The 57,671-nt window shown below is 40.2% G+C and carries 57 protein-coding genes and 1 tRNA gene (2 of these 58 only partly in view); 41 read left to right on the forward strand and 17 right to left on the reverse strand.

The genetic code is table 11. From position 1 onward, the window contains the following. The 4 genes in view from DX873_RS15600 to DX873_RS15615 are tightly spaced (at most 1 nt apart) and all read left to right on the forward strand, a layout consistent with a single transcriptional unit that may run on beyond the window. On the forward strand, window positions 1–512 hold the 3' portion of the coding sequence (locus DX873_RS15600) for a heme NO-binding domain-containing protein (RefSeq protein WP_116185413.1). 34 nt of this gene lie to the left of the window's left edge; only the last 512 of its 546 coding nucleotides appear in the window; its start codon lies beyond the left edge, outside the window; the stop codon is at window positions 510–512. Further along, window positions 487–2,103, forward strand: coding sequence for a sensor histidine kinase (locus DX873_RS15605; protein WP_232520957.1), 1,617 nt, complete (start codon window positions 487–489; stop codon window positions 2,101–2,103). Before DX873_RS15600 ends, DX873_RS15605 begins: the two co-directional genes overlap by 26 nt. Continuing rightward, window positions 2,100–2,420 (forward strand): Hpt domain-containing protein, encoded by a 321-nt coding sequence (locus DX873_RS15610; protein ID WP_116185415.1) that lies wholly within the window; start codon window positions 2,100–2,102, stop codon window positions 2,418–2,420. The genes DX873_RS15605 and DX873_RS15610 overlap by 4 nt, the downstream gene beginning before the upstream one ends. A gap of 1 nt (window position 2,421) precedes the next feature. Beyond that, a complete protein-coding gene (locus DX873_RS15615; RefSeq protein WP_116185416.1) occupies window positions 2,422–3,132 on the forward strand; it encodes a LytR/AlgR family response regulator transcription factor in 711 nt (236 codons plus the stop codon). Between the two features lie 631 nt (window positions 3,133–3,763). On the opposite strand, the gene DX873_RS15620 is transcribed toward DX873_RS15615, so the two are convergent. Continuing rightward, window positions 3,764–5,827: a tetratricopeptide repeat protein gene (locus DX873_RS15620; RefSeq protein WP_116185417.1), complete on the reverse strand. Its 2,064-nt coding sequence runs from the start codon at window positions 5,825–5,827 to the stop codon at window positions 3,764–3,766. Window positions 5,828–6,042: 215 nt separating this feature from the next. Between DX873_RS15620 and DX873_RS15625 the strand changes: the two genes are divergently transcribed. From DX873_RS15625 to DX873_RS15635, 3 genes are all read left to right on the forward strand, one after another. Next, window positions 6,043–6,345, forward strand: a complete 303-nt coding sequence (locus DX873_RS15625) for an STAS domain-containing protein (RefSeq protein WP_116185418.1) — start codon at window positions 6,043–6,045, stop codon at window positions 6,343–6,345. Next, window positions 6,332–7,561 (forward strand): oligosaccharide flippase family protein, encoded by a 1,230-nt coding sequence (locus tag DX873_RS15630; protein WP_232520958.1) that lies wholly within the window; start codon window positions 6,332–6,334, stop codon window positions 7,559–7,561. Before DX873_RS15625 ends, DX873_RS15630 begins: the two co-directional genes overlap by 14 nt. A 117-nt stretch (window positions 7,562–7,678) precedes the next feature. Further along, window positions 7,679–8,914: a glycosyltransferase gene (locus DX873_RS15635; RefSeq protein WP_116185420.1), complete on the forward strand. Its 1,236-nt coding sequence runs from the start codon at window positions 7,679–7,681 to the stop codon at window positions 8,912–8,914. A gap of 34 nt (window positions 8,915–8,948) precedes the next feature. Here the strand turns inward: DX873_RS15635 and DX873_RS15640 are convergent, their stop codons facing one another. Genes DX873_RS15640 through DX873_RS15650 form a run of 3 tightly spaced genes read right to left on the reverse strand, consistent with a single transcriptional unit; the run spans window position 8,949 to window position 14,788 of the window. After that, window positions 8,949–10,481 carry a cellulase family glycosylhydrolase gene (locus DX873_RS15640; protein WP_116185421.1) on the reverse strand — a complete coding sequence of 511 codons (1,533 nt, stop codon included), beginning with the start codon at window positions 10,479–10,481 and terminating at the stop codon, window positions 8,949–8,951. Beyond that, window positions 10,478–11,701 carry a hypothetical protein gene (locus DX873_RS15645; RefSeq protein WP_116185422.1) on the reverse strand — a complete coding sequence of 408 codons (1,224 nt, stop codon included), beginning with the start codon at window positions 11,699–11,701 and terminating at the stop codon, window positions 10,478–10,480. The genes DX873_RS15640 and DX873_RS15645 overlap by 4 nt, the downstream gene beginning before the upstream one ends. Next, a complete protein-coding gene (locus tag DX873_RS15650; RefSeq protein ID WP_116185423.1) occupies window positions 11,702–14,788 on the reverse strand; it encodes a hypothetical protein in 3,087 nt (1,028 codons plus the stop codon). It abuts the gene before it with no gap. A gap of 185 nt (window positions 14,789–14,973) precedes the next feature. On the opposite strand from DX873_RS15650, the gene DX873_RS15655 reads away from it, so the two are divergent. From DX873_RS15655 to DX873_RS15670, 4 genes are all read left to right on the forward strand, one after another. Further along, window positions 14,974–16,107 (forward strand): response regulator, encoded by a 1,134-nt coding sequence (locus DX873_RS15655; RefSeq protein WP_116185424.1) that lies wholly within the window; start codon window positions 14,974–14,976, stop codon window positions 16,105–16,107. Window positions 16,108–16,252: 145 nt separating this feature from the next. Then, on the forward strand, window positions 16,253–17,035 hold the full coding sequence (locus DX873_RS15660) for an MlaE family ABC transporter permease (RefSeq protein ID WP_116185425.1): 783 nt from the start codon (window positions 16,253–16,255) through the stop codon (window positions 17,033–17,035). Beyond that, window positions 17,032–17,817 (forward strand): ABC transporter ATP-binding protein, encoded by a 786-nt coding sequence (locus DX873_RS15665; RefSeq protein WP_116185426.1) that lies wholly within the window; start codon window positions 17,032–17,034, stop codon window positions 17,815–17,817. The genes DX873_RS15660 and DX873_RS15665 overlap by 4 nt, the downstream gene beginning before the upstream one ends. A 4-nt stretch (window positions 17,818–17,821) precedes the next feature. Further along, window positions 17,822–18,805, forward strand: coding sequence for an MlaD family protein (locus DX873_RS15670; RefSeq protein WP_116185427.1), 984 nt, complete (start codon window positions 17,822–17,824; stop codon window positions 18,803–18,805). A gap of 48 nt (window positions 18,806–18,853) precedes the next feature. Here the strand turns inward: DX873_RS15670 and DX873_RS15675 are convergent, their stop codons facing one another. After that, window positions 18,854–19,306, reverse strand: a complete 453-nt coding sequence (locus tag DX873_RS15675) for a DUF2267 domain-containing protein (protein WP_116185428.1) — start codon at window positions 19,304–19,306, stop codon at window positions 18,854–18,856. Window positions 19,307–19,454: 148 nt separating this feature from the next. Between DX873_RS15675 and DX873_RS15680 the strand changes: the two genes are divergently transcribed. Together DX873_RS15680 and DX873_RS15685 are read left to right on the forward strand one after the other, a co-directional pair. Further along, window positions 19,455–20,297, forward strand: a complete 843-nt coding sequence (locus tag DX873_RS15680) for an ATP cone domain-containing protein (RefSeq protein ID WP_116185429.1) — start codon at window positions 19,455–19,457, stop codon at window positions 20,295–20,297. A 6-nt stretch (window positions 20,298–20,303) separates the two neighbouring features. Continuing rightward, on the forward strand, window positions 20,304–21,674 hold the full coding sequence (locus DX873_RS15685) for an MBL fold metallo-hydrolase RNA specificity domain-containing protein (RefSeq protein WP_116185430.1): 1,371 nt from the start codon (window positions 20,304–20,306) through the stop codon (window positions 21,672–21,674). 12 nt (window positions 21,675–21,686) lie between these two features. Here the strand turns inward: DX873_RS15685 and upp are convergent, their stop codons facing one another. From upp to DX873_RS15700, 3 genes are all read right to left on the reverse strand, one after another. After that, the gene (gene upp / locus DX873_RS15690; protein ID WP_116185431.1) at window positions 21,687–22,340 is read right to left on the reverse strand and encodes a uracil phosphoribosyltransferase; all 654 of its coding nucleotides are present in this window, start codon (window positions 22,338–22,340) and stop codon (window positions 21,687–21,689) included. A gap of 154 nt (window positions 22,341–22,494) precedes the next feature. After that, entirely contained in the window at window positions 22,495–22,710 is a 216-nt protein-coding gene (locus DX873_RS15695; RefSeq protein ID WP_116185432.1) for a dodecin family protein, read from the reverse strand. Between the two features lie 32 nt (window positions 22,711–22,742). Beyond that, the gene (locus DX873_RS15700; protein ID WP_116185433.1) at window positions 22,743–23,258 is read right to left on the reverse strand and encodes a nicotinate-nucleotide adenylyltransferase; all 516 of its coding nucleotides are present in this window, start codon (window positions 23,256–23,258) and stop codon (window positions 22,743–22,745) included. Window positions 23,259–24,005: 747 nt separating this feature from the next. Here DX873_RS15700 and DX873_RS15715 point away from each other — a divergent pair. Further along, complete coding sequence (locus tag DX873_RS15715) at window positions 24,006–24,749, forward strand: slipin family protein (RefSeq protein ID WP_116185436.1); 744 nt, start codon at window positions 24,006–24,008, stop codon at window positions 24,747–24,749. A 32-nt stretch (window positions 24,750–24,781) separates the two neighbouring features. Here DX873_RS15715 and DX873_RS15720 read toward each other — a convergent pair whose 3' ends face one another. The 7 genes from DX873_RS15720 to DX873_RS15750 form a co-directional block, all read right to left on the reverse strand. Continuing rightward, the gene (locus DX873_RS15720; RefSeq protein ID WP_116185437.1) at window positions 24,782–25,537 is read right to left on the reverse strand and encodes a YoaP domain-containing protein; all 756 of its coding nucleotides are present in this window, start codon (window positions 25,535–25,537) and stop codon (window positions 24,782–24,784) included. Window positions 25,538–25,561: 24 nt separating this feature from the next. Next, window positions 25,562–26,242, reverse strand: a complete 681-nt coding sequence (locus DX873_RS15725; RefSeq protein ID WP_116185438.1) for an FMN-binding protein — start codon at window positions 26,240–26,242, stop codon at window positions 25,562–25,564. A gap of 199 nt (window positions 26,243–26,441) precedes the next feature. Next, complete coding sequence (gene deoD, locus DX873_RS15730) at window positions 26,442–27,146, reverse strand: purine-nucleoside phosphorylase (RefSeq protein ID WP_116185439.1); 705 nt, start codon at window positions 27,144–27,146, stop codon at window positions 26,442–26,444. Between the two features lie 6 nt (window positions 27,147–27,152). After that, the gene (deoC, locus tag DX873_RS15735) at window positions 27,153–27,791 is read right to left on the reverse strand and encodes a deoxyribose-phosphate aldolase (RefSeq protein WP_116185440.1); all 639 of its coding nucleotides are present in this window, start codon (window positions 27,789–27,791) and stop codon (window positions 27,153–27,155) included. A gap of 3 nt (window positions 27,792–27,794) precedes the next feature. After that, a complete protein-coding gene (locus DX873_RS15740; RefSeq protein ID WP_116185441.1) occupies window positions 27,795–28,199 on the reverse strand; it encodes a hypothetical protein in 405 nt (134 codons plus the stop codon). Between the two features lie 92 nt (window positions 28,200–28,291). Beyond that, window positions 28,292–29,641: a sensor histidine kinase gene (locus DX873_RS15745; protein WP_116185442.1), complete on the reverse strand. Its 1,350-nt coding sequence runs from the start codon at window positions 29,639–29,641 to the stop codon at window positions 28,292–28,294. Further along, window positions 29,641–31,005: a sigma-54-dependent transcriptional regulator gene (locus tag DX873_RS15750; protein WP_116185443.1), complete on the reverse strand. Its 1,365-nt coding sequence runs from the start codon at window positions 31,003–31,005 to the stop codon at window positions 29,641–29,643. Before DX873_RS15750 ends, DX873_RS15745 begins: the two co-directional genes overlap by 1 nt. Window positions 31,006–31,204: 199 nt before the next feature. Between DX873_RS15750 and DX873_RS15755 the strand changes: the two genes are divergently transcribed. From DX873_RS15755 to DX873_RS15800, 10 genes are all read left to right on the forward strand, one after another. Further along, a complete protein-coding gene (locus tag DX873_RS15755) occupies window positions 31,205–32,551 on the forward strand; it encodes a TolC family protein (protein WP_116185444.1) in 1,347 nt (448 codons plus the stop codon). 9 nt (window positions 32,552–32,560) lie between these two features. Continuing rightward, window positions 32,561–33,811, forward strand: coding sequence for an efflux RND transporter periplasmic adaptor subunit (locus DX873_RS15760; protein WP_116185445.1), 1,251 nt, complete (start codon window positions 32,561–32,563; stop codon window positions 33,809–33,811). A 58-nt stretch (window positions 33,812–33,869) separates the two neighbouring features. Continuing rightward, window positions 33,870–34,565, forward strand: a complete 696-nt coding sequence (locus DX873_RS15765; protein ID WP_116185446.1) for an ABC transporter ATP-binding protein — start codon at window positions 33,870–33,872, stop codon at window positions 34,563–34,565. Window positions 34,566–34,607: 42 nt separating this feature from the next. After that, window positions 34,608–36,992 (forward strand): ABC transporter permease, encoded by a 2,385-nt coding sequence (locus DX873_RS15770; protein ID WP_116185447.1) that lies wholly within the window; start codon window positions 34,608–34,610, stop codon window positions 36,990–36,992. Between the two features lie 22 nt (window positions 36,993–37,014). Beyond that, on the forward strand, window positions 37,015–39,447 hold the full coding sequence (locus DX873_RS15775; protein WP_116185448.1) for an ABC transporter permease: 2,433 nt from the start codon (window positions 37,015–37,017) through the stop codon (window positions 39,445–39,447). Window positions 39,448–39,467: 20 nt separating this feature from the next. After that, entirely contained in the window at window positions 39,468–41,867 is a 2,400-nt protein-coding gene (locus tag DX873_RS15780) for an ABC transporter permease (RefSeq protein WP_116185449.1), read from the forward strand. 20 nt (window positions 41,868–41,887) lie between these two features. Beyond that, on the forward strand, window positions 41,888–44,293 hold the full coding sequence (locus DX873_RS15785) for an ABC transporter permease (RefSeq protein ID WP_116185450.1): 2,406 nt from the start codon (window positions 41,888–41,890) through the stop codon (window positions 44,291–44,293). A gap of 7 nt (window positions 44,294–44,300) precedes the next feature. Continuing rightward, on the forward strand, window positions 44,301–44,963 hold the full coding sequence (locus DX873_RS15790) for an ABC transporter ATP-binding protein (protein ID WP_116185451.1): 663 nt from the start codon (window positions 44,301–44,303) through the stop codon (window positions 44,961–44,963). Window positions 44,964–45,033: 70 nt separating this feature from the next. After that, window positions 45,034–45,107, forward strand: a tRNA-Arg gene (locus tag DX873_RS15795). A 142-nt stretch (window positions 45,108–45,249) separates the two neighbouring features. Beyond that, window positions 45,250–46,512 carry a site-specific integrase gene (locus tag DX873_RS15800; RefSeq protein ID WP_116185452.1) on the forward strand — a complete coding sequence of 421 codons (1,263 nt, stop codon included), beginning with the start codon at window positions 45,250–45,252 and terminating at the stop codon, window positions 46,510–46,512. Window positions 46,513–46,514: 2 nt separating this feature from the next. Here DX873_RS15800 and DX873_RS15805 read toward each other — a convergent pair whose 3' ends face one another. Continuing rightward, the gene (locus DX873_RS15805; protein WP_116185453.1) at window positions 46,515–47,108 is read right to left on the reverse strand and encodes a hypothetical protein; all 594 of its coding nucleotides are present in this window, start codon (window positions 47,106–47,108) and stop codon (window positions 46,515–46,517) included. A gap of 267 nt (window positions 47,109–47,375) precedes the next feature. Between DX873_RS15805 and DX873_RS18960 the strand changes: the two genes are divergently transcribed. Genes DX873_RS18960 through DX873_RS15815 form a run of 3 tightly spaced genes read left to right on the forward strand, consistent with a single transcriptional unit; the run spans window position 47,376 to window position 48,613 of the window. Further along, complete coding sequence (locus DX873_RS18960; protein WP_181899531.1) at window positions 47,376–47,540, forward strand: hypothetical protein; 165 nt, start codon at window positions 47,376–47,378, stop codon at window positions 47,538–47,540. Then, window positions 47,500–48,333, forward strand: coding sequence for a hypothetical protein (locus tag DX873_RS15810; RefSeq protein WP_147296676.1), 834 nt, complete (start codon window positions 47,500–47,502; stop codon window positions 48,331–48,333). The genes DX873_RS18960 and DX873_RS15810 overlap by 41 nt, the downstream gene beginning before the upstream one ends. Then, window positions 48,305–48,613 (forward strand): hypothetical protein, encoded by a 309-nt coding sequence (locus tag DX873_RS15815; protein ID WP_116185455.1) that lies wholly within the window; start codon window positions 48,305–48,307, stop codon window positions 48,611–48,613. Before DX873_RS15810 ends, DX873_RS15815 begins: the two co-directional genes overlap by 29 nt. 2 nt (window positions 48,614–48,615) lie before the next feature. On the opposite strand, the gene DX873_RS15820 is transcribed toward DX873_RS15815, so the two are convergent. Beyond that, on the reverse strand, window positions 48,616–49,098 hold the full coding sequence (locus DX873_RS15820; RefSeq protein ID WP_116185456.1) for a helix-turn-helix domain-containing protein: 483 nt from the start codon (window positions 49,096–49,098) through the stop codon (window positions 48,616–48,618). Between the two features lie 160 nt (window positions 49,099–49,258). Between DX873_RS15820 and DX873_RS18965 the strand changes: the two genes are divergently transcribed. The 14 genes from DX873_RS18965 to DX873_RS15885 all read left to right on the forward strand — a co-directional run. Continuing rightward, window positions 49,259–49,405, forward strand: a complete 147-nt coding sequence (locus DX873_RS18965; protein ID WP_181899532.1) for a hypothetical protein — start codon at window positions 49,259–49,261, stop codon at window positions 49,403–49,405. Then, window positions 49,398–49,688: a hypothetical protein gene (locus DX873_RS15825; RefSeq protein ID WP_116185457.1), complete on the forward strand. Its 291-nt coding sequence runs from the start codon at window positions 49,398–49,400 to the stop codon at window positions 49,686–49,688. The genes DX873_RS18965 and DX873_RS15825 overlap by 8 nt, the downstream gene beginning before the upstream one ends. Continuing rightward, window positions 49,675–49,908, forward strand: a complete 234-nt coding sequence (locus DX873_RS15830; protein WP_116185458.1) for a hypothetical protein — start codon at window positions 49,675–49,677, stop codon at window positions 49,906–49,908. Before DX873_RS15825 ends, DX873_RS15830 begins: the two co-directional genes overlap by 14 nt. A 60-nt stretch (window positions 49,909–49,968) precedes the next feature. After that, window positions 49,969–50,226: a hypothetical protein gene (locus DX873_RS15835; RefSeq protein ID WP_116185459.1), complete on the forward strand. Its 258-nt coding sequence runs from the start codon at window positions 49,969–49,971 to the stop codon at window positions 50,224–50,226. Between the two features lie 11 nt (window positions 50,227–50,237). Next, the gene (locus DX873_RS15840) at window positions 50,238–51,338 is read left to right on the forward strand and encodes a leucine-rich repeat domain-containing protein (protein WP_116185460.1); all 1,101 of its coding nucleotides are present in this window, start codon (window positions 50,238–50,240) and stop codon (window positions 51,336–51,338) included. A gap of 10 nt (window positions 51,339–51,348) precedes the next feature. Next, a complete protein-coding gene (locus tag DX873_RS15845; protein ID WP_116185461.1) occupies window positions 51,349–51,540 on the forward strand; it encodes a hypothetical protein in 192 nt (63 codons plus the stop codon). Window positions 51,541–51,940: 400 nt separating this feature from the next. Continuing rightward, on the forward strand, window positions 51,941–52,279 hold the full coding sequence (locus DX873_RS15855; RefSeq protein WP_116185463.1) for a hypothetical protein: 339 nt from the start codon (window positions 51,941–51,943) through the stop codon (window positions 52,277–52,279). Between the two features lie 10 nt (window positions 52,280–52,289). Continuing rightward, entirely contained in the window at window positions 52,290–52,568 is a 279-nt protein-coding gene (locus DX873_RS15860) for a DUF3127 domain-containing protein (protein ID WP_116185464.1), read from the forward strand. Window positions 52,569–52,586: 18 nt separating this feature from the next. Then, the gene (locus DX873_RS15865; RefSeq protein WP_116185465.1) at window positions 52,587–52,937 is read left to right on the forward strand and encodes a hypothetical protein; all 351 of its coding nucleotides are present in this window, start codon (window positions 52,587–52,589) and stop codon (window positions 52,935–52,937) included. Further along, window positions 52,934–54,028 carry a DNA polymerase III subunit beta gene (dnaN, locus tag DX873_RS15870; protein ID WP_116185466.1) on the forward strand — a complete coding sequence of 365 codons (1,095 nt, stop codon included), beginning with the start codon at window positions 52,934–52,936 and terminating at the stop codon, window positions 54,026–54,028. Before DX873_RS15865 ends, dnaN begins: the two co-directional genes overlap by 4 nt. Window positions 54,029–54,031: 3 nt before the next feature. After that, window positions 54,032–56,539, forward strand: a complete 2,508-nt coding sequence (locus DX873_RS15875; protein WP_116185467.1) for a DNA methyltransferase — start codon at window positions 54,032–54,034, stop codon at window positions 56,537–56,539. 236 nt (window positions 56,540–56,775) lie between these two features. Beyond that, window positions 56,776–57,000 (forward strand): hypothetical protein, encoded by a 225-nt coding sequence (locus DX873_RS18765; protein WP_147296677.1) that lies wholly within the window; start codon window positions 56,776–56,778, stop codon window positions 56,998–57,000. Then, window positions 56,993–57,310 (forward strand): hypothetical protein, encoded by a 318-nt coding sequence (locus tag DX873_RS15880; RefSeq protein ID WP_116185468.1) that lies wholly within the window; start codon window positions 56,993–56,995, stop codon window positions 57,308–57,310. Before DX873_RS18765 ends, DX873_RS15880 begins: the two co-directional genes overlap by 8 nt. A gap of 344 nt (window positions 57,311–57,654) precedes the next feature. After that, window positions 57,655–57,671: the 5' portion of a hypothetical protein gene (locus DX873_RS15885; RefSeq protein WP_116185469.1), read on the forward strand. The gene runs 424 nt beyond the window's last position; 17 of the gene's 441 nt are visible here — the first part of the coding sequence; its start codon is at window positions 57,655–57,657; the stop codon falls past the right edge of the window.

Below are 57,671 nucleotides of genomic sequence, written 5' to 3' on the forward strand. Positions count from 1 at the left end.
TGGTAGAAAATCAATTTGGATTGGAAACCGTAGATGAGATCATAGAAGCCTCAGATTTACCATCAGAAGGAATTTATACTTCCGTGGGCACTTATGAGTTCAATGAAATGGTAGCCTTGCTTCAGAGCCTCAACAAAAAGGTGAATATATCTGTGGACGACCTTTTGCATTCCTTTGGTCACTATCTATTTATAAGCCTGGGCAAAGCCCATCCAGAGGTAATCCAGAGTTATACCTCACCAATAGGTCTACTGTACTCCATTGAAGATCATATCCATGTGCACGTAAAAAAACTATATCCTGATGCCGAGCTCCCAACATTTAAGATTCTAGAGAAAACGGAGACTTCCATTTCCATGGTATATTCTTCTTCCCGAGGGCTATACAGATTGGCCCATGGTCTTATTGAAAAATGTTTTGAACATTTTGATGCGACCTCAAAAATAACCTTTGAACTTTTAAAGGAAGATGGGAGCGAAGTAAAATTTGATATTGTTCAAAATGGCCAATAATGAGGTAGAACTCTTGACCCGGGCGCTGGAGAGACAGCGAAAGGCCAGGGTTCAGGCCGAGAAAATCTTGGAGGCAAAGTCCAAAGAGCTCTATGACCTGACCAAACACCTCCGCCATGCCAATTCTAAATTGGAAAACCTTCTGGATGAAAAAGGCGATGATATGGACGCCGCCTTTCTCAACATTATTGATCCTTACGTGGTTATGGATCTTAATTTTAATGTGCTAAGGACAAATCACTCGGCCAAAGAGTTTTTGGGAGTGGACTACACCGAGGAATCCATTAACCTTTCAGATTTTGTACATCCAGATTTTGCCCAATATACTGCGGAGTCCATTCAGTCGTTGCTCAAAGTGGGAGTGCTCAGAAACTATAGGGCCAAAATCATTTTAAAGGATGGCTCGGAAAAATTTGTGCAGATCAATTCAAGCCTTATTTATGACCATGAAGGTAAACCCATGGCAGCCCAAGGTATTATTAGGGACATTACCCAGGAAAAAGAGATAGAGAGCTTACTTTCCGAACAGCGAAAGGAACTCGATGTAATTGTGGAAAACTCACCTTTAGGGATTGTGTTAATGGTAGAGGGGCAAATTGTAAAGAGCAACACGGCCATGCAGAACATGTTGGGCTATTCCCATGAAGAACTAAAGCAAATCAAACTTAAAGATATCACCGCCAATGAAGATATGGCCAAGTCAGAATCCTATTTAAAGGAGATGAAGTTGGGTAAGTTGGACCATTTTATTCTCAACAAAAGCTATATCAAAAAGGACGGAACCAAATTTCTGGCCAAAACATCCGTAAGTGCCGTTAGAACCACAGAGGGTGAAATCGAATATCAGGTTGCCATAGTGGAGGATATTACGGAACATAGACAGCTTGAGCTTCAAAAAGAACAACTTTTGAAGCAATTACGGGCAAGCAATAAAGAACTTCAAGAATATGCCCATATCGTCTCGCATGATCTAAAATCCCCTTTACGGAGTATCAGTGCGTTGGCCAGTTGGCTGGCCGAAGATTATGCAGATGTCTTGGATGGCAACGGGGTGAATCAACTACAGATGATGCAAGAGAAGATCGAGGGCATGGATAAGTTGATTGATGGAATCTTGACCTACTCCAGTATAGATAAGAAAACCAATGAAGACACTGAAGTTGATGTAAACCAGGTTATTTCAGAAATCAGGGAAATCATATTTATACCTGATCACGTAAACGTGGTCATTATGGACACGTTACCCACCTTAATGGCTGACAAAACCAAGATTCACCAATTGTTCCAAAATCTAATATCCAATGCTGTTGTTCATATCCGTAAAAAGGATGGATTGGTGAAAATACATGGTCATGAAACCAGCACGCATTGGCAGTTCAGTATCAGTGATAATGGTATTGGCATCCCCAAAGAATATCATGAAAAAATATTTAAAGTATTCCAATCGTTAGAAACATCAGAGCAATCCACAGGAATAGGTCTTTCAATTGTAAAAAAGATTGTAGACCTCTACGAGGGAGAAATTTGGTTGGATTCTGAGGAAGGAAAGGGTACAACCTTTCATTTCACTTTAAAAAAACAATTGCTATGAAAGAAAGTCCCAATCTTAAATACATAGACCAGTTGGCCGGAGGAGACAATGAATTCCGTGAGAAATTTATTGGTATATTGAAGGAGGAATTTCCTTTGGAAAGTGAGGAATATCAAAAGAATATGGAAGGAAGGCTTTTTAAGGTCGCTTCTGAAAATGTACATAAAATAAAGCATAAGATCAATGTGCTGGGGCTTCACAACACCTATACGCTGGCCGTTAGGCATGAAAATGAGTTAAGGAACGGGGAGGATACATTGCATGGCGAGTTTATGGGAATACTCCAGGACATTCAATCTTACCTAAAAACCATTTAAGATGAACTGTATTATCATAGACGATGAAGCTGCTGCAAGGGCCATAGTGGCACAACTTTGCTCCCAAACACCAGATTTACATGCCGTAGAGGAGTTTGAAAGTGCCATTGAAGCTATCAAGTTCTTGAACCAGAATTCAATCGATTTGGTTTTTTTGGACATTCACATGCCGGGGTTTACCGGTATAGATTTCATACAGACTTTAGGAAATCCCCCTAAAATTGTGATGACTACTTCAGATACTGATTTTGCAATAGCCTCTTATGAATATGAAGCTATCGTTGATTATCTCGTAAAACCGATTACCCCAGAACGATTTGCAAAATGTGTTCAAAAGGTGAAGAACAGTATGGCGACAAAATCTCAGGCCATGGACAGTTCCGATACGGAGAACTCTGTTGGGGAAGATCTCTATATTAATATAGATAGAAGGTTGATCAAACTAAAATACAGGGAAATCCTTCTGATTGAAGCCAAGGGGGATTATATCAATATAAAAACAGAAGCGAAGGATTACTTGGTGCACACCACCCTTAAAAAGATACATAGTAAGCTTCCGGATGAGATGTTCTTGCAAATACACCGTTCTTACATCATCAATTTTAACAAGATTATTGATATTGAGGACAATAGTGTCCTTATTGAAAAAAATGTAATACCGATAAGCAGGTCCAACAGACCAGAGCTTATGAGGCGTCTGAATCTTCTTTGAACCGCTTACCGTTCACAATTTCCGTTTCGTCTACATCTCTTTTGAATTGGACGCCTAGCCGCTCATTTTGGGGTATCTATGAAATAACTTTGACTCCATAGATAAACCCGTAAAGCTAGATATATGAAAGCCCTTATACTTACATTCGCCCTTAGGCTATTGATTTCTGGTCTAATGAGCATTGTCTCAGCCGTTGTGGTCTTTACTACATTATCCATAAGCGGATTGCTCTGATCATGGAGAAGCAAAAACACCCTTCGGGGTGTTTTTTTAATGCGCTTGACAAGTAAAACGCTATTACAAGAGAACAAGATGTGTTGGTAATAATTTGATGCCCAGAATAGCAAAATGTACTGCGTAAGACTCATCAAGCGTTAGCGATCCAGACCTGGATCATTTTGTTGTTTTGAACTCCCCGACTCCTTTGGGGAGTTTTTTTGTTTATAGGCATGGGTTAATTTTGAATGAACGACCACCACCCATCAGGTTGAATCAAACAAATTAAGATGAGAATATGACCTATTAAGGTAGTATGGACTCAATAGGCTTACCTAGAATCATAGGATAGAAAGGAAAAATTGCTTCTGGTTTGATATGAATTAATAGGCAATATCTGAATCTCCATTCACCTTTATTTTGAGGCCAATTGACCTTGGAAGATAGGTTTGTTTGTAAGCAGCCATTTCACCTGAAGCCCTACTTCAGTGAATTCAAACCCTGTGGCTACCGCAGATGAAATATTGCTGTACTTCCCATATAACCCTCCTCCAAATCTTTTGGAGAATTGATGTTTGATTTGTGCTTCCATTCTAAAAATGGCTGTCTTGGGATTTTCCTCCACTTTTTGCAAGCCCGAAGCTGCATTTAACCTATATGATGTTTTATATGAGAAATTCCCTCCAATTTCAGCAAAGAATTCCCCAGCCTGGTAATTTTCTGGACTGAAATAAATCGTAGGGACTTGTTCACTGAAAGCAATATATTGATAGTTTACTCCCAACTTAAGGTTGGGCTTCCGGAGTACGGTATAGTACAATGAAGTAAACAATAGATCTCGTTGGTTCTCATCACTTTGTTGCGTATGCATTAACTGGGTATACCATCCCAACCCAAAATTGGTTTCAATGTTATAATTGAGACCATAGTGTTCCATTACAATTTCTCGTTCAATAAGATCGGAATTGAAGTTTTGTACTTCACGCTGATAACCAATTTCCAGATTTTGAAGTCGATATGGTTCCGTGATCATTTTAAGATTTAGTATGGGCTGCGTATATCCATTGTCCATAAATTGGGCACGGTTCAGGCCGAGGCCGGCATGTAATTTCAACTTTGGTCTTAGACTATAGGTAAGTCCCGCTGAAACGGCATGAAGGGAGGCTTTGTTATTGGATACTGAATTTTCCGTACGTCTGTATTGATAGTTTACAGTTGATTTTAATTTGGCGGAAAGTGGAAATTCAGCCTTTGTGTTGCTGGTGTAGGCAATATTGTTGCCATTGTCAAAACTATAAGCAACAAGCTCTTCCACGAAGGGGCTATGGGAACTTTTTATTTTTTCTATTAGGGATTGGGCGTCTTTTTGATTTTCATACAATTCCAATGTCTTTTGGGCGGCCAAATAGGCCTTTTTGATATGACCCAAAGCAAAATGCGCATTGGCCTTTCCCAAGTTTCCATCAAAAGAAGTACTATCTGAGACCAAAATGGCATCATATTGGGCCAAACTGTACTTTATGTTTCCGGTATACATTCCCAATGTGGCCTTTAGGGCCAAAACCCAGTTTCTGTTTGGGTACTGTATAGAAAGATTGTCGATAAAGCTTCTGGCCTTAACATATTTATGGTTCCAAATAAGGGCCTGGGCATATCGTTCCAATGTTTTTTCTTGAAGCTCCGCATCATCATTGGGTTTTAGTTTTTCTTTAGATGATAGAGCAAAGGCAAGTGCGGCCTTTTCTTTTTTACCGATGTGTTCTGCCAATGCTATGCCATTTAGCGCAACGATGGAATCTACACGCGTAACTGCCATCTTTTGATAAGCAGCCTTCGCCTTGTCCACATTTTTTGTCATTAAATGGATATTGGCAAGTCCCAATAAGGTTTCACGGTCTTGTGGAAAATTATTCAAATTTAAATGCAAAACCTGTAGAGCATTATTGTATTTCTGGGCCATCGCCAACTTGTGGGACAATCCCAATTTGATATACTTTTTTGAAATAAGTGCACTTTTGTTGTTAGGTTTTAGACTTAGGGCTCTATCTATCCAAATTAAAGCCTCTTCGTACTTTTCAACATTACTGAGACTATTGGCATAGCCAAGTACGGCACTAAACTCTTCAGGGTGATTTTCTACCAGCTCTTCATAGAGCAATTCGGCCTCTTCATATTTTTTTGACCAAAGAAACGATTCATAATAATTGATTCTGACTTCAAAATCATTGGGTAGTTTACCAATCAATTTTCCAAAATGTTGATTGGCAATATCTGGACGACCATTGAGTCCAACAGCTCTACCATAACAGATTTGAGCCGTTCTATTATCTGGATGATTCTCTAGATAGGTTTGGAAATAAATCTCCGCTTTGGAAAAATCTCCCTTTTCAAGAAGTTGAAAACCATTTTCCATGGAATCTTGTCCGTACACTGTACAAACAAAAAGTAAACCGAGTACTGTTCTTACAATTGGGTTCATAGGTTAAGCTTTTTGATGTCTGCCAGATTACATTGGAATTGGCCGACAATTATAGGTATGGTAAAGGTACGATGGCCCTTCCCACACCGGAAGTGCGATAAATACCACTCGTCTACAGTAATCGGTGATCCATCTAGGACGGACGATTTAGAACATCAATCTAGAGGATATTTGCTTCAACAAATCGTTTAAACTTAACTCTAAAACCTACAGTTATGGCTTTACAAATTACAGAAGTAAGTGGTGTTTTTTCTGTACACGGAATACTTGACAGTTCAAATGCCAATGTTTTAAATCGACATATGAACAGGTACATTCAACCAAATAATCCTGTTATTTTAAATCTTGAAAGGGTCCAGCAAATGGATGCCACTGCGGCATACGTTCTACAACAACTTTATGCCCATGCGATGAGTTCCAATAGTATTTTGGCCATTATAGGAAGGCAGAACAAAAATTTACTTTCTGTGTTCAACAAAACCAAAACCTCTTACATCTTGAGCAATGACCGTGTCTAGTATTACCTTAAAAAGAATTTCGCCCCAACAGCTTTTTATGATAAGTGTGTTGGTGGTCAACGCAGGAAATTATCTCTACAATTTGCTGTTGGGGCGTTTCCTGGGACCAGAAGTGTTTGCTGAAGCAGCACTTTTGGTCACTTTGCTGTTGGTTTTGTCCTTTTTGGGAATGACTTTTCAATTGGCAATGGCCAAGTTTACGGCACAATTACCATCAAATCAGTGGGAAGCCTTTAGGGCTAGAATCAATAAATATGCCCTTTTGTTAGGTTGTGCCATGGGAGCCTTGTTGGTCTTTGGTGCACCTGCCCTACAACAATTGTTTCATACTGAGAGCGCCTTCATGTTCAGGATTTTTGGTATTGGTGTTCCCATTTATTTTCTGATGAGTGTAAACCGTGGGCAATTCCAGGGCGAGGAGGATTATGCCAAGCTCTCCCTTTCATACCAATTGGAAATGTGGGGGCGCTTAATCATTACCTTTTTGGTCTTGGTCTTGTTCGGCAAAGAGTATGGCACTTTGGTAGCCATTGGTATTGTAGCATCGCTCTTTTTGGGGCTTTTTCCAATGAAAAGGATAAATCTCGGATTACGTGATATCATCAAGATCGATAAGCATAATCTTGATCTAGTCAAGAAATTTATGTGGATAACAGCCTGCTACGAATTGACCCAAATCATCATTAACAATAGTGATATACTATTGGTGAAGCATTTTTTTAGTCCCGAAGAAGCTGGACTGTATGCTTCATTGGCATTGATTGGTAGGGTGGTCTACTTTGTAGCCTGGATGTTTGTAATGCTACTTTTGCCTACTGTAGTAAAGCTAAAAAAGAACGGCGAAGAGACTTCTCCGGTTCTTTTTAAATATGTGGGTTATATAAGCATGCTTTCCAGTGTAATTGTCCTGGCGTGTGCCATTTTCCCAAAGTTGATCATTACCATACTTTTTGGAGAAGCTTACGTGGGTATGGCAGGTCTATTGTGGCAGTATGCTTTGGCTACGTCCTTATTTGCCATTGCCAATATCTTTACCTACTACTTTTTGTCCTTGGAGAAGTATACTCCTATTTGGTTTTCGGCAATCTTTGGGGTATCACAAATAGTTCTTGTCATCTTTTTCCATAGCAGTCTTGCATTTGTGGTACAGCTTCAGATTGTGGTAATGTTGGCTTTGTTGGTGACACAACTACTTTATTTTGTTGCAAATCGTTGAACTAGATTATCGCTAGAGCCTTTCCATTCGTCTATACTTGTTTGCCAACCATCATCCATATCCACTTTTTGAATCGGGTTTGAAAGAAATTTGAAATAGAAAATTAAACTTAACCTCATGAAACTAGCAATTGTTACGGCGTATCCGCCAAGTAAAGTTACCTTAACAGAGTACGGATATCATTTGGTAAAACACTTTAGACTTCAGGAAGAAGTCAGTGAGATAATATTGCTGACGGATAAGACCGATGCTCCAAAAGATTTGGATTTTAAACAAAATGGCTGTCCAATTACCGTCAAGGAGTGTTGGAGCTTCAATAGCTATAAAAACCTGTTTAAAATCGTAAAAACCATCAGGGATGAGCAACCAGATGCGGTATTGTTCAACCTTCAGTTTTTGAAGTTTGGGGATAAAAAAATCCCCGCTGCACTTGGACTGTTGTTGCCTTTTATTTGCAGATTGATGAAGATACCTACAATTTCATTGCTTCATAACATTTTGGAGCAAGTGGATTTGGAAAATGCTGGGATTACCAACAATGGAATCCTTCAGAAAGTCTACAACTTCATTGGAAGTTCACTCACACGTTTTGTTTTGGCATCCAACGTACTGGCGGTGACAATAAGCAAATACAAAACCATTCTTGAGAAAAAATATAAGGCCAGAAACGTGGCGCTGGTGCCCCATGGTTCTTTTGAGACCCCGCCCCAACCAGATTACAGTTTGCCCGAAGGACCTCTTCAAGTGATGGCTTTCGGTAAGTTTGGAACCTACAAGAAGGTAGAATGCTTAATTGAAGCTGTCGAACACGTACGTCTAAGAACAGACCTCGACATAGAAATTGTAATCGCGGGAACCGATAGCCCAAACACGCCTGGTTATTTGGAAGATGTAAAAGAAAAGTATAAAGAAGTGGCGCAACTCAGATTCACGGGATATGTTGCTGAAGAGGATGTTCCAAAAATCTTTGGTGAGAGCGCAATGGTTGTGTTTCCCTACACTTCCACCACCGGAAGCTCAGGTGTGCTGCACCAAGCTGGAAGTTATGGCAAAGCTGTAGTATTGCCCGATTTGGGAGATTTAGGGATATTGGTTAGGGAAGAAGGGTACCAAGGAGAGTTTTTTGAGCCAGGGGACATTAAATCTTTGGCCAATGCCATAGAAACCATATTGATCAACCCAGACCACAGGATACATTTGGGCATACAGAACTACAAGGCGGCCTGCTCGTTGCCAATGTCCAAAATCGTGGAAATGTACATCGATTACTTCAAGGCCATTCAATTAGCGAATATTTCTAAAAAATCAATGGATTTGATTGGACATCCCAAAATAAAGTCCACTACAATTTAGGTTTTTAGGTTAAGTGCGGAAATGGGGATAATTCTTAATTGTCCCCTTTTCCATTTTTTATGATAACGTCGTATGCTGGTTTTTTCTCTCCTTTGTTGTTCAGTAAACCAAAACGTTTTTGATAAGCTTTTCGCCAGGGCAATTTACCTACTACACTATTGGGAATATGATCAAAGTCGTGCAAGGTCCAGATAAAGAACGGAAGCTGCTCCTTGTTCAAAAATGTCTGAATATTAGAATGATATTTAGCTTGACCGCTTTGGGAACCCAAGAAGAGATTCCAAAAACCGCTATAGCTTGATTTACCATATTCCTGAAGCACTATGGGTTTATCTACATTCTCCTTAAGTTTTGAATAACGAGCAGGGAGTTCTTCAGCATCTTCGTAATAATGGAACGAAACAAAATCCACATATTCGGAAAGATGGGTTGCGGCTCCAGGATTAGACCAACCTATGGTAATGGGATGTGAGGCATCCCACTCTCGTATTTGCTGGACCATTTCTGTCAACCATGCTTTGACCAATGTTTCGCTTCTTTGTTCAAAATCAAGGTCAGGTTCATTTTTAATATCCCAACCCAACAATGAAGAATGGTCTTTTAAATGGGTGACCAACTGTTCAGCATGTCTATGGGTTAAAGTCCAATCTGAAATGCTGTAGTTCCCATAAAAATCGAAAAGAGTGATCAAAACTTTCAAATTGTGCTCTTGGGCAATATCCAGTAATGTGGATAGTTGTTCCAGATATTCGTTTTTGAGGTTGGCCCCACCTGAAGCTTCGTACGGAACAAAGATTCTTATGGCGTTCATATCCATTTTCTCCAACAGCGCAAAATCTGTTTTAATGGCCTGTTCGTTGAATTGATCGCCAAACATATTCCATGCTTGTTCCTTGGGGTAATAATTGATTCCTTTTAAACCTTGAACGGGTATATCTTCAGTTTTATCCAGTACGGATACAGGTAAATGTTCGCTAGAAACTTTTATCAACTGTCTAATTCGCCAAAAACCATCTTCCAGTAGCATAATGACTTTATAGGTACTCTTACTTTTTTTGGCATGAATAAAATTTCCGGACTCGTATACTTGGTCATACTGCTCTACATTATGATCAGTTAGTACAACCAATTTTCCATCAAGACTATAAAACTCCAATGTGGGGTGATGCAAAAGGGTAGTGCTTTTGGTTTGAATATCTATCGATTTATTATGTTCCAATAGCTCCAGAAGACTGGAACGGGCATCTTGGGTATAGTAATCTGCAATACCATCATAAACATAATTGTTCAATGCCAGGTTTTTTGCGTACCATGCTCCCAAATAGTCTTTTTCCAAATCAACCAAGGTCTGCTTTTCCATTTTTCGACCCTTTTGCTTTTCAAGAGTCCATTTAATTTTGGGCTGGTATATCATTTCCAAATCTTGACCAATATGAAGCATGGAAGATTTGTCCGCCCCAGTATTTAAAAAACTCCAAGCAGCGGCGATTCCATAGATGATGACCGCATTAATTGCCAAAAAACTAATGACCAACATGGCCCTGTATATGTTCTTCTTATGGATCATTTGGATTCTTTGCCGATTTGTTTGGTTGTACCGCCCACAGCGACGAGCATGTTATGCAATTTTTCATCAAAAAAATCTGGTAGATCTAGGAGGGCCCTTCCTTTTCTTGAGGTGGTTTCAATTTCATGGATTGTAGTTCCTTCCTGATTTTGAATTTCCACAGTTATCAATGACCCATCAGGAACAAGTTGTTGCATATAACCCTGAATGGGACCAATGGAAAGCTGTTGGCCATCTTTTGAAAGCTGAATGGAGAAATCAGAAACTGCTTCTTCAAAATTCACTTCCAAGATATTGCTGTTGGCGCTTCCACTAACATTTGCCTTAACAATCCAATGGGATGGTTTTTCCGGATGCAAAAGCTTGCCTGTTGCTACGCCATTTATGGTTTGCCCTATTGTTTTTAAATAGTTATCGCTATCATCCTTAACCAAAAAATTCACCAAAGTTCCATCTGCTACAATATTGCTGTTTCCATCTTTGATGGGGGTAGTGGTGAATGAAACGATTTGGTTTCCATCAGCAAAAGAATGTACGCGGTTGACTTCAATTGAAAAATCAGTGGCATGTGTTGGCAAGACCCCTACCGTAAATTCTTTGGATGCCTGATCTCCGTAGTGAGCACCTATAAAATAGGTGTCTTTCGATTTACCTGCCGTTATGTACTTAAAGGCATACATATTCTCACTGCGTAAGGTATCTGTACTGAAACGCCCTTTAGTTTTCAAAGTGGTGATAACTTGGGAACCATCTGGCATAGGGTTGCCGTACTTATCCTGGGGAAGAGCGACCATCATGGTATGGTCTTTTCCATCTGCAAAAATATCCGTGGGACCCACATATACTTCCATATCTTTCCCCTTGACAGGATTTGGTGTTATGAGAAAAGCGCCTGTTGAAACCTCATTTTCCAGATACTTTAATTGCCAATCTACCCAACCCGCTTTTTTTGTCATGAAATTTGGCAAGGTGAACACCATTTGTTTTGAATCCATATCTGGATAAAGCACTGTTGTTCCCCATCCATTTTGGACCACAAGCAGCAGATTCTTTCTCTTTTCTTCTTCAAATGATAGTTGAATGGGTGTACCAGAGGTAAATTCAAGCTGTTTTGAAACCAATGATAGACCACCATCCAATTCAACCACCTTTTTTAAGGAAGGTTCTGAACAACCTAAAAGGCAGGCATAGACAACTAGTAAAAGAGAAAAGCGTTTCATTTACTTCGGGTTACCAATGTAATTATTGAGTTCAATCTTTATAAAATCATATCCTTTTCCATCCAAGGGAGTTAACATGTCTTGTTTTTGGCTTGCATCCTTATTTGTAGAAAATCTTTGGGACACTTCCTGGTTAGGAATACCGTTTACGTAACAATTATCCAAACTTTCGTGTATTACCTTCAATTTACTTATATCGATTTTGGGCAGATTAAAATCCTGTTTACGTTGAACCCTAATACCTTCCAACAAAAACTTATGATCCACCCAAAGGATATTTTGTCTATCACCGTAATAAGAAACTAAGATTTGAGGAACCGTAACTTCTTCAATACCGTGGTTGAACAATGTTCCTTTAATAAAATCATCTTGCAACGTCATGTTTTGCATGGAAACGGATTTATAGAGGTCTGTAGTGGCAACATTTCCAGCGCACTGAAGGTCAAAATTAACCGGCTCTTCATCAAGGGCTACAGGGGTAAATTCGTCAGGATTAAAGGTTGTCGGTAGGGTATCCTGCATTTTGGACCAAGCAATACCTTCAAAATCAATTCTAAAAACACTGGTCTCTTTTGGCATCAACTTATGTTTGATGTGGTATTTGACATCATGTTGGGCCAGCATTTTATCTTTGCAATTATACAGGGTTCCCTTTAGGGAAATATCTGCAGGAACGTTATCAATATTCTGTAGTTCGCCAATTATACTGTAGCGCCCTTTGTACTTGACCAATTTGGAAGAGATAATTTCTAGAAGCGGCTGTCGTAAAATGTCTTCATGATAGGTCTGCTGCGTGGTAATTCTCCTCCTACCATGATTGTAATATGTGGTCTGATTTGAAGTAATCAATTGATTGGGAGGAATATCATGATTCTTTTCTTTTGGTTTTATGAACCATTTTCCTTGTGTTTTGACTAGACTATGGTGGTATGTCCGACTTATTTTTTCCAACGGAGTGATCCATTTGGTGAAAACCTGCATCTCTGCCGTATTTTCAGAATGGTTTTCAATTTGGGCTCCAATGGAATCCAATTTTGCATAGGAACTCAAAAGTCCATCAGTTACGGACACTTCCAACATGTATTGTGAAAGGGAAACATTTGCATTTGGGGCCAAATAGGAATGTGCGCGTTTAAATTCCTTGAAATCAAGTGCATCATAGTACGCTTTAACCACATTTTCTGGACTTATTTGGGATGAGTTGTGGATATAGAACAAATAAATTCCTAGAATTGAGACAATTAGCATGGCTCCAGCCCAGGCAGCACTTATCACATACAGCAATTTTGTGAAGCCATTATATTTTGGTGTATGTCCAAAAAATGGATGCATCCGTGAATTTTCCTTGAGCTTGTCATACCAGCGGAACTGAATTTTGAAAATGAAGGCTAAAATCAAGGTTCCCAAAGGAATCAATCCCCACATTACTTTTAAATAGTTGGGTACGGTTTCCTTCGGAATGATTTTTGGCAATGGGGGGATGTTCAATCGTTCCCAGACCATAATGCCGTTTTCCAGTTGCTGCAACCGCTGCCATCCACAGAAAAACAGGATAGGGTCATAAAACTTATCATTGGAAAAAATATATTTAAGATTATACTTTTCTGGTACGGTCAAAAACTGCTGTAATGACCCAATACCTTCAATTCCCCTAAACTTGGAATTTTCTAGCCTTTCTACCGCTCGAGTGGTCAGTTCTGGGAGTCTTCTGGCTGAGTGGTAATTGCCATCTACGGTCATTGCGTTGGTCAGCGTGGACAGCCATGCCATTTGATCACCAAATCCCAAAGTAAGATATCGCCATTGATCGTGTTGGTCCTGGTTTAAAAAGTTGACTATGGGTAGCATTTTTATTTTTTGTGGTTGCGATGGCCTGAAATAATTCAGGCTCATTGTAAAAATGGCAATAGCCATAAAAACTACTCCCATACCACCTGCCAATACATAGTGCACTGGTTTTTTGAAGGAATCCAGCAATTGGGTTTTCAGGTCCCCTTCTACAAGTCTATAAGCAAATTCTCCGAACAGGGGCAAAGCCATGATGGTTGCCCACAGGGTAAAACGGTCCAATGTCAATATTTCAAAAGCAGTTTCACCCAAAAGCATTCTGGGAAGGGGAGTGGTTCCTCCTGTTCCCAATAGGGCAAGCATGGAAAATGAAAGCCCAAAGAAGAGTAGGCGTTTGCTGTAAAATCGGTAGAACAAATAGGGCAATATGAGCAACAAAACACCCCATGGAATAAGGAAAAAGACCAATCCCGAGGAAGCCACTTCAAAGAAATTATCACGAGACCCATGGGGAATGGGCACCTGTGTGATTGGGTTCTTTTTTGAATTTACCCAATAGGGTAAAATACACAATATGATAAATACTAGTGAACCTCCTCCAAAGATTGTTATGCGCCAAAAGAACTTTTTAAATTGATTGAAAAATACCTTGAAGGTAATAGCTTTGGTATGTTTCACCGCTTCTTTTGAGGCATCCATGATCACCATTCCAATCAAAGGAAAAATGAAAAAGACCATCCCAAATATTGGGGTAACATGGTGGGAGGTCACTGTGACTGCAATCAAGGAAAAAGATGTCAATAAATAGCGCGGCCTCCCTGTTTTGATCCATTTGTATATTTCTGGAAGTGTATGGAGGAGAACAGAAATTCCCATTATACTGGGCAATTGCCCAAAAATGTGTAAGGTTTCCAGGAACATGGAGGAGAATACGGCCAATAATGCCGAATAACCGGCAATCTTTTTATCCCCACAGATTAGCAGCGCAAACTTGTAGATTCCGGTAATAAAAAGAACAATAATGATCATGGACATTAGATAGAGACCAAACTTCAATCCTCCAAAAAAGGAAAGTATGGCAATACACTGATGTACCAATGGAGGGTATCCTTGCACCGTAAACCCGGTGTACCACCTATAATCCCATGGTTCAAACCAATCTTTGGCATAATGGTCGGCAAAAAATAGATGTATCAATGCGTCATAGGTCGACTCCAAAGTGAAGAAGATGCTCGCCCCATGAAAAATTAGGCCAAAAACTAGAGCCAAGGCCAAGGTAATGTTGGTTTGCCGTTTCATTAGTTCTTGTAAGAAAATATAACACTATAAAGATCAAAATATTGTTAAAAAAACTGATTACAGCCCGTCTATCGAGTTTTACCATTCATCTATAGTTAATTGATTCTCAACTTTTTTAACTCCTTTTGAAGGAATGGTAGCAGTAATTTTGATTCAAATTGATTACAATACTTAAACCTTAACCTATGAAAATTTTGGCTATAGATGACCAGCAATTAATATTGCTTTCGGTAGAAAAAAAATTGAAAGAATCCGGCTATGAAGTGGCGACTGCCACATCTGGTCAAGAGGGTATTCGTCTTTTTGAAACATTTCAACCTCATCTGGTAATTATGGATATGAATATGCCTGGCATGTCCGGGCTTCAGGTAATCCAAAAACTTAAAGAAAAGAATACCGATGTTCCTATTATGGTAATGTCTGGTAACAATGAGGAACAAGTTATTCTTCATGGTTTTGAAATGGGAATAGTGGATTATCTGAAAAAGCCCATTGGACTGGATGAAATGGTTGCCAGGGTCAAACGTACTATTGGCACTCCCAAGCTTACACAAGCAAAGACATCTTCTGAATCTAAAATGATTCAAAAACATTGCGTTGGTGTAATTATTCCGTGTTACAATGAAGCGGACCGCCTATCAGGAGACGAATTCGTAAATTTTGCACAACAAAACCCAGGATATCATCTATGTTTTGTGAACGATGGTAGTACGGACAGCACTTTACAGGTTCTACAACAGATTAGAAAGGGTAATGAGGACAGTATAAGCATCTATGACTGTAAACAAAATGGGGGCAAGGCCGAGGCGGTTCGTCAAGGAATGCTCTTTTTATCCAAAGACAAACAGTTTGACTGTTTCGGTTATTTGGATGCCGATTTATCCACGGATTTTGCCGACTTGAATGAATTGGTTCGCACCTTGGAGAATTCTAACTATAAAATAGTTAGTGGATCTAGGATTAGCAGAATGGGTGCCGATATTGCTAAAGAATCAGCACGAAAAATCATTAGCAAGTCCATCAACCTTATAATCCAAAAAATATTGGGTATGCCGTTTAGGGATACTCAATGTGGTGCCAAAGTAATGAAACCTAGCATTGTGGCCGATGTGTTTGCCAAACCTTTTAAGACAAGATGGCTTTTTGATGTGGAGATTTTCATCAGAATGCGAAAAATCTATGGCAAGGCGGCTGCAAGCAAGTTCATCTGTGAACAACCTTTAAAGCGATGGATACATGCAGATGGTTCAAAGCTTTCCATGAAGGATTCCATAAAGATCATTTGGCAACTTGGACTCTTGAGTTTGAAGTATAAATAGTATTTCCATATAGAACCAACCCGGGAAAACATGCTATTTTATTGGGTAAACCCCTATTCTGTGACCTGACCGTATGATATGGATCATTCCAATATCCTTGATCAAAATTTACATTTGCTATGCATGCTTGCGTTAAAAAGTTGTTATGGCACGTTCACTACAAGCTATTTCAAGGATAAAAATGTTCTTCGCAGAAGTGGGAGAACTGGCCTACTTTGCAGGCAGGTTTTTTAAGGTAGGTTTTAAACCTCCATTTGAATTCAAGGAGTTTTTGAGGCAATGTTATAATATGGGGAACAGGTCCCTAGTCCTGGTCCTGGTTACCGGATTTATAATTGGTTTGGTACTAACCCTGCAATCTAGACCTACCTTAATTGAGTTTGGTGCGGTATCATGGATGCCAAACATGGTGGGTATATCCATAGTTAGAGAACTTGGTCCGGTTATAACAGCTCTAGTGTGTGCTGGACGTATAGCTTCGGGAATTGGTGCAGAATTAGGATCTATGCGAGTGACGGAACAGATAGATGCTATGGAAGTCTCAGGAACCAATCCTTTTAAGTATTTGGTAGTGACCCGAATCATGGCTACAACCCTTATGCTTCCCATATTGGTTATTTTGGGAGATGCTGTGGCCCTTTACGGCTCTGCTCTGGTAGAAAACTTTAAGGGAAATGTGTCTTTTCAACTGTACTTCAATACCGTCTTTGATGCTTTGTCCTATGGTGATTTGATACCCGCCACTATAAAATCCTTCTTTTTTGGTTTTGCGATAGGTCTGGTGGGTTGTTTTAAGGGCTACTATAGTAAAAAGGGAACAGCAGGTGTGGGCACAGCGGCCAATACAGCGGTAGTGTTCACTTCAATGTTGTTGTTTATCATCGATTTTGTTGCAGTATTCATTTCAGATATTTTTTATGAATTATGATAACCCAGGAAAAACAAATAGGGACTCAAATAGATCAAAACGATAGCAGTAATGCCATTATTGATATAAAAGACCTGCGCAAAAGTTTTGGGGATAACCATGTGCTGAATGGTTTTAATATGAAATTGTTCAAAGGAGAGAATCTAGTGGTTATGGGTAAATCAGGATCGGGTAAATCGGTTATGATTAAATGTCTAGTGGGTCTTATGAAGCCGGATTCGGGACAAATTAGGGTCATGGGGAAGGACATTATCGAACTGGACCAAGAAGAACTGGATACGTTAAGGGCAGACATAGGTTTTTTGTTTCAAGGAAGTGCATTGTACGATTCAATGACGGTGAGAGAGAATTTAGAGTTTCCGATGAGAAGACATAAAGACAAGCTCGGGGAAATTTCAGATACTACACCTTATGTATTAGAGGCTTTGGAAAGCGTTGGCTTGGAGCACACCATGGATTTGATGCCCGAAGAACTCTCGGGAGGTATGAAAAGGCGTGTGGCTTTGGCCCGGGCCATTATCTTGAGGCCCAAAATCATTTTTTACGATGAACCCACTAGTGGACTGGACCCTATAACCTCCAAAGAAATCATTGGACTAATGCGGAACATCCAAAAAAAATATGGCACTTCTTCTTTGATCATTACTCATGACGTAGACTGTGCCAGGGTAATTTCTGAACGTATGATTTTATTGGTGGATGGCATCAATTATGCAGAAGGAACCTTCGAAGAACTAATAAAATCCGAAGATTCAAAGGTGCAGGCATTTTTTAAAAAGTAACGAAATGGAAAAGACAACAGCGCAAAACATCAGATTAGGCTTCTTAGTAGTTCTAGGAACTATTTTATTGGTTTTGGCGGCCTATTTCATTGGTAACCGACAAAACATTTTTGGGAACACCTTTACCATAAATGCGGTGTTCAAGAATGTAAATGGCCTCCAAAAAGGTAACAATGTTAGGTATTCAGGTATAGATGTCGGCACGGTGAGTAGCATTAAAATGATAAATGATACCACTATAGTGGTAAACATGGTGATTCAAGAGAAAATGCTTCCGCATATCAGGAAAAATGCAGTCGCCACCATAGGTTCCGATGGATTGGTTGGGAGTATGATCGTGAATATTTTACCTGGTCGTGACCCAGGGGAACCAATTGTGACCGGTGACCGAATAGAATCCTACAGTAGGATTGGAGCAGAAGATATGTTGAGCACGCTTAATGTTACCAATGAGAATGCTGCCCTGTTGACCGCTGATCTGCTAAGGGTAACGGAATCTTTAAAAAGCGGCCAAGGTACTCTAGGACGCCTGCTCAATGATACGGTAATGTCCCAAAATCTAATGCAAACTTCCACTAATCTTAAGAAAATGAGTTTTGAGGCCAACAAGGTGCTGGAAAAGTTGAACTCCATCATAGATGAGGTCGAAATTGAAAATAGTGTAGCCAGTGTACTGGTGAGTGATTCCTTGTCGGGTCAGCAGATGAAAAACATTTTGTTGAATTTGGAGACCTCCAGCCGGAAGATAGTTGAGATTACCTATTCCCTGGATAGTCTCTCCAATAATATTTCCAAAGGAAAAGGAACCTTAAAATACTTAGCTACAGACACAATTCTTGTTGAACAACTGGAAAGAACCATGAAGAACATTGAAGAGGGAACTGAACGTTTTAATGAAAATATGGAAGCCTTAAAGCATAACTTCCTTACCAGACGCTATTTTAGGAAACAAGAGAAAAACAGCAAGAAAAATCAGGAAATTCCTTGATTAAGATTGACATTTCCCAAAGGTGTTTAAGGGTGCCTAGATGGATTTTTAAATTTCAATATAAGTGGAGATGAGATTTTTGAGGTCCTTGGGCAGTCCGTCCCGAATATCTTCCATTTCTCCTTTAGAAACCTGTTTTTTGAGAAATTTGAACGTATTTCTGATATGTTCCTCTGCCAGCCTATCGTTGTACTCAAAATCATTGGTAGCCGCAGGACCATCGTGTTTTCGGACCAGGTCAATAAAATCTACCATGTTCCTTGCCTTTACCTTTTTCTTTTTAATGCTCCAACCATTGACATATACTGCTTTGACGAACATGGGAAGTTGAGCAATAAGCTGTAGGGATTCTTCGGTGGATATGATATCCCTCAAGGCATGTAACACCGAAGTTAAAATCCTACCAGCTTTGTCACGTTCATTTTCCATGGACATAGCTTCAGCATATTTCTTGATAAAGGCGTTTCCTTCGGAGGCGTATTGGTTAAAATTAAGTGACATAGCTTCTCATTTAGGCATTTGACTAAAGATGATGAAATCTATCATGGTTTACTATGACGTTCGTCATTTTATGATGCCATCAAAATGTTGAATTTCAATTACGTCATAGACATGGCAATCAATCATCGATCAATGGTACTTTAGCATTATGGAAAGACAAGAGGTGCACATCATAAAATCTTCTGGGGAGAAAGCAGTGTTTTCTGTTGAAAAACTGGAAAGCTCGTTAAGATCTAGCGGAGCGGACGAAGCTCTGGTGAACAATATTGTAAATAGCGTGCTGGAAGAACTCTATCCAGGTATTACCACCAAGGAAATTTACAATCGGGCCTTTGCCATGTTGAAAAAGGCGAAGTCCATTTATGCATCAAAGTACAAGTTGAAAAAAGCAATTTATGAGTTGGGCCCAACTGGGTTTCCTTTTGAGCGATTTATTGGAAGTTTATTGTACTATTCAGGTTATAAAATTAAGGTGGGAGAAGTGATCAAGGGCAATTGCGTATCCCATGAAATTGATGTGCTGGCGACAAAAAATGGAACCGTAAACATTATAGAATGCAAGTTTCATGGTGAGGGGGGGCTAAAATGCAATGTAAAAGTGCCACTTTACATACACTCCCGGTACAATGATGTCAAAAATTCGAGACAGTTCAAAGAAGATAATGGTAAACAAAAGACCATGGGGTGGGTGGTTACCAATACCAAATTTACTTCAGATGCATTGGAGTACGGAAAATGCGTTGGATTGTATCTTTTAAGCTGGGATTATCCCAAAGGAGATAGTTTAAAGGACAGAATAGAAAGATTGGGATTATATCCCATTACGGTTTCTACTTTACTTTCTTCAAGAGAAAAGCAGTTTTTATTGAATAGGGATATTGTATTGTACAGGCAATTATTGAAGGACCGTTTCTATTTGGACCATTTAGGTATTTCCAATGGAAGAAAAGAAAGGATCATGAAAGAAATGGAATCATTGTGCATCATATAAATTACTATGAAAAAGGTTGAGGTACATTTTTTAGGGGGAGCCGGGACGGTAACAGGATCAAAGTTTTATCTGCAAACCGATGAAATAGGAATTTTAGTGGATTGTGGGGTTTTCCAGGGAACCAAAGAAATACGTCAACAAAATTGGAAATCGTTGCCTATAGATGTTCCCAGTATAGACTACGTGCTTCTTACCCATGGACATCTGGACCATTGCGGATATCTTCCTCTTCTGGTAAAACAAGGCTTTAAAGGAACAGTTTTGGGTACGGCGCCAACACTTGCCATTGCCGAAATTATTTTGAAGGACAGTGCCAAAATCCATGAAGAAGAAGCAGAAAAGGCCAACAAGGAAGGGTATAGTCGACATAAACCTGCACTGCCTTTATATGACAAATTGGATGTGGAGCGTACACTTAGATTGTTCAAGGCAATTGAAGAAGGTGAAGATGTTGTCCTTGCCCAAAACTATAGGGCATGTTTTAAGTATAATGGACACATTATTGGCTCTACGTTCATAGAGTTGAGCATTTATGATAAAACCTTGGTCTTTTCGGGTGATGTTGGAAGGTTAAAGGATGATCTTTTGGATGCGCCAAAACAACCCGAATGGGCAGACTATCTTTTTGTAGAAAGTACCTATGGCAACAAAGATCACCCCGAGGAAGACCTTGAAAACCTTTTTAGGGATTTGGTGCAAAGGACAATTGAAAATCGTGGAGCACTTATTATTCCATCTTTTGCAGTTGAACGATTACAATCATTGATGTATCTGCTATGGAAGTTGTACCAAAAGAACAAGATTCCCAATCTGCCCATTTTTGTGGATAGTCCTATGGGAGTGAATGTCCTTGAGGTATTTGAAGCTTTTCCAAAATGGCATAAACTGTCGGAACAAGAGTACAACAATATGTGCAGTCATGTTTCTTTGGTGTCATCCTATAGGGAAACTTGGGAAACCATTGATGATCCTCGTCCCAAAATTGTAATTGCAGGAAGTGGTATGGTAACAGGGGGCAGGGTACTAACCTATCTCAAACAACTGTTGGATGAACGGTCTGCCACTGTGCTATTGGTGGGGTACCAAGCTGAAGGCACAAGGGGAAGAAAACTGCTGGAAGGGGAGAACGAAATAAAGTTTTTCGGAAAGTATGTTCCTGTCAAGGCCAAAGTGGAGCATTTGGAAAGTCTATCTGCGCACGCAGATCAAAGTGAGCTCTTGCATTGGATGCAAAGGATAAAGAACATCCCAGAGAAAGTTTTTTTGGTACATGGTGAAGAAAGTGCTCAAAACTCTTTTAAAACCAAAATATCTGAAAGTTATGGCTGGCATTGCCATATTCCAGCACTTTACGAAGTTGTTGAACTCTATGTTTAGCGGTATTTACGATCAGAGTTTTACACCAAAGGCTAAATCTCCTGCATCGCCCAATCCTGGAAGAATGTAACCCCGGTCGTTCAATTCCTCATCAACGGCTGCTATCCATAATTCGGTTTCCGTAGGAAAGACTTTTTGAACATAGTCAATACCGGCCTCGGAGCCAATCACGGAAACAATATGGATTTTTGCGGGCGTACCATGCCCGCGCAATACGTTCAGAACGTTTTCAAGGGTCTTACCGGTAGCCAACATGGGGTCGGTCAATATCAAGGTTTTTCCATCCAACGAAGGCGCAGCAAAATACTTTACCACGACCTCAAAGTCGTCCTCATTGTTTGGGTGGTGCCTAAAAGCGGATATGAATGCATTTTCGGCACGGTCAAAATAACTCAACAGTCCTTGGTGCAATGGCAACCCCGCCCTTAGAATAGAACAAAGCACCAAATCATCCTTTATGAGGGACATTTTTTTGGAACCCAGTGGAGTCTCGACAGTGTTAGGTCCATAGTCCAGGGTTTTACTCAGTTCATATGCTAGAACTTCTCCAATACGTTCTATATTTCGTCTAAAACGCATGGAATCCTTTTGAATTTTACTATCCCTTATTTCAGCGGTAAAAGTGTTCAGCAATGAATTGGAATGGTCAAAACGATGAATCTTCATCTTACAAATTTTGTTTAGATTGGCTTCGATAAAAATACATCTAAAATTGGGATGTAAAGGAATTGGATGTTTATAATGAAACGGGAAAGAAAAGATTTTTGAGCATGGGGTGTTTTCACTTCGACTAAATAAAAACACCCCCTTTAACCATTAATCAGGTTGCTACTTCTTCAGTGATTGCAAAACAAACTTTAGCGTTAACTCGGTATTCGGAAATCATGTTGTTTTCCACGGTCACCTGCATATCTTTGATATAGACAGATTTGATTCCTCTTACTGTTTTTGACGCTTCCGTTACAATGTTCTGCACCGCTTCCTCAAAACTCTCGGTGGAGTTGCCAAGGATTTCAATAACTTTTAAAACGGACATGTTAAATACTTTAGGGTTACTTTACAAAGCAATTACAAGAAGTTGCCCCCAGCGTCCAATTTAACCCTCAATACCTTATCACCATTGACCAATTTGAGTTTGTATTTTTTGGTTATTCCATCTACGTCGTGGTAACGCACCAAATACACATCTTTGGTTATGGCCCATTCTGGGAATCTATCCAAAATGGCTTCTTTTACTGCAAGGGGTAGGTTGATGTCTTTGTACTTCTCTGCTGTCCTTAGAATCTTACCATTCTTATCGTAAGTGGCCAGGATACTGCCATCTGGGACATAGAAAGCAACTTCATAAAAATCATATTCATCAAAATAGATGTCGGAGTTCCTAATGTCATATGCCGCAGCCTTTCTTTCCAATGCTATTACCGGAACAGAAGCTACTTCTTGGGTGTTCGCATTGGTTAAATATTTGTAGTTGGTAGCATAGACAATAACCTCTGAGAGTTCCTCAGTTTTTATCTTAGTAATTTGCGCATAGGCAGGGATGGTCAGCCCCAGTACCAATAGACCTAGCAATAACTTTTTCATGATATTATTTTTAATAGATTTTTTGCGGTACTTAAATGCTCCCTTCCTTTTTGCGAGGGAAGCCAAATGTAGTGGGAGGCATATATTAATGCAATGACCCGGGTCAGCTGACCGATTTATTTAAAAATGCGATTAAAAACTTTGAATTTTTTTGATGAAAATGACCTATGTCATTTCAGGGTTAAAAATGAGGTATTACTTTGCTGCCATCTTTGAAAAAAGGTTCTTTGAAAATACGATGGGCTTTTTTTGGAAACCTGAAGTCAGTAAAAGTCCATTAAAAAGGAAGGTGTTAAAAAGAGGTCATTGGTACTGTGGTTTTGATTCGTGTCTAGAGATAGGTAAGTATTGAAAATTACTATGGTACTAAAGGCATTGATTTAATACTTTCTGGGAAACTGGAGCATTTACATGCTCCAGTTTCCTGAAAATAAAAACTTTGATTCTTTGAATCAAAGCCCATGAAGTTTTCGCGGTGCAAACATGAGTTGGCCCTTGGGTCATTTTCCCACAAAGTGGAATAAGGGTTGGTCTTACTATTTGGATCGAAAATTTCATAGAAAACAGGAAGCCAATGGCTTCCTGTTTTTGTTTATGCCCAAGACCGCACTATTGTCCATTTTCTTACTGATCTGTATCATGCCATGCGCCGGTTTGACTGCGTATTTTTATAAGAATCTGTTTTTTATTCTTTGCTGGTGCATTTGAATCCTATTAAAAGTATTAGTTAACCAAAACCTAGAAGCTATGAATCCGTTGGCCTTATTTTCTATTCTAATTGCCATAATCTTATTGGCGGGAATACGAATCGTTTTTGAATATAAGAGAGCATTGAAATTTCGTTTTGGTAAGTATATCAAAACATTACAACCTGGCTTTAGATGGATTATTCCCTTGGTAGAAACCATACAGATCGTGGATATCCGTGTAATCACCATTAATATAGTCTCTCAAGAAGTTATGACAGAGGACAATGTTCCCTGTAGCATAGATGGAGTTGTATTTTTTAAGATAAATGACCCTGAAAAGGCAGTTTTGGAGGTCGAGGAATATGATTTTGCCATCACCCAACTGTCCCAGGCAGCTTTGCGGGATGTGTGTGGTAAGGTGGAGTTGGATACTATTTTGTCCAAACGAGAGGAAATGGGTAAGAACATTAAGAGTATTGTGGAAACCGAAACCTCTCATTGGGGAATTGAAATCATGGATGTCAAGATAAAAGACATACAACTGCCCGAAAACATGAAAAGAATGATGGCGAATCAGGCTGAAGCCGAAAGGTCTAGAAGGGCACGGATTATTTTGGCAGAAGCCGAAGAACAGGCTGCCGGTAAATTGTTGGAAGCTGGTGTTCAGATAGACAAATCTCCATCCGCAATCAAACTGAGACTATATCAAACTTTGTCCAATATTGCAGCCGAGAAGAATTCTACGATTCTTTTCCCATTTCCGGAAGAGGTATTACCCAGAAATTCAAAGGACAAAGCTTAAAAACAAAGATTGGCATTGACCCAAATATTAAATTATTTGACCATAGCCTTCTTTAAAATATTTCTAAACCTGGTTGCACTGATGTAGTGGTCCGACACTAGTTTTCCATCATGCAAAAGACCAAAGGTTCCATATCCTGATGGTGCATTTTTGGCTTCTTGGGCGGTCTTTATTTCATGAATCTTGAGGTCAATATCAAAATCCATGGCAGTATTTAAAAGGTCGGTCACCGATTTTTGATGCCATGGACATTGGTCTGCATAAAGCAAATGCCAACCTTGGTATTCTTTTTGGGTCACGGTCCAATCCAATAATTCTGGATTTTTCGCTGAGGGGTTCAATTTTTTGAAGAGAAGGTCAAATCGACCTTTATGATCAACGGGAATAAAACCATTCTTTTCAAAAACAGTCTTATCTGCCATCCATGCTCCTTTACTGACCATGGCACAGATTCCGTCCATTTTAGCCTCCAAACTTTCTCGCTCTACCTCGTTTATCAAAATACTGCCATTTCCTTTTTCCCTGTCCTTTTTGGAATGTACCATAATACAATGGATGAACATCAGGTTATGGCCTTCAATGGGTCGCCATGCTTGTTCCACCGGAACATATTCAATAAATCCCAGCATATTGTCTTCATCATCCTTAAGGATTTTCATCCGGACACCCTCAGCATATCTTTTCTCAAACCATTTTCTCTTGCTATCAAAAGCCGGACTGGTAATGTCCTTAACACAATACAAGGTCTCTTTTTGTACGTTTTCTGGGGTAACCTGAATTATTTTCATAATGCTTTTTGTTTTTGGATTGATTTAGGATTTATTGGTTGTTTCTAAATAGGGCCTATACTTTTCAATTCCTTCATTCATCATTTGGATAACAGCCGTTGTGGTCACGGTAGCTCCTGATATTCCATCAATAATTGTGCGACCTTCAACCAACATTTTTCCACCTTGGGACTGTCCGAAATTATTTCCTTGCCATTCTATTTTGGCTTTGCTGAACAAGTTTTCAAATGATGACAGGGAAATGCCATCACCATATCCCTCTGATTCTGCTCTGTGGTCAAATTCAACTTTAACTATTTCCATTGTTGATTTGTCCATCAAAACCTTCCCCCAGATGTTGCCTCCATACCCTTTTTCGGACACAATTAATACACAGTTTGTGGTATTCTTGATTTCAAATAATGGCAATGCATCCATTGTTTTTGTTTTTTTAGCTTTCTTGTAAATGGAGACCAGTTCTTCCATTTTCTCCTCTCTTACTCCCGAAGAATCCAACACCTTAAATTTCAAATGGGTTTTTACGTCTGTTGGATCGGTAATGGAGATATCCGCGAATTGTATTATTTCCTTCATTGATTTTGAGAGGACCTTAGGCGGTTCCTGTTCTATTTTTTGAGGAGGTTGTTCAGTTTTGGTTTGAGCAGATTTTTCTTTGCAGCTCCAAATAACCGTGATGAGGACTAGAAATAGCAGTTTTGTTTTCATGATGATCCGATTTTAGGGTTTTACTTTAAAATGAGGACATAAACTTAAGCTCTGGTGGCTGCGCTCAAGCCTTTTCAAAAGCATTGGACAAAATAGGAACTGGAAGCAAAAGGAGAAATGATCGTTGTCAGATTTCTCCCTTTTTCAATCTTTTTTTGGATGATATCAAATGGTTGGGAAGACATCCTCCCCCAAAGAATTATGCCATTGCCGCTGCAAGGGCAATTTCTACCATATCTTTAAAAGAAGTTTCACGTTCTGTGGAGGAAAGGTGGTCTCCAGTGACCAGGGAATCCGAAATAGTAAGCACAGTCAAAGCACGTACATCATATTTAGCAGCAATGGTGTAGAGTCCGGCTGTTTCCATTTCAACACAAAGTATTCCGTATTGTGCCCATAATTTATACTCATCGGGATCGTCCCCGTAGAATTCGTCGGAAGAAAGTACGTTTCCAGCTTTTATTGGGATGTTATTTTCTCGTGCATAGTTGACGGCTTCAATAAATAAGTCGAAATTGGCAGTCGGAGAATAATCTGAATTGATGAATCTTGAGTTGTTCATTCCGGATGTTGTAGATGCAGCCATGGCCAAAACCACATCGTTGAGCTTTACATCTTTTTGATATGAACCTGCCGATCCAACCCTAATAATGTTTTTGACCCCATAATCCTTAATGAGCTCATGAAAATAGATCATTGCCGAAGGCATCCCCATTCCACTTCCTTGAACGGATACACGTTCACCTTTATAGGTACCGGTGTATCCCAGCATACCTCTTACCCGATTGTAGCAGAAAGCGTCTTCCAGAAATGTTTCAGCTATCCATTTGGCCCGTAGGGGATCTCCGGGCATAAGTACAGTTTCCGCTATTTCGCCTTTTTTGGCTTCAATGTGTATGCTCATAGGATTTTACTTTACTAGTGAGGGGCCGGAAGAGGTGCCAATTCGCTCTACACCCAATTCAATGTATTTTATGGCGGTCTCTTTGTCCCTAACACCGCCAGATGCTTTGATTTTGGCTTTTCCTGCTACCATTTTCTTCATTAAGGCAACGTCTTCAAAGGTGGCTCCTCCGCTACCAAAACCGGTTGAGGTCTTTACAAAATCGGCGTTGGCTTCTACCGACAAGATACAAGCCCTTTTCTTTTCTTCTTCGGAAAGAAAACAGGTCTCTAAGATGACTTTTAATAGCTTATCTCCAATGGCTCGCTTTATTTCTGCTATTTCTTCACGGACCAAATCATCCATATTGGATTTTAACCATCCAATGTTGATGACCATGTCTATTTCGTCGGCACCATGTTCAATACAATTTTTTGCTTCAAAAACTTTTGCTTCGGTGGACATAGCGCCCAGTGGAAACCCAATTACTGCCGCTAACTTTACTTCCGAACCTTTTAGCGATTCTTTTGCGAGTCCAACATGGCACCCATTTACACAAACAGCCTTGAAACCATAGGTTTTGGCTTCTTTGCAAAGTTCTTGAATTTCTGCAGGAGTGGCAGTTGGTTTTAGGTTGGTATGATCTATAAAATTCTTTAGTTGCATAGATTATTTGGCCAAGAGTTGTTTCAATCTAAAGATAATCAACATCTCGGACTTGTTTTTTCCTGCAAAGGAGCTTGCTATGGCCTCTGCAGTTTCCAAAATTAGAGATTTAAGCTCTGGGGTGAACTTCTTCGGATGTTCTTTATAGAATTCCTTGAATTCGCTGAAATATTCTTCATCATCTTTCTCTTCATTTTCCAGCCAGTCAAATACAATTTCTATTTGGTAGGCAGAATCTGTATTGAATTCATCTTCATAATCATCAACATCCAACCAATTTTGTCGTACATACTTTCGTAATCTGGTTACCTCAACAGGTCTCACCTTGTTGTCAGCCATGGCCACTGCATAAAAGAGTTTGCCCAGGCTCTGGTAGAACTCGTTTCCTATTTTTTCTGAATTTAGCATGCCAAGAGTTTTATTTCTATTAAAAGTAGAACCTATAGTGTTTGTTTTTTATGATTTTGGTCAGCTGAAAAGTTCAAAATTCTGATCAACCTTTAAAAATCCAGGGTAAATACAGTTTCCTTGTTGGGCACCGATCGTACATTCAAACTACCCCCGTGAAGCTGAAGTATTTGCTTGGAGAGGCTGAGTCCAATTCCGGTCCCTGAATTTTTGGTGGTGAAGAAGGGAACAAAGATTTCATTGATCAAATCTTCGGGTATTCCCGGTCCGTTGTCCCAGACTTGTATATATTTTTTCCCATTAGGGCCAGTTCCTGCCCAGAGTACGATTTTTCCATTTTCATGGCCTTCCAAGGACTGCACCGCGTTTTTGCCCAAATTCACCAATACCTGTGTGATTTGTTTCTCGTCTAGAAAGAACTCAAGTTCTTTGGGTTGCACTTGAATGGTAACTTCCAAATTTTGGGAGGTTTTTGATGGAGGCAAAAGCAGTTTCACTTTTTCCAGCAGATTTTGCGCATTTGCAAGGGTTTTATCCGGCTCGGGAACATTGAGGAAAGTCCGGTAAGATTGGACAAACTCCATCAAATTGCTTCCTTGTTCCTTGATTACTTCCAACCCCTTTGCCGCGTTGACCATCTGCTCACTGTCCAACTGTTTTTCAATGATTCTACCATCCTTTCCAACAAAATACCTTAAAACGGAATCCGATATTGAGGTGATTGGAGTAATGGTGTTCATAATTTCATGGGTCAATACCCTGATCAACTTTACCCAGGAGTCTGTTTCCTTTTCATCAAGTTCTTTATGGATATCCTGGACCACTACCAGAAGCAAAGGTTGTTCATCCAAAGAAATGGATTTACTTTTTATGGCGAGTTGGGTCTTTTCCCGTTCGTTTGTAAGTTGAAAAAGCTTTCGATCAAAAGGTTTTAGTTGCGAAAAGAGCAGGTAAAGCTCTTGATCCACTTGTTGCAGCTGCTTAATATGGTTCAGAGGTTTATGGTTCAATAGCTTTTCAACGGTAGGGTTTGAAAATAGGATATGCCCCTTTTCATTATAGGTAAGAATACCAATATTGGCCTGTTTTAGAATTTCTTGATAATACCTTTCCCGTATCTGGAGTTGAAGATGTACTTCCTGTATGAGTCTATTTACCCTATTGAGGCTAACATTAAGGTCCTTAAAGGACTCAATGGCCACTTTTTCAGGGAAACGTAACGTGAAATCTTCATTTTTAATGGCATCAAAGAAATAGGCTATTTTACGATTGGTCCTGTTGATATAATGTATCAAAGAGTAAACCTGAAAGGGAAAAATAATTACTGAAATACTCAAGAGTATCCACCAAGATTTTGACCAGGAAAATGCCAACAGCAATGCGGTTAGGGTTATGCCAATAATCCTAAAAATCAATTGAAGATAAAAGTTGCGACTTGCCATCAGTTACCTTGCTTTTTGAGTTTGTTGTAAAGGGTTTGTCTGGTTATCCCCAATTGTTCGGCGGCAGCGCTCTGATTTCCTTCATGTCTTTCCAAGGCCTTCCTGATCATTTGTTGTTCCATCTCATCCAAGGTCAAAGGGGAATCTGTAGACGAGGGATGGAATTTGTTATGAAAAGGAAAGTCATTGGCCTTGAGGACTTGTCCATCACTTAATATGATGGCTCTCTCAACGGTGTGTTGTAATTCCCTAATATTACCAGGCCAGTGATACCCGGATAGTTTCTCTTCGGCAGCGTGGTTTAGTCTAAGCCCGGCTTTACCATATTTAGCGCTGAATTTCTTTAAAAAGAAATCGGCAAGCAAAAGGATGTCGTTGTCCCTGTCCCGCAAAGCCGGAACTTCAATATGAATAGTATTGATCCTGTACAAAAGGTCTTCGCGAAAAATACCATCCGCTACCATTTGTTCCAGATTACAGTTTGTGGCGCATACCAATCGGATATCTACGGGAATGGGCTTGTTGGACCCCACCTTGACAATGGTCTTGTTTTGAATGGCCGATAGCAATTTTGCCTGCATTTGCAGGGAAAGATTGCCTATTTCGTCCAAAAAGAGGGTTCCTCCATTGGCGGCTTCAAATTTTCCGGTTCTATCTTCCTTGGCATCGGTAAAAGAGCCTTTGGTATGCCCAAAAAGTTCACTTTCAAACAGATTTTCAGATATGGAACCCATATCCACATTGATAAAGACTTCGTCTTTTCTTTTAGATTTCTGATGAATTTCCCTGGCTATGAGCTCTTTACCAGTTCCATTTTCACCAGTAATCAGAACATTGACGTCTGTTTTGGCAACTTTGTCAACAAGGCTCAACACGGTGTTTAGGGCCCTGCTGTTCCCAATTATAAAGTTTTTATTCTGATTGATGACCTGTTTTAAACTGCTTTCTTTTTGTTTTAGCTGCTGAACTTCCTTCCTTGTTTTCCGAAGTTGATAGGCCGATTTTACCGTGGCCAACAATTTCTCATTGTTCCAGGGCTTTAGAATAAAATCTGCAGCTCCTTCCTTTAGTGCTTTTACTGCCAGATCTACCGCTCCATAGGCGGTCATCATGATAACTGATGTATTTGGTGCTTTTTTTCGGATTTCCTTCAACCAAAACAACCCTTCATTACCGGTGTTCACCCCGGCAGAAAAGTTCATGTCCAATAACACGATATCAAAACTGCTTAGATCGGGGAAAGATGACAATTGATTTGGATTGGAAATGGAATCCACGGTCTTGTATTCAAACTGAAGCAAGATTTCCAGAGCGCTTAAAATGCTCTTATTGTCATCGACCAATAATATTTTGCAGTCGGTCATATATCAATGGATTAGATAGTCTAAAACTACAATTTGAAAATTGCTCTTGGATCAAAGTGTAAAAATATTTTACATTATTGGTATAAAAATTTGACAGGTTTATTTACCCTAAAAAATATTTATCAATTTAAAATATTGATTTTCAGTTAATTGAAATTGTGGCACGCGTATGGAATAAGAAATGGCACACAAGTAAATTATGTACAGATTAAATCTCATAGTATTTTTCCTTTTGATGATGCCGATATCATGTGTAGTTGCCCAGAATGTTTGGACTTTGGACGATTGCGTGGCCTATGCCCTGGAGCACAACCTAAATCTTAAGGATTTTCAATATAACCAGGATGCTAACAAAGAAACCTATAGACAATCGGTTAGGGATTTACTTCCCACGATTAGTGGTAGTGCAGACTACTCCATTCGTTATGGTCGTCAGGTAAATCCGGAAGACAATAGTATTGTAAATACTGATATTTTTTCTAACAACTATTCTTTGGATGCTTCTTTTGATGTATTTAGGGGGTTTCAGAAAATCAATACTATAAAAGCCTCTAAATTTTTATATAAGGCAACCAAACAGGAAAGCTTACAACAAAAATATTTATTGGCTTTTCGAGTGATGTCTGCTTACTACGACATTCAGTTTATAGAAGGGCTAATCATTATTTCTGAAGAACAGGTAGACATATCGCAGACCAACTACAATTTGGTAAAAAGACAAGTAGAACTGGGGGTCATGGCAGGTGCGGATCTGTATGAAGCCGAGTCTCTTTTGTTTTCCGATAAATTGGCCCTGACCCAAAACCAAAATCGTTTAAAAGCAGCAAAATTGACCTTGATACAGGCCATGAACCTAGAAGGGGAAAGTGATATTGCTATTCTGCCAGAACCCGATGTTATCCAAAGTCAAGAGCATGCAACCGTGGTCGTTTCCGATTCTATTTTTAGAAAGGCAAAGGGATTTATGCCATCTATAAAGGCCCAAGCCTATCGGGTAAAAGCAGCCAAAAAGCAATTGGCGGTAACCCGTGGGGGTTTATATCCTTCATTATCTATAGGTGGGGGAATTGGCTCTGGTTATTTTGAAACGATTCGGGATACTTTGGGCAATACTATACCTTTTAGGGACCAATTTCGCGATAATAGATTTGAATATGTAGGAGCCCGTTTAAACGTTCCCATCTTTAATGCATGGGCCAATCGCTCAAGAATAAAACAGCAAAAAATTGAGTTGGAACGTGCTAAGAATACTGCTAAGGTTACGGAGCAGGAGCTATTTCAAATCATACAACAATTGGTGCAAGAACATGATGCGTTGATTGCAGAAACAGAACAGACCATTAAGGCTTCTGAGTCACAACGCCTCGCTTTCAATATTGCACAAAAACGCTATGAAAAAGGTATGATCAATGCCATTGAACTGGGGCAGGCCAAAACACTGTTTGCCACAGCACAAAACCAAAATTTACAAGCGATATTGCGATTAAGGGTGAACAATAGCACCTTGGATTTTTATCGCGGGTTACCAATATTTACTATCAATTAACAAAGAACAATGGATATACAACTCGAAAAGAAAAAAGGACTTCGCCCCAAACATTATGCATACATAGCTGCTGGAGCACTCCTTTTATTTGTGGTCTGGAAGATGGCATTTGGTACTTCTCTGTCTACATATAGAACCGACAAGGAAAAACTTACCATAGCACAAGTCACCCATGGCAAATTCGACGACTATATTACCATAAATGGTAATGTAGCACCAATAGCCACCATTTACATGGATGCTTACGAAGGTGGAAGGGTTACCGAAAAATTGATAGAGGAGGGGGCCATGGTTAAAAAAGGAGATGTCATCCTTAAGTTGGAAAACACCAATCTATACGAGCAGATCTTGGCCAGTGAAAGTAACCTTGCTTTAAAGCAGAACGATCTTAGATCTACCAAACTGACCTTTGATTCCCGTCAGGTTGAAGGTCGTAGGTCTTTGGCCACTGCAAGTACAGACCTGCAACGTACCAAACGTAATTTTGAACAGAACCAGGCACTGTACGATGAAGAACTGATTTCAAAAGAAGAGTATCTGCTTTCTAAGGAAAACTATGAACTTTCCAAAAAGCAATACGAGATAGTAAAACTGCAGACTGAGAATGATGATCAATTGCGTACCACTTCGCTGACCGGACTTGATGAGGACCTTGCTCGAATGAAAAAAACCTTGGGAATGGTTTATGAACGATTGGACCACCTCAATGTAAGGGCACCTGCAGATGGACAGTTGGGCTTTTTAGATGCAGAAATTGGACAGAACATATCCCAGGGAGAGCGTATTGGACAAATAAATGTCTTGACTGATTTTAAAATTGAAGCAGAGATTGATGAGCATTACATTGATCGTGTAAAACGAGATTTGGTAGCCTCGTTTGAACGAAATGGACAGGATTATCCGCTACGCGTTCGAAAAGTATACCCTGAAGTAAGAAATGGAAGGTTCAAGGTGGATTTGGTATTTACCGATCAAAAACCAGAAACCATACGAGCAGGACAGAGCTATAACATTAAGCTTCAACTGGGAGCTTCCAGTGATGCTCTCTTATTGCCCAAGGGAGGCTTTTTCCAGAGTACTGGAGGTCAATGGGTATTTGTGGTTACTGCGGATGAAAACGAAGCCTTAAGACGTAATGTAAGATTGGGGAAACAGAATTCCAGATACTATGAAGTATTGGAAGGGCTTGAACCAGGAGAACAAATAATAACCAGTAATTACGACAGCTTCGGAGAGGCGGAGCGGATAGTTTTAAAATAGTGTTACATCTAGCATAATAAGAGAGTCTATTATAACAAACATTGAAATCAATTAAAAGATGATACAGATAAATAACCTTAAAAAAAGTTTCAGAACAGAGGAAGTTGAAACACTTGCCCTCAATGGAGTAAACCTAAGTGTAGCCGAGGGCGAATTTGTGGCCATCATGGGTCCTTCGGGATGTGGAAAATCTACCTTACTTAACATTATTGGTATGTTGGACAACCCTACGGAGGGAACCTATCAATTTGGAGGACATGAAGTAGGCGGGTTAAAGGAGAGTCAACGAACCCAATTGAGAAAAGGTAACCTTGGTTTCGTTTTTCAAAGCTTCAACCTTATCGATGAGCTTACGGTTTATGAAAATGTGGAACTCCCACTGATTTACTTGAAAATGAGCAAATCGGAACGTAGGGAAAAAGTAAAAAAAGTGTTGGAGCGTATGAAGATTGCCCATAGAGAAAAACATTTTCCGCAACAACTTTCTGGAGGTCAGCAGCAAAGGGTGGCCATAGCAAGGGCGGTGGTGACCAACCCAAAATTGATCTTAGCGGATGAACCTACAGGTAACCTGGATTCAAAAAATGGAATTGAGGTTATGAACCTGCTTACAGAACTGAATCAAGAGGGAACCACTATTGTTATGGTAACACACTCGGACAGGGATTCGCACTATGCACACAGGGTCATTAACCTTTTTGATGGTCAAATCGTCACTGAAAGTCAGAACAAGCCTTTAAAGGCAATGGTATAAGAGTTTATTCATCAATTAAAATCAAATCTAAAGACCAGGGCAATGTTCAAAAATCACATAAAAATAGCTTGGAGAAATCTTATCAAAAGAAAAGTTTTTACGAGCATCAATATTCTAGGACTTGCTATTGGTTTTGGTAGCAGTGTCCTCATTTATCTGTTTTTGTCCCATCACTTGTCTTTTGATAGTTTCCATGAAAATGGGGATAGAATCTATAGAGCGGTCACTGAGGAGCACAGAGATTATATTGACCATGAGGCCAGTGTTCCTCCGGCCTTTGCAAAGGTATTTCGAGAAAATTATCAATATGCCGAAAAGGTGGCCAAAATAGCCAATTGGGAGGAATATCAAATCAATGTTGATGATGGAAATAATCAGAATGCCTTTAAAGAAGACGTGGTTTTTGCAGAGTCGGATTTCTTTGACATCATGACCTTTCCGCTGGTAGTGGATACCGGGACACGGACTCTAGCCGAACCAAATACGGCCTATATCAACGAGGACATGGCCAAAAAAATGTATGGAACCCTCGATGTATTAGGAAAAACTTTTCTCTTTGACAATAAGGAAACCATTGAGGTAATCGGGGTACTTAAAAATTCACCAAAAACTTCATTGATCACGGAAGGCATATTCATTTCCTTTCCAACATTGGAAAAGTTCAATGATTTTTCAGGATTGGAAACCTGGTCAGGAATTTCTACGGATCTCCAGTGTTTTGCTCTTTTACATCCCAATCAAAACATAGCCGAAATTGAAAATGTACTATTGGAGCTTCCTAAAGAGCATAGGCCCAACAGTAAAAATCGACACGAATATAAACTCCAACCTTTAGCAGATATCCATTTCAACCCTGATTATGGAGGGGTTAATCCCGGTTTACTGTGGATTTTTGCCATTATAGGTTTGTTTCTGATAGTAATTGCGAGCATCAATTTTATCAATATATCCACAGCTCAAGCTTTTTATCGGTCTAAGGAAATAGGAATTAGAAAGGTGCTGGGGAGCTTTAGGCAACATCTTTTTTGGCAATTTTTGTCCGAAACCTTTGTGATCAGCCTTTTTGCCATTGCATTGGGGGTGGTTTTAGCTATCCTGTTCCTACCTTCATTTAATGCTCTTTTTGAGTTGGAGCTAACCGCTGAAAGCTTGTTGGATTATCGCTTTTTTGCCTTCATGGTCTTGGTACTTGTGTTGGTCTCTTTCCTGTCCGGAAGTTATCCAGGATTATTGATGTCCCGTATTGTTCCTGTGTTGGCCCTAAAGGGAAAACTCAACCATAATGATACGGGAGGCAGTACCACTCGAAAGGTATTGGTGGTGGTCCAATTTGCCATTTCCATTATCCTGATTGTGGCCACGGTTATAATTTCAAAGCAAATTGATTATGCAATTAATAGTGATTTGGGATTCAATAAGGATTCGATTGTTATGGTCGGTATTCCGGAAGAAAAGGACGTGGTGCAGCTCGAAAGCTTAAAAGATCAGATACAAAGAATTCCGGGAGTCACTCACGTTTCCAACTGTTTGACGAGTCCGGGAGGTTCCATCAATAGTTTAGGTACAAGTTTTAAATACAGCAATCGTCCAGAATATGAGGAATTCAGTATTGAACTGAAACCCATGGATGAAGATTATTTGGAGACCTTTGATATTCCATTAGTGGCCGGTAGGGTATTCTTTAAGCGAGATTCGGTCACAGAGGTTCTTGTAAACGAAAAAGTTCGTGAAAAACTAGGGGTTAATTCAGCAGAAGAACTTCTTGGAAAGCAGATAGAGGCCAATGGAGGATACATTAAAGCGACCATAGTGGGTGTGGTGGCCAATTTTCATGATATTGATTTTACCGAAGAGATCAGTCCAATTTTAATGGCCTACGAACCTCGCTGGTTCGATGAAATAGCCGTTAAAATAGATGCCAGGAGCACTTCAAATATTTTGGCACAGATCGAGGAAAAGTGGTCTGGCCTATTTGGCGGATACATCTACGAACCCCGCTTTTTGGATAATCGTGTGGCCGAACAATATGAAGCGGAACAAAGGTATCTTTCCCTGTCCAAGGTTTTTTCGGCCTTGGCCATACTCATAGGTTGTCTGGGACTCTATGGCCTTATTCTTTTCTTCGTGGGGCAACGCACCAAAGAAATAGGGATCAGAAAGGTTTTGGGCAGTAATGTGGCCAATATTCTGGCCTTGTTTTCCATGGACTTTTTCAAGCTCATATTGATCGCCGGGGTTTTTGCAACTCCCATAGCATGGTATTTAATGGAACAGTGGCTTCAGGGCTATACATATAGAACGGAGATACACTGGTGGATTTTTGCACTGGCCATGGTCTCCATCATGGTGGTCACACTGGTTACCATTAGCTACCAAACGTTAAAAGTGGCCATGACCAGCCCGGTAAAGAGTCTCAGAACAGAATAACAATATCAAAAAACGAACACTCATGTTTAAAAACCAATTAAAAATAGCTTGGAGGAGCATCAAGAAGCAGCCCTTCTTGAATGCGCTAAATACTTTTGGACTAGCCATTGGAATAGCTGGAACCCTTATAATTTGCTTGTTCATCTATGATGAGCTCAGCTATGATCAAATGTTCTTGGACTCAGAAAGGATACACCGAATCAATGTTGACGCAAAATTTGGGGGACCTGGCAGAGAGATGTCGCAAGTTTCAGCCCCTATGGCAGGAGCAATATTGAATGATATTCCGCAAGTAGAGGAAGTCATCCGCTTTAGACCATGGGGTACCACTTCACTGAATAAAATTGATAGTAGAGAATTGGTTTTAGAGGACAATGCCACTTGGGTCGATACCAATGTGGTTTCCATGTTTGGATTGAAAATGTTGTATGGAGATCCCTTAAAAGCTCTGGAGCAACCCAATAGTATGATTTTAACCAAATCAGCGGTGGAAAAACACTTTGAACCTTCCAGTGCTATCGGTCGTGAGTTGATAGTAAATGAAGGACAGACCTTTACCATTACCGGAGTAATAGAAGATTTGCCCCAAAACTCCTTCTTAGCGGAATATTCCGTGTTCATGTCTTTGATGGGCTTTCAGGATGCTTTTCAAAATGAATGGGGAAATCATAACTACAATACATTTATTAAGCTGAAGCACAATGCCGATGCAGCCGATATTGCAGCTCCTCTTCAGGGAATGATGGAAAGATATCTGATACCATATGCCCAACAGTTTTTTCCGGGAATAACCCTAAAAGAATTTGAAGCGGCCGGTAACTACGTGAATTATTCCTCAATGAAATTGACCGATTTGCACCTGCATTCACATAGAGCAGAGGATATGGGAAGAAATGGGGACATCAACAATATTTATATTCTTTCATTCATTGCTCTGTTCCTAATTCTTTTGGCCAGTATAAATTTCATGAATCTGTCCACGGCCTATTCTCTAAAGAGAGCAAAAGAAATCGGAATCAGGAAAACCCTTGGGTCCAATAAAAAGGGAATAATCAGGCAATTTTTGATGGAGTCAGGTTTAATCACATTTGGTTCACTCATCATAGGATTGGCCATGGCTTGGATTGCGTTGCCATTTTTTAACGATTTGGCAGAAAAGGCCATATCCATACCCTATTCAAGCCCCGTTTTCTGGTTGGTTTTATTTGCAGCGGCTATACTCTTGGCCCTGTGTTCTGGTAGCTATCCTGCCTTTTTCATGTCTAAATTTAGACCCGCCAGGGTACTCAAAGGAAGTGGTGAAACCAGCTTGGGAGGAGCAAAACTCAGAAGTGGTCTGGTAATCTTTCAGTTTGCCATTTCGGTTTTTTTGATTATTGGGACCTTGGTTGTTGGAGAACAGCTGCAGTTTATCCAGAATAAAGATTTGGGCTATAGTAAGGACCAAGTTTTGTTGATAAACAACCTGAATAGGCTAAATAATCAAGCAGGGTCATTTAAAGAAGAGGTGAAACAGTTGTCCCAAGTGGCAGATGCGACCTTAAGTGAATTTGTGCCCACCCCTTCCAGTAGAACGGATTCTTCTTTTTTCCTTGAAGGAAAGACAGATCAAGAATCAGCGGTGAACATGCAAGGTTGGAGGGTAGATTATGATTACATGAACACTCTTGACCTTAAATTGGTCTCTGGGCGCGATTTTGATCCTTCCATTGCAACGGATTCCACTGCCATGATAATCAATGAGTCGGCAACCAAGGTACTTGGGCTCTCACCAGAGGAAGTATTGGGAAAACGTGTAGCCAATGGTCTGGGAGAAGATGCTCTAAGCTACTATACAGTAATCGGGGTGGTTAAAAATTTCCATTTTGAAAGTATGCGAAATGTGGTAAGGCCCTTGTCTTTGAGAATTTCTAACAGCTTGGGATACATGGCGGTAAAATTAAAATCTGGAAATTTCGAAGAAACTGTTAGTAAAATTCAGGGTATTTGGGATTCTAGATCGCCCGGTTTATCATTTGACTACCGTTTTATGGATGACTCCTTCAACGAAGTTTATGAAAATGAACGTCGACTGGGTAAGATATTCATCATATTTACCTCCCTGTCCATATTTATTGCCTGCTTGGGGCTGTTCGGTCTGGCAGCGTTCAATGCTCATAAGCGAATAAAGGAAATAGGCGTTCGCAAGGTTTTAGGCGCATCCGTAGGGCAAATCACCTATAGATTATCTGTTGATTTTCTGAAATTGGTAGGTATTGCCATCCTCATAGCATTGCCGATTGGCTGGTTTGCCATGAACCGGTGGTTACAGGATTTTACGTACAGAATTGAGATTGGCGTAGGAATCTTTTTGGCATCTGCCCTTTTGGCCATCCTGATAGCAATGCTTACTGTTAGCTATCAGAGCATTAAAGCCGCGATTGTAAATCCGGTGAAAAGCCTACGAACCGAATAACCATCAAAAAACGAAGAGTCATGTTAAAGAATTATTTAAAAATAGCCTGGAGGAATCTTGCCAAGAACAAGGCCTATACTGCAATTAATGTTGGAGGTCTGGCTTTGGGAATGGCGGTTACCTTGATCATTGGCCTTTGGGTAGAGGATGAACTCACCCATAACAAGTATTTTACCAACAAGGACAGGATTGCGCAAATATTCCAATCCCAGACGTTTAACGGAGAGACAGGAACGGGCCCTGCAATTCCTAGACCTTTGGAAAAAGCTTTTAGGGATGGCTATATGGACAATTTTGAAAATTTGGTCATGTCGTCCTGGAACAATAGTCAATACCTGAAATATGGAGAGACCAGTATTTCCAGAACAGGGAACTTTATACAAAGGGAAGCTCCGGACATGTTCGATTTAAAAATTTTAAAAGGCGAAAAGGATGGACTAAGGGAAGTCAATTCTATCATGTTGAACGAATCTACCGCTAATGCACTTTTCGGAGACGAAGACCCAATTGGAAAGACCATTGAGTTAAACAGCCAATACGACATGATGGTTACAGCCGTTTACGAAGATATTCCTGTAAATAATTCTTTTTCAGAGACTGAATTTATGTCTACTTGGGATGCCTATACCAACTCCCAAGAATGGGTCAAGAATGCCGAGAACAGTTGGGGGAACAATTCGTTTCAAATGTTTGTCCAGATTGCGGACAACACCTCTATGGACAGGGTGACATCCATAATCAGAAACGTAAAAAAGGAGTTGGACCCGGATACCGAGGAATTTAATCCTCAACTGTTTCTTTTTCCTATGAAGGATTGGCATCTCAGGTCCAATTTTGAGAATGGTAAACAGGTGGGCGGAAGAATCAAGTATGTCTGGTTGTTTGGGATTATTGGGGCATTTGTGTTGCTTTTGGCCTGTATCAACTTCATGAACCTGAGCACGGCACGTTCCGAGAAGCGGGCTAAGGAAGTTGGAATTCGAAAATCGATCGGCTCACAAAGAAACCAATTGATCAATCAATTTTTGGGTGAGTCATTTCTGGTGGTCCTCTTTGCTTTTCTGATTGCAATTTTACTAGTATTGGTGTTTTTGAGTGGTTTCAATGAATTGGCCCGAAAAGAAATCCTGTTTCCTTGGGGAGAAGTGAATTTCTGGTTGATTTCACTTGGATTTATACTGTTCACCGCTCTTCTGGCGGGCAGTTACCCAGCACTCTATTTGTCCTCTTTTAGACCTGTAGATGTGTTAAAAGGCACTTTCAAGGCGGGTAAGCACTCTAGTTTACCTCGGAAGATTTTGGTGGTTTTTCAGTTTACGGTATCCGTAGCCTTTATTATTGGTACAGTGATAGTGATGCAACAAATCAATCATGCCAAAAACCGACCTATTGGTTATGATAGGGAAGGGTTGGTTCAAATACCCACTTTTAGTCAAGATTTTACTGGAAAATATGAATTAATGCGCAATGAGTTTTTGGCTTCCGGAGCGGTAGTTGAAATGTCTGCATCCAGTAGTCCAACCACTCGGATATGGTCCAATAGGAGCGGATACACCTGGGAGGGTAAACCTGAAGGATTCCAAGAAGACCTTGCTTGGACCGCGGTAACCCATGAATATGCCAGTTCCCTAAACCTGAAAATTGTACAAGGAAGAGATTTTTCCCGTGAGTTTCCTTCGGACTCCAGTGCAGTTTTGTTGAATGAGACTGCCGTAAAATATTTAGGACTCGAAAATCCGGTTGGAATGTTTCTAAAAGATGATGCCGAAGAGGACCCAGATGAGCCATTGAAGATTATTGGAGTGGTTGAAGATATGATTGCCCAGTCCCCATATGAACCTGTAAAACAAGGGATGTACGTATTTGATAAATATGGGATGGGAGCTTATTACAACTTAAGATTGAACCCAAAGCAAAGTGCGAGTCAGAACATGGCCATTGTAGAAAGGATTTTTGTGGAACATTTTCCAAATATTCCGTTTCAATTCGATTTTGTTGATGAACAATACGGTGAGAAGTTTGCGGCCGAGGAACGTATAGGAAGGTTATCGGGAATATTTACCGCACTGGCTATATTGATCAGTTGTTTGGGGCTTTTTGGACTAACATCCTTTGTTGCGGAACAACGCACCAAGGAAATTGGGGTAAGGAAAGTGTTGGGGGCATCCGTCTTCAATGTGTGGAACATGCTTTCAAGGGATTTCTTGAAATTGGTGACTATCTCCTGTTTCATTGCAATGCCCATTTCATACTACGTAATGAACGGTTGGCTACAAGAATATCCGTACAGGGTCATTCTAAAGTGGTGGATATTTGCTCTCGCCATGATCGGGGCCATGCTGGTCACGGTGCTCACGGTGAGCTTTCAGGCAATTAGGGCTGCAAAGGCCAATCCCGTAAAAAGTTTAAGAACAGAATAACCACCTAATAGACCAAAAGGATGTACAAGAATTATATAAAAATAGCCTTGAGAAACCTATTGAAGAATAGAGTGTTCTCTGCTGCAAATATAATTGGACTCACTCTTGCCTTCGGAGTTTCAATTCTATTGGTGATGACCGCAATGTTTGAATTGTCATATGACCAATTTCACCAGAAAAAGGACTCCATTTATCAAATTTACCTTTCCAATCAAACTACAAAAGGCACTCGGATAAGCACAGTGAACCCAATCCCTTTGGCTCCTTCGTTGAGGGATGAGGTAGGGGGAATAAAACATATTACCCGATCCTTGAGCCAAGGAGATTTGATTACCTATGAAGGAAAGGATTTTGACTTGGATTCGGAATATGTAGACCCGGATTTTTTTGAAATTTTTAGTTACCCATCTATAGCCGGAAATATTGAAAATCCGTTGCCAGATAAAAACTCAGTGGCACTTACAGAGAGTACTGCGGAGAAATTATTTGGCTCAGCCGATCCAATAGGGAAGACAATTATGTTGAATAGGGGAGATGAGGAAAAACCCTTTGCGGTTTCGAGTGTGCTAAAAGATGTTCCCACCAATAGTAGTGTTGATTTTGAAATCTTGGTTCCTTTTGAAAACCACCCGGAATATGCGCCAAATATTGATACATGGGAGTCGTACAATCACTTGGTGTACTTGGAGCTGGAAGAAGGAGTAAATGTGGCACAGTTTGAGGAAAACACCAGGAATTTTACCAATCTACATTATAAAAATAGCATTGATGATGCTATTAGAGACGGAGCGCAAGCAGATGAAAATGGACAGTTCAAACAGTTTTATTTACTTCCCTATACCAATGTTGCTTTTGTTTCCTATGCGGATGGAGTTGCTAAAGTATCACGCTCATTTCCTTACATGATTCTTGGAATTGCACTCTTGATCATTTTCATAGCAAGTGCCAATTTCATCAATATGAATATAGCCTTAAGTGAAAGGCGCCTCAAGGAGGTTGGAATGCGGAAAACACTTGGTGCCTTTAAAAGGCAGCTATTTGTCCAGTTTTGGTCAGAAAGTCTTTTGGTATTCTTGATATCCCTGGTACTTGGATTGGTAATGGCCAATTTACTTTTGAATCCTTTTAAAACGCTTTTTGATACCCAGGCCACCTTTGCCAATATTGTTCAACCCAAGATTCTTCTTGGTTTTAGCATATCGCTGTTGATAATCACATTTATCGCCGGAGGTTATCCAGCGTTATTGGTGAGTAAATTGACCACCCTTAGGGCTCTCAAGGGCAAATGGGAATTGGGAAAGAACAGGTTGCGCAATGCGTTGATTATTGTACAATTTGTTATTGCCATTGTTTTGATAAGCGGGACTTTGGTGCTACATAGTCAAATACAATTTATGCGAAACAAAGATTTGGGCTATAACAAGGAACAGGTAATCTCAATTCCACTTAACGGAAAAAAGAATGGTTACCGAGTTGTGGATTTGCTGCGGGAAGAGCTAGCAGGCAATCCCAATATTTTGGGAGTAAGCGGTGCCGACATCAATCTTGGTAGAGGTAGGGATGGAAGTGTATCAACCAGTAAATGGGGATTTGATTATAAAGAAAGGTTTGTTGGGACCAATATTTTGACCGTGGATCATGGTTACCTGGAAACATTGGATATCGACCTTTTATCGGGAAGAGCTTTCAGTAAGGAACACAACGAAACTGCAAGCTTGATTATCAACGAGGCAATGGCCAAAGAATTGGGTGAAGATAATCCATTGTCCGTCCAAATTCACGATGATAACAGCACGTATTCTGTGGTCGGGGTAATCCAAGATTACCACTTTCAAAGACTCAATAAGGAGATAGAACCTCTTACATTACTAATGAATGAAGAGTGGGATTTGTATTATGCTTATGTTAAGATTGCTCCAAGCGCCATTGCCGAATCCTATGATACCGTAAAGGCGGCTTGGCAAAAAATTGAACCCCAGGCCGAATTTTTGGGTTCTTTCTTGGACGAAAATGTAGATAGAACGTTCAATCGCGAGAAAAAAATGGCAACCATGGTCACGAGTGCAAGCGTTCTAGGGATTATTTTGAGTTGTATAGGACTTTTTGCCATGGCAATGTTAGTGGTTTCGCAACGCACCAAGGAAATAGGCATAAGAAAAGTTATTGGGGCCAGTGTTTCCTCTGTCGCAGCTTTGTTGACCAAAGATTTTTTAAAACTGGTAGGACTAGCTTTTTTGATTGCAGCGCCAATAGCATGGTACATAATGGACGGATGGTTGCAATCCTATGCGTTTCGCGTCAAACTGGGCCCTCTTATTTTTGTTATGGCGGGACTTTTGGCAGCGGTTATCGCATTTATAGCGGTTGGGTCAAGGACTGTGAAGGCGGCATCTGCCAATCCCATTAAAAGTTTAAGAACAGAATAGTAAAGATATGTTGTTACAGCTCAAAAATATTTTCAAATGGGTCAACTCTGGAGGCCAGCGGATTTTTTTATTAAAGGACATCAATCTCAATGTGCATGAAGGGGAGTTCATTTCTGTTATGGGCCCTTCAGGTTCAGGAAAGTCCACATTATTAAACGTAATAGGTATGCTGGACGCCTTCGATGAAGGGGAATATCAGTTTTTGGATGAATCTGTACATGATTTAAGAGAAAAAAATCGAGCCAATTTGTACAAGGAGTATATAGGCTTTGTTTTTCAATCGTATCATCTTTTAGATGATTTAACGGTCAAAGAAAATCTTGAGATGCCCTTACTTTATAAAAAAGTAAAGGGACCTGAACGCAAAGCGATGGTGGCGGACATGCTCGATAGATTCAATATCGTGGGAAAAAAGGATCTTTTTCCGGCCCAGCTAAGCGGCGGACAACAACAATTGGTGGGAATTGCCCGAGCCCTTATCTCAAGTCCAAAGCTCATTTTGGCAGATGAACCAACAGGAAACCTCAATTCGAAACAAGGTGAGGAGATTATGGAGTTGTTCAAACAATTGAACCAAGAAGGCGTGACCATTATTCAAGTAACCCATTCAGAAAAGAATGCTGCCTACGGATCTAGAACCATAAACCTTTTGGACGGTAGGATGGTATAAATTTTAAAGGGAAACCAAAAAAATATTTTTTACAATCACTTACATTAGTATCTTTGCACCCGCAAAGTCGGGTCGCGTAGCTCAGCTGGATAGAGCATCTGCCTTCTAAGCAGACGGTCATAGGTTCGAATCCTATCGCGATCACATCCACCGAAACCCCTGTATTTACGGGGGTTTTTGCTTTTTCTGAGCTTAAGTTTATCATGATTATTTTGTTATATTTTTGGTCAATATAGTCCAATTTGGGTACATTTAGGCCAGTTTTTTTGCAAATTTTTTGCAAATTATGGGAACAAGGGCCGAAATCATATTGGATACCAGAAGGGAAACAAAGAAGGGTTTCCCTATAAAAATCCGTGTTTACAACAACGGAATCAAGTATTTGCCCCTAAATGAGTATTCCGCATCCATCCATTGGGGGAAAAATGGACTACTGAAATCCCACCCTGATTATAAAAGGCTCAAAAAGAAGTTGTTGGACAGGGAAATCAGGTTGATAGAAGAGGTAGAACACTGCAGGGAGCATAATTTCAACCTACAGCAGTCCTTTGATTATATAAAAACCGGCCTGAAAGAAAAGGAATCGAGAATTGAACAATTGAAAAGAGAGCTGAGGTTGTTGGAAGCGGAGAGCCAAGCAATGTTGTTTGAATTTTGGGATGAGTTCATTATCGAAAGGGAAAAACGTAAAAAATCCATCAAAGCATTCGTGGAAACAAAGAAACAGTTAATGGATTTCACTCTCCAGGAGGACATGCCCATAAACGATGTCACCTATGAATTTCTCAATGAGTTTGCTACCTATAAGCTGTCCGGTGGTTGTGGTCCCGGAGGATTGAGCTTTTATCTCAGAACCTTTAGAACGGTTTATTTGGCTGCCCAAAAAAGGGAATCCCTAAACATTAAATCTACAAATCCCTTTAAGGGACTTATTGATGAGACGGTATCAAAGGATCCGGTCCAAATGTCAAGGGAGGAAATGAATAAGTGGAAGCAATGGACCCCACACGCATCCACCACAAAAACAGCGAGAGAAAAAGTTATTAGAAGAAAGGATATGTGGTTATTCCAGTTCTATATTGGAGGACATGACTTTATAGATATTGCCAGATTGGAATGGAAGACCAACATCCGGGATGGTCGCATCAGGTTCAAACGCTATAAGAATAGACAACATCCTGCAGGCGGTCCATTAGTGGACAATATTTTGATTTCAGAAGCATTGGAAATAATTAAAAAATATGGGACTCCGGATAGGGACAGGGTGTTTTCATTCATTCCCGAACCCAAGGATGAAGTTTCCTATCAACACTACATAAACAATACGCGTAGGGCACTAAGGAAAATTTCCCTACAATTAGGGCTAAATGACATCATGTTGACCAAATCACCAAGATACATATTCAAAACATGGTCGGACAGACATCAATTACATGTGGCCAGTATTGAGCAGATACAAGGGCATGCAAGTCAGAGAGTGTCATCTAGGTATGGAGCAAGACTTCCTAATAAAGTTATTGATGAGGTGCTTATAAAAGTAATTCAATAAGGTCATTCAAACCACTCAACTATTTCAATGATGTTGCAGTCCAAGTCTGTTTTTACTTGGATTGTATTTTGTATAACCCCTCCAAAGGAATTTTTAGCACTAAATTCTGTAGTTACCAATAAAAATGAATCACGATCGGAAAATGATGTATCAATGTGCTTGTAATTATCTGAATCTTTCAATGTTTTTTTTATCACTTCGGTAATTGTCCTATGACTACCATCAAGTTTGAAACACTCGATCAGCAGATTGTGTCTTTCCCTTTCAAATTCTAGTATTATATCTGAAGCATTGATTTTACCGTGTTCAACATATTTTATTGTACGATCGCCTTTGATTGCTATTGTGGTGATTTGGGCTTTGGGAAAATAAGCGGCCCAGTATTTACTATTGGTCCCATTTAAAGTTTCCGGACTTCCCCATAAATCGTAATCATCTATTATGATATTTTTGCCTATTAAAGAGTCCAAGGATTGCACCCCCACCGTTTCCATTAACTTTTTCTCAGTTTCAGCCTGTGATATCCCCTGTATGGCCGCGATACCGAATATTGTCAAGGGAACGGCTACAGCAAAGAGAATTACCTTTTTTTTCATCGTAAGAAATTTTGTACTAAATGTACTTGTTTTCAAACCCAGAGAAATTTGACTCGATGAAGTGCAATTTTTATCGATTTACAGAATCCATTACGGAAAAACCCCAGAATTTTTAAGGTTTTTCTACAATATCATATGAGTTAATCCCCGTATATTGTGAGTCTTAATTTTTTGATAAAAACTTAATAAGTATTTCTCCCCCGGTCTTTTAAGTGTCTGTTTTCTAAATAGTTTAAAGGGTAATTAATCTTTAAAAATTTAGATGACATGAAAAAATTAGTTTTTGTTTTGGCAATGGTAGCAGGGGCATTATTTGTTTCTTGTGAAGCAGAAAGTACGGATGAGCAAACACTCAACATCGACAACATTGAAACGAACGCCACGGGAAAAGATGGCGGTTCTAGTACAGGGGATAAGGACGGCGACAACTAAAATCCGAAAAAATCCAATACCTTTTACAACAACGGTCCTTGTGGCCGTTGTTTGGTCGCTCCACTTGTTCCTTCCCTTTACGGAACCAGAGGTAAGGTCCTCCCGTGACCTTCTCAATTCCACCCGTAGCAAAATTTATTCCAATGAAAAACATATAGTCCAGTGCAGTCTTGAATATCTATCTGGAGAGACTACATTATTGGTATTCCAACAAACAGCCAACAGCCTCGAAAAGGAGATCGTAGAACTTAGGATATTGGAAGCCGAGCAAAAGGGTTCATATGAAATCACAAGGGAAGCTGCAAGGATATCCGGATTTCCCTCCCGTCACAAATTCATCTATAACTTCGGTATTGCCCTAATTCTTTGCGCTCTATTTTATGAACTTCTCATAAGCCTCAGAAAGTATGGTGGTACCAAAAGGTTCCAGAAAAACTTCAAGGCAATAACGTATGGTACCATAGTGGGATTCTTTTTATCCTGGATATTTTACCCAGAGAACGACCTAGAGCCTTGGATGTACAAAATTGTTCTGACCCTTCTGGGAATTGCTGTTTCGGTAACGGCATTTTTAGTCGCTCTTTCCCATGAGAACAGAATCAGAAAATTGGAGGACTCTTTCTTAGATTTTATTATAGAGCTACGGAAGGTCCATATTAAAAAATTGCTGCTTCATGCCCTAAAACCCAACCTATATAGGGAATCCAAAAAAGAAGCATTGGAAGAAATTGAAAAGGATACAGAATTAATTGAAGAACGACTACGTGAAAAAGCTAAGGAAATCATCGATTAATATTTGGGACAGGATAACCGGAAGAAGGAAGAACCAGCTCAAGAAAGCTGAGGTCCTTCAGAATGGACTGTATAAAGAAGTCGTCGAAGAACTGAAAAAGTCACTTCAAGATGACCAGCACGAATTCAATCACCTATTGGCTGAACTTGGGCAGGAAAGGGCCAGGGCAAAAGAGGTAAGAATAATATTCAATAAGGTCAAGAAGGGTGAATTAATTAACGATTTGGAATCCATGTTGGTCGGAACCGTGCGCTATAAAGAAAGGCGCAAAAAAAAATAGTGTTATGATCCTGGCAGGGATTTGCTCTTTGTCAGTAAGTGCTTGATGAGCTCAATATCGTGGTCCGTTAATTCCTGTAACTGGTCCTTTTCTGTTTTCACGAACTCCTTTTTCCCCTTAAGTTTTATTTTTTCAATATAGATGCCAAAGATTTCATCTTTCTCCAGGGCATCATGGTTTTTTATCAACCACCTGGCCATCATGGCCAACCCGTTCTCATCATTTAATAGGCCATCATCCAGAGTGATTTGATGTCCGGCACCAATTTGGGGCTTTATGGATTTTGGGTCATAGGGCTTATGTCTTTCCATGGATAATCCAGCAAAAACTCTTTTGTAAGCACTCTGTTTTGAATTAGGAATTTTACTTCCGTTTTCATGCTTGTTAACCGTTTCTCTTGTTTGGCCAGTGAGCTCCGCTAGATGTCCTTGAGACCATCCATTTTCTAAACGCCGCCTCCTTATTTCTTCTCCTGTTAAATCCAATTGTTAATAACATGTGAATAATATAACATGAAATAATTCACTCTAAGTGAAATATATCACATAATATTGTATTAAACATTTAGTTAACCGCAATATAGGGCAAAAGTGTTAATGATGTGAATTATTGCTCATTTTTCCCTTTAAAACGTAAAAGAACACTATGAAATCACCTACAGGATTAACAATCGTACACGTTCCCAAACCAACCGGTGAGGTTGAGGTAAGGGTATTCACCCAGAGTGAACGACAGGCGAGATTTGAATGCTATGTGGATTTGACCGTAGCCCAAATTCTTGGTCATGTGTAGTTTCAAAGAACACAATTATGGTAGACCACTACCTGAATCTATGGTGGCTTTTCTGACCGAATACATCCATAAAAAGGATGTACAGGAAATCGCGGAATTGCACTTGGTCTCATTCAGTACGGTAAACCTGGTAAGGTATGGCCACACAAATTTGGCCAAATCAAATGCGAAGGCCATAAAAGCATTGATGAAACGAGCCGTAGAAAACTGTGGCAGACTTCACACCCAATCCGGAGAGGACATCAAAACCTTTGATAAAATCATGGCTGATGAAATGGCTTGAAAAATTTTTCCCGGTACAGAGCAGAGAAAGTGAGATCGAGGACACGGTACACAATTGTGTGAACGCAATCATCAACAGCAGCAATGAATATGGCCCGGAAGAACAATTGAGGATAGCGATTGAGGTAAAGAACAAGATAAGGAGTGTTCTTGAAAACGAACACTTGGAAATACTTAACGATCTGCACAGATATGAAAAGGTGCTCCAGATCGAAGATTAGTTTTTTGGTTGATGAATGGGGGTGGTACTTCCTATGGTCCTGCCCCCTAATTAAAAAGAGATGAAAACAGTTTTGGTAGATAAGGATGTATTCAGAAAGATGAGGGCAGAAATGCGCCAAGATATCAGGAGAGGGGTTTGTACCAAGGCTGAGACACTTTTGTTGTTAGGACTCTCCGAAAGCGATTTTAAAAGGGAAAAAGCAAGTCCGGAAAGTAAGTTGATAAAATCCAAAAAGCAGGGCAGATGGATATGGAGCAGTATCAAAGCAGAATTTAAAAGAATCCATGGGGTGTCCTATGAGGAAGCTATAAAATAACTATATAGAAAATGAAAAAGTTTTATTACACAACAGTAAATGGAGAATCCATTAGAATTGATGGACTCCGTGATTATGAAGAAAAAATTAAAATCCCTTCGGAAATCGATGGGATGGTGGTGACCCACATCGGTTCTGGGGCGTTTCGAGGAAACCAACTCACGAGCATAGAAATCCCCAACAGTGTGACCCACATCGGTTCTGGGGCGTTTGACGGAAACCAACTCACGAGCATAGAAATCCCCAACAGTGTGACCCACATCGGTGATTGGGCGTTTGACGGAAACCAACTCACGAGCATAGAAATCCCCAACAGTGTGACCCACATCGGTGATTGGGCGTTTGACGGAAACCAACTCACGAGCATAGAAATCCCCAACAGTGTGACCCACATCGGTGATTGGGCGTTTGACGGAAACCAACTCACGAGCATAGAAATCCCCAACAGTGTGACCCACATCGGTGATTGGGCGTTTGAAGGAAACCAACTCACGAGCATAGAAATCCCCAACAGTGTGACCCACATCGGTTCTGGGGCGTTTGACGGAAACCAACTCACGAGCATAGAAATCCCCAACAGTGTGACCCACATCGGTTCTGGGGCGTTTCGAGGAAACCAACTCACGAGCATAGAAATCCCCAACAGTGTGACCCACATCGGTGATTGGGCGTTTGACGGAAACGTAAGGATTATCCAGGGCAACAAATCCATTCGCATGATAGATGGAATAGCCACTGTGATGCGAAAAAAGCGTAAGGTTTCCGATATGACAATCTACGAAGGCAAGTTCTTCAATCGTGACAAAAAATGTTTTGTGGCAAGCAAGGGAGAATATTGGGCACATGGACATACAATAAGAGAAGCTATTGATGATGTAGTCTTCAAATTCATGCAAGAAGATTCAAACATAGAAGAAGTTGTATCAAACATCAAGAAATCCCAGATAATGACCGTAAATCAGTTCCGGTTGCTAACAGGGGCGTGTAGGGCTGGGTGCCAAAACTTCTTGGAACAAAGGAAGATGAAGAAAACCTCATTTCCCCTAAACGAGGCATTGGACATATTGAATGGCCAGTATGGATGGAGTAGAATACAAGAGTTTTTTGTTTGATAAGTAGTTGATGAAGAGCAAAAAGTACATAGAAAACAAACCAGTAAGGTACACCCGTGAGGGAAACAGGGTGAACATCAAAAACAACAAGCTTTTCACCAATCTATTGGAGGCGATCGCATACGCCCGCCAAAAGAGAAGCTACCATTATCAAATTTTCAATTCAAAGCACCAACATGCAGGATATGCGGTACCAAAATAGCTTCACAACATATCAGGCAAATAAGGGACCATTTATGGTGGCTGGAGGGAAGAAGAACTACCCGACCTGAAATCATGGAAAGTGTGAAGTCTTATTGGAGGGACAGGCTGGAATATTATCAAAACGAGCTCAACAAGGAAACACCAAAATAAACAAGGAAATGGAAGAATTTTTCACTGCCATTGAGAACCATCACAAAACCGCCATCTGGACTTTTTTGGGACTGTGGCTATTGGTATACACGTTGAGCGAGAATCTGGGAAAAAGGAAATGAACCATGGAAGGGATATACATAGCTTTTGACAATAGCCCCTTGTTATCCCTGGTATTCCTTCTGACCATATGGGCAATAGGAAACATGATCTTGCCCGATCACAAAACATAAAACTCTTTGAACACAATGGAAAATACAGTATCACAACAGGTCACATTGGATGAGGTCTTTTCTGGGCTTGATGAGAGTGCCACCTCAAAATTCTACTCTTTCCACAGTAAGTATCCGAATGTCTACAAGATGTTCAAAAAACTCACTTTCAAGGCCATCAAAAGAGGTTTCAAAAATTATGGTGCCAAAGGTGTGATGGAGCTTGTTAGATGGCATACAGCCGGACCTACCAAAGAGGATGGTTTCAAGATAAACAACAACTACACCAGCTATTATGTCAGGTTGTTCGAAAAGGAGCATCCTGAGCACATCGGCTTTTTCCGTAAACGAAAGATCAAACAAGAACTGACATAAACTATTGAAAATGGATATAGATATCATTGGTGTCGTCCACCACAAGGGCGAAATAGAAACTTTTGGCCAAAACGGGTTCCAAAAGGCAACCGTTACGATGATGACAGTTGAACAGAACCCCCAGTACTACCCTGTGGAACTATGGCAGCACAACACGGATTTGTTGGATGACCTTGAAGAAGGAAAAAACTATAAGATCCGCTGTGGTCTGAGGGGAAGAATCGGTGAAACACAGAATGGATCTCGAGCATTCCTTTCCCTCGTGGGATGGAAGGTCACCCCACTATAAACTTAAAAACACTTGAAAATGGAAAATACCCATGAATTAAAAAATTGTCTGGACAGGTCAATAGCGCTGGTAGGTGCAACATTGGACCGTCGAGGATCCGAAAATCTAGAGGTTGCCCTCAAAAACCTTAACAAGGCAAAGAGATTGGTTGTGCCCACTATAGAGGAAACGAGGGAAATCGTAGAAAGGAACGAGCAATTGGAAAGGCTTGTTGAAAAACTGAACACAAACAAATATACCAGCCACCTTCCTGCACACCTGCAGACACTTAGATGGGAGATGGCACTGGAAACCTTCTTCAAGAACATAGAAACATTGGGCGTGGAAGAGTTGGAGAAAATTGGAAACCTTGAAACCACATCCCCATGAAGATTTCAATTGAAACAAAGACCTTCTTGCAGGCCATGGGAAGAATCGCGCCCTGTGTACCCAACAACCCAAACGTACCAATACTCAGTAACGCGCTCTTTGAGGTAAGGGACGGTCTATTGAACATGACCGCTACCGATTTTGAAAAGACCGCATCGACATTTGTCAAGGTACAGGGGGATGGGGAAGTCCGATTCTGTGTTGACCAAAGGAAGTTCCAGAACATTGTAAAGAATGCAATATCCCCAAGATTCGAAGTTGAAGTGATGGACAAGGTCATAATGATCAACCTTGAAAAATCCACCTATGAACTTCCCTTGGGTGAGATAGAGGCTTATCCCAATGTTGAATTCAAGAAACTGGATGAAGCTTTGGAGGTGGATGGCCCAGCATTCTTTGAGGCATTGATGGAGGCCAAAAGGTTCACCAACAATGATGACCTACGACAATTCTTCAATGTCCACATCACCAATTATGAAAACAGCCTTCAGGTACAGGCTTCGGATAATTACACCTGCTATCTGAACAATTTAACAGGTTGTGGAAAAGCGGAATTCAGTCTGTTGGTCCCAAATAGGAACATAGTCCTTTTCGAAGTCATAGATTTTGATGAGGCATCTTTAAAAATGGGATATTCAGGAAATACCCTTTTGGTGAATGATGACCTTACACAGGTCGCCATACTATTGACCGATGCCAAGTTCCCACCGGTAAACAAGGTCATCCCCGCTCAGGACACCCTCACTTCAAAATTTACCTGTGACAAGGATTTCCTTATTTCTGCCATAAACAGATTGAGTGTTGTCTATGGGGGTCTAAAGGAAAAGAAGGTACGTTTCGACTTCACAAATGATATGGCCATCATTTCTTCAGATGACAGTACATTGAACACCCACGGAAAGGAATATGTGCCCGGAACGCATGAGGGTGATGTTTTTCCAATCGGGTTCAATGCCAACTACCTTTTAAGGTCAATACAGTGCATTGATTCCGAAACCATAGAGATCAATATGAAATCAGAAAAGTTTGGAGCGGTGCTTAAGGATGAAAACCGTGAAGTTCTGGTAATGCCAACGCTTTTGAACAACTAACGCATGGACTACACCCAATTTTTGGAGAGCAAGATAATTGTAGCTGAAAACTACGGTTTTGATGTGGAACCTTGTCAATTGTCAAAGGAGCTTTTCCCACATCAGGGGGCCATTGTGCCATGGATGGCCTCCGGAGGCCGTAGAGCCTGTTTTGCCTCTTTTGGAATGGGGAAGACCTTCATGCAATTGGAACTGGCCAGACTGGTCATAGACCATACAGGGAAACCTTTTTTGATTGGGTTGCCCATAGCAGTTGCGGGAGAGTTCAAAAGGGACAACCAAAAATTGAAAACTGGCTTTGATATTGAATACATCACGGACAGCGATAAAATTGACGACTATCAACCAAAGATATACCTGACCAATTATGAACGTATCCGGAAAGGTGATATAGACCCGACCAAATTTGGAGGTGTTTCATTGGATGAAGCCTCTATTCTAAGGAACCTGAAAACGGAGACAACCAATTATGTCCTTGAACACTTTTCAAAAGTTCCCTATAGGTATGTTTTCACCGCCACCCCAACACCCAACAACTACATAGAGATATTGAACTACGCTGTATTCCTTGGTGTAGTTGACCGTGGCCATGCTCTGACCAGGTTCTTCCAAAGGGATAGCACGAAGGCAGGGCATCTAACCCTATACCCACACAAAAAAGAGGAATTCTGGAAATGGGTATCCACTTGGGCGGTATTTCTAAATAAACCCTCAGACCTTGGCTTTGATGATACAGGTTATATCCTACCAACCCATGAAATAGTACAACATGAGGTTGAGAGCCCTACATGTTCCGACCTTACCAATAGGGAAGGAAAGCGGATCATGTTCAGGGATGTCACCAAAAGCCTTTTGGACACATCGCGAGAAAAATCGGAAAGTATCGATATCAGGGTGAAAAAGGCCATGGAAATCATCGATGCAAACCCCAGTGCCACATATATCATTTGGCACCATAGGGAAGCTGAAAGAATGGCATTGGAAAAAGCTCTCAAGCAGAGAAAGGAGATAGGGTTCAGGTCGGTTTATGGAAGCCAGCCCAACCATTTAAAGGAAAAGCTACTACAAGAGTTTTCCATAGGAAAATATCAAATACTCTTGTCCAAACCAATAATAGCTGGGCAAGGGTGCAACTTCCAAGAACATTGCCATAATGCCATTTTTTTGGGGATAGACTACAAATTCAATGACACCATCCAAGCAGTCCATAGGATCTATCGATTTATGCAACTGTATCAGGTTACAACACATTTCATTTATACGGAAAATGAATACGAGGTATGGAAGGAACTCCAAAGAAAGTGGAAAAACCATATCGAGCTCCAGACGGAAATGGTGAACCTGGTCAGAGAGTATGGACTCAATACAAACAAAATCACCGCAGACATGAAAAGACAGATATTCAACAAAAGGCGGACAGCTGAGGTTGGAAATGCAAAAGTATTCAATGATGATACCGTAATGGTACATCAGGAAATGGAATCCAACAGTACGGGGATGATATTGACCTCAATCCCATTTGGAGACCATTACGAATATTCGGACAACTACAACGACTTTGGCCATAACTATGGCAATGACAAGTTTTTTGAGCAAATGGACCATTTGACCCCAAATCTCCTGAGGACACTCAAACCTGGTAGGGTAGCGGCCATCCATGTGAAGGATAGGATCCAATACAGCCACCAAAACAATGTGGGGTTTACCACCATCAAGGATTTTAGTGGTCAGACGGTCCAACACTTTGAAAAGCACGGATTCCATTTGGTGGGCAAGATAACGGTGACCACGGATGTTGTTAGGGAGAACAACCAGACCTATCGCCTTACGTGGGGAGAACAGCGGAAGGATGCCACCAAAATGGGTGTGGGGCTGCCAGAATACATCCTATTGTTCAGAAAAAGCCCGTCCGATTCCAAAAACGCATATGCGGATGACCCCGTAGTCAAGAAAATAGATGAGTATTTATTGAGCCTTTGGCAGTTGGATGCACACGCCTACTGGAAGTCTTCAGGAAACCGTTTTCTAAGCTCTGAAGAGCTTTCTCAACACGACATGAAGTATGTGTACAATCTCTGGAAATCATTCGATAAAACGAACATATACAATTTTCAGGAGCATCTACGTGTGTGCGATGACCTTGACTCCCATGGTAGGCTTTCAAAGTTATTCATGACCATACCCCCCACGTCGAATTCCGATATGGTTTGGACCGACATAAATAGGATGAACACCCTAAATGCAAACCAAGTGAACAGAAAAAGGGAAAAACACATCTGCCCATTACAGCTGGATATTATTGAGAGGTTGATATTCCGATTTTCCAATGAGGGAGATTTGATCGATGATCCATTTGGAGGATTGTTCTCCACTCCATTTATGGCATTAAAGATGGATAGAAAGGCTATATCTGTTGAGCTGAACCCAGATTATTATGATGATGGACTTTTCTATTTGAAAGGATTGGAGTTTGAATTGAACGCTCCAACAATACTAGATATGGTAAGCTAATGAAAAACTTGCACTACATAGTCGTTAAGGACACTGGGAAAACCAAGGTATGGGAAGTAGTATCTAACCATAATAATGTGGTTTTGGGAAAAATAGGTTGGTACCCCCAATGGAGAAGGTATGTTTTCTTTCCATTCTCAAACATGCTATTCGACTCAACATGTTTGAATGAAATACAAAAGTTTATAAACAGTCAAATGGTGTTACGGAGAACATAAAAAAAATAAGAGGTGACTATGATATTCTTTGACTATATAAAATTGGATTTGGACATCCGTAAAAAACAATACAAGAATTCAATGAGCGAAGCTGAGGTATGTAGGCAAATGAGCATTTCAAGGGCCACATTGTGGAGAATGTCCACGGGAAAACCTATTGATATGTCAACTTTCTGTAAGATGGCCACATGGACCGAAAGACCGGTAGGAAGATATTTTTCTAAATCCAAAGGACATGCCTAGCTATAAAATGACAAACGGTGAAAGGGTCGAAAAATCAGTGATTGATTATAGGGTCCGTAAAGCCAAGGAAAGGAAGATTGAAATGATGATGCTGGAGCATGGATATGTTTTCTGTGAAGAGGTTGGGTGTGGAAAGAATGCTAATTGTGGAGAACCGATAGACTGCAGTCATGATATAAGTGTAGATGAATGTCAAAAGATGGGTATAACCGAATGGGCGTGGGATGTGAAGAATATAACGATGAGGTGTAGAACCTGTCACAAAATACATGATAAAACAATTATTGGGCACCCATTGACCAAAAAATAAACAATCATATGGCACTGTGTGAGCATCACCACAATTCCGAAAGCGAATTAGTAAATAGAATAAGCCTTGCCAGTGCCATTTATAACAGAACAATTGATTGACCAACCCAAATAACAAAGAACAATATAAACCATAAAACAAAAGCGATGAAGAAAAGAACATACAGAAAAGGGTTGAGATGGGTATTCTTTTTTGGGCTTTCAATAGAATTTCTCAATGCTTGTAAAATCATAAACATAGATCCTCCATCCAACAATACAATAGCTGTATTAATTATGTCCCTTGGACTATATATAACGCATAAAAAGCCGAAGAATTAGGACTAATTGATTAACACCAACTATATGGAAACAAAGACAGA

Origin of the sequence: Flagellimonas nanhaiensis (assembly GCF_003382275.1) — a bacterium.
Taxonomy (GTDB): Bacteria; Bacteroidota; Bacteroidia; order Flavobacteriales; family Flavobacteriaceae; genus Flagellimonas; species Flagellimonas nanhaiensis.

What these genes read in the sequence shown, in the direction of transcription:
- DX873_RS15610 (WP_116185415.1), top strand. Translation starts at nt 2,100, where the DNA reads ATGAAAGAAAGTCCCAATCTTAAATACATAGACCAGTTGGCCGGAGGA.
- DX873_RS15615 (WP_116185416.1), top strand. Translation starts at nt 2,422, where the DNA reads ATGAACTGTATTATCATAGACGATGAAGCTGCTGCAAGGGCCATAGTG.
- DX873_RS15620 (WP_116185417.1), bottom strand. Translation starts at nt 5,827, where the DNA reads ATGAACCCAATTGTAAGAACAGTACTCGGTTTACTTTTTGTTTGTACA.
- DX873_RS15625 (WP_116185418.1), top strand. Translation starts at nt 6,043, where the DNA reads ATGGCTTTACAAATTACAGAAGTAAGTGGTGTTTTTTCTGTACACGGA.
- DX873_RS15630 (WP_232520958.1), top strand. Translation starts at nt 6,332, where the DNA reads ATGACCGTGTCTAGTATTACCTTAAAAAGAATTTCGCCCCAACAGCTT.
- DX873_RS15635 (WP_116185420.1), top strand. Translation starts at nt 7,679, where the DNA reads ATGAAACTAGCAATTGTTACGGCGTATCCGCCAAGTAAAGTTACCTTA.
- DX873_RS15640 (WP_116185421.1), bottom strand. Translation starts at nt 10,481, where the DNA reads ATGATCCATAAGAAGAACATATACAGGGCCATGTTGGTCATTAGTTTT.
- DX873_RS15645 (WP_116185422.1), bottom strand. Translation starts at nt 11,701, where the DNA reads ATGAAACGCTTTTCTCTTTTACTAGTTGTCTATGCCTGCCTTTTAGGT.
- DX873_RS15650 (WP_116185423.1), bottom strand. Translation starts at nt 14,788, where the DNA reads ATGAAACGGCAAACCAACATTACCTTGGCCTTGGCTCTAGTTTTTGGC.
- DX873_RS15655 (WP_116185424.1), top strand. Translation starts at nt 14,974, where the DNA reads ATGAAAATTTTGGCTATAGATGACCAGCAATTAATATTGCTTTCGGTA.
- DX873_RS15660 (WP_116185425.1), top strand. Translation starts at nt 16,253, where the DNA reads ATGGCACGTTCACTACAAGCTATTTCAAGGATAAAAATGTTCTTCGCA.
- DX873_RS15665 (WP_116185426.1), top strand. Translation starts at nt 17,032, where the DNA reads ATGATAACCCAGGAAAAACAAATAGGGACTCAAATAGATCAAAACGAT.
- DX873_RS15670 (WP_116185427.1), top strand. Translation starts at nt 17,822, where the DNA reads ATGGAAAAGACAACAGCGCAAAACATCAGATTAGGCTTCTTAGTAGTT.
- DX873_RS15675 (WP_116185428.1), bottom strand. Translation starts at nt 19,306, where the DNA reads ATGTCACTTAATTTTAACCAATACGCCTCCGAAGGAAACGCCTTTATC.
- DX873_RS15680 (WP_116185429.1), top strand. Translation starts at nt 19,455, where the DNA reads ATGGAAAGACAAGAGGTGCACATCATAAAATCTTCTGGGGAGAAAGCA.
- DX873_RS15685 (WP_116185430.1), top strand. Translation starts at nt 20,304, where the DNA reads ATGAAAAAGGTTGAGGTACATTTTTTAGGGGGAGCCGGGACGGTAACA.
- upp (WP_116185431.1), bottom strand. Translation starts at nt 22,340, where the DNA reads ATGAAGATTCATCGTTTTGACCATTCCAATTCATTGCTGAACACTTTT.
- DX873_RS15695 (WP_116185432.1), bottom strand. Translation starts at nt 22,710, where the DNA reads ATGTCCGTTTTAAAAGTTATTGAAATCCTTGGCAACTCCACCGAGAGT.
- DX873_RS15700 (WP_116185433.1), bottom strand. Translation starts at nt 23,258, where the DNA reads ATGAAAAAGTTATTGCTAGGTCTATTGGTACTGGGGCTGACCATCCCT.
- DX873_RS15715 (WP_116185436.1), top strand. Translation starts at nt 24,006, where the DNA reads ATGAATCCGTTGGCCTTATTTTCTATTCTAATTGCCATAATCTTATTG.
- DX873_RS15720 (WP_116185437.1), bottom strand. Translation starts at nt 25,537, where the DNA reads ATGAAAATAATTCAGGTTACCCCAGAAAACGTACAAAAAGAGACCTTG.
- DX873_RS15725 (WP_116185438.1), bottom strand. Translation starts at nt 26,242, where the DNA reads ATGAAAACAAAACTGCTATTTCTAGTCCTCATCACGGTTATTTGGAGC.
- deoD (WP_116185439.1), bottom strand. Translation starts at nt 27,146, where the DNA reads ATGAGCATACACATTGAAGCCAAAAAAGGCGAAATAGCGGAAACTGTA.
- deoC (WP_116185440.1), bottom strand. Translation starts at nt 27,791, where the DNA reads ATGCAACTAAAGAATTTTATAGATCATACCAACCTAAAACCAACTGCC.
- DX873_RS15740 (WP_116185441.1), bottom strand. Translation starts at nt 28,199, where the DNA reads ATGCTAAATTCAGAAAAAATAGGAAACGAGTTCTACCAGAGCCTGGGC.
- DX873_RS15745 (WP_116185442.1), bottom strand. Translation starts at nt 29,641, where the DNA reads ATGGCAAGTCGCAACTTTTATCTTCAATTGATTTTTAGGATTATTGGC.
- DX873_RS15750 (WP_116185443.1), bottom strand. Translation starts at nt 31,005, where the DNA reads ATGACCGACTGCAAAATATTATTGGTCGATGACAATAAGAGCATTTTA.
- DX873_RS15755 (WP_116185444.1), top strand. Translation starts at nt 31,205, where the DNA reads ATGTACAGATTAAATCTCATAGTATTTTTCCTTTTGATGATGCCGATA.
- DX873_RS15760 (WP_116185445.1), top strand. Translation starts at nt 32,561, where the DNA reads ATGGATATACAACTCGAAAAGAAAAAAGGACTTCGCCCCAAACATTAT.
- DX873_RS15765 (WP_116185446.1), top strand. Translation starts at nt 33,870, where the DNA reads ATGATACAGATAAATAACCTTAAAAAAAGTTTCAGAACAGAGGAAGTT.
- DX873_RS15770 (WP_116185447.1), top strand. Translation starts at nt 34,608, where the DNA reads ATGTTCAAAAATCACATAAAAATAGCTTGGAGAAATCTTATCAAAAGA.
- DX873_RS15775 (WP_116185448.1), top strand. Translation starts at nt 37,015, where the DNA reads ATGTTTAAAAACCAATTAAAAATAGCTTGGAGGAGCATCAAGAAGCAG.
- DX873_RS15780 (WP_116185449.1), top strand. Translation starts at nt 39,468, where the DNA reads ATGTTAAAGAATTATTTAAAAATAGCCTGGAGGAATCTTGCCAAGAAC.
- DX873_RS15785 (WP_116185450.1), top strand. Translation starts at nt 41,888, where the DNA reads ATGTACAAGAATTATATAAAAATAGCCTTGAGAAACCTATTGAAGAAT.
- DX873_RS15790 (WP_116185451.1), top strand. Translation starts at nt 44,301, where the DNA reads ATGTTGTTACAGCTCAAAAATATTTTCAAATGGGTCAACTCTGGAGGC.
- DX873_RS15800 (WP_116185452.1), top strand. Translation starts at nt 45,250, where the DNA reads ATGGGAACAAGGGCCGAAATCATATTGGATACCAGAAGGGAAACAAAG.
- DX873_RS15805 (WP_116185453.1), bottom strand. Translation starts at nt 47,108, where the DNA reads ATGAAAAAAAAGGTAATTCTCTTTGCTGTAGCCGTTCCCTTGACAATA.
- DX873_RS18960 (WP_181899531.1), top strand. Translation starts at nt 47,376, where the DNA reads ATGAAAAAATTAGTTTTTGTTTTGGCAATGGTAGCAGGGGCATTATTT.
- DX873_RS15810 (WP_147296676.1), top strand. Translation starts at nt 47,500, where the DNA reads ATGGCGGTTCTAGTACAGGGGATAAGGACGGCGACAACTAAAATCCGA.
- DX873_RS18965 (WP_181899532.1), top strand. Translation starts at nt 49,259, where the DNA reads ATGAAATCACCTACAGGATTAACAATCGTACACGTTCCCAAACCAACC.
- DX873_RS15825 (WP_116185457.1), top strand. Translation starts at nt 49,398, where the DNA reads ATGTGTAGTTTCAAAGAACACAATTATGGTAGACCACTACCTGAATCT.
- DX873_RS15830 (WP_116185458.1), top strand. Translation starts at nt 49,675, where the DNA reads ATGAAATGGCTTGAAAAATTTTTCCCGGTACAGAGCAGAGAAAGTGAG.
- DX873_RS15835 (WP_116185459.1), top strand. Translation starts at nt 49,969, where the DNA reads ATGAAAACAGTTTTGGTAGATAAGGATGTATTCAGAAAGATGAGGGCA.
- DX873_RS15840 (WP_116185460.1), top strand. Translation starts at nt 50,238, where the DNA reads ATGAAAAAGTTTTATTACACAACAGTAAATGGAGAATCCATTAGAATT.
- DX873_RS15845 (WP_116185461.1), top strand. Translation starts at nt 51,349, where the DNA reads ATGAAGAGCAAAAAGTACATAGAAAACAAACCAGTAAGGTACACCCGT.
- DX873_RS15855 (WP_116185463.1), top strand. Translation starts at nt 51,941, where the DNA reads ATGGAAAATACAGTATCACAACAGGTCACATTGGATGAGGTCTTTTCT.
- DX873_RS15860 (WP_116185464.1), top strand. Translation starts at nt 52,290, where the DNA reads ATGGATATAGATATCATTGGTGTCGTCCACCACAAGGGCGAAATAGAA.
- DX873_RS15865 (WP_116185465.1), top strand. Translation starts at nt 52,587, where the DNA reads ATGGAAAATACCCATGAATTAAAAAATTGTCTGGACAGGTCAATAGCG.
- dnaN (WP_116185466.1), top strand. Translation starts at nt 52,934, where the DNA reads ATGAAGATTTCAATTGAAACAAAGACCTTCTTGCAGGCCATGGGAAGA.
- DX873_RS15875 (WP_116185467.1), top strand. Translation starts at nt 54,032, where the DNA reads ATGGACTACACCCAATTTTTGGAGAGCAAGATAATTGTAGCTGAAAAC.
- DX873_RS18765 (WP_147296677.1), top strand. Translation starts at nt 56,776, where the DNA reads ATGATATTCTTTGACTATATAAAATTGGATTTGGACATCCGTAAAAAA.
- DX873_RS15880 (WP_116185468.1), top strand. Translation starts at nt 56,993, where the DNA reads ATGCCTAGCTATAAAATGACAAACGGTGAAAGGGTCGAAAAATCAGTG.